This is a genomic window from uncultured Bacteroides sp., assembly GCF_958445495.1.
Taxonomy (GTDB): Bacteria; Bacteroidota; Bacteroidia; order Bacteroidales; family Bacteroidaceae; genus Bacteroides.
Map to the genome: position 1 here is coordinate 1 of NZ_CAUCSQ010000035.1, position 47,835 is coordinate 47,835.

Sequence of the window (47,835 nt, forward strand, 5' to 3'; positions counted from 1 at the left end):
TGATTTACAGAATAAAAAACTATATTTTTAGGATAATGCTGGGGTTTGGATAATTTTCCTTAATAAAGCCTCGTTATAACTTTGTAATACGGTCAGGTAACTGCGTTCGGTAAAATTGATGCTGCGTTCTTTTTGTTTGATGGTAGTGCCTACGGGAGCGAAAAATACATAACGGCTGTTCAGTTCACGCCGGGCATTTTGTACGATTTGCAGCTCGGCTTTGGCCTTTTCAAACAACAATGTCTGTTCCAGCCATTGGTCGATGATGCTGGTCCGTGACGCCCCTTCTTTGGTATATTTGTGGCCCACATAAGAAGTCGTCAATTCATTCAGCTCTTGTTTAAGTTCGTTTAACCGCCTTTTGTCTCCTTCTACGGACAAATCGGCTTTATCTTTCGAATCGCTCATTGCTTCGATTTCCGAAATTTTCCCGGTAATGCTGGAAGCCTCCCGCAACTTGTCTACGAATTCAATGTTTTTCAGTACTTGTTTGGCATTGCTGTCCATGTGTCTTTCCAGTTCTTCAAGCATGGATTTAGTACTGTTGTATGCAAAGAGGGCGTCTTGTTCTCTCAGCTCGTATTCTTTATTGATAGCGGCTATTTCTTTTGTTTCGTCCAGATAATTGATAATGCGTTTCTCTACATTGTATTTCGTCAGGTCCTCTTCTTCGGAATTGAGCTTTTTGCCGATGCGTTTCAACTCTTCCTCGAAATATTTAATCACCTTATCCGTTTCCCCGTAACGGATGCGGCGATATTCCTCTACAAATTCCTCCATAAGGATACTCACGGTATTGTAGGCAATGCCGGGGTCGCCGGATGTGTAGCTGATATCCAGCAAATCGCTGGTCAGGCGACGCTGCACTTTGATGTTTTTCAAGGCGTTGTAACTATAAAAAGGATGGTTGTAGTAAAACATCTCATAAATGTAGTTACCCTTTTTCGGACGCATATACGCTTCCAGGTTAGCCATTGTTTTATCTTCGCTCGACTTGTCGATAAGTTTCAGTATTTCCGGGCCGTTCGGGCTGTTCTTCAAATGATTGTAAGTGTAATTATAGCTGGAAGAAGTAATTCCCTCATTTTCCGTTTCCGGATTTCCCAGAATCAGTACACGTGAAAACAGCCGCAAGAACACCCTTTTCAATGTGCTTTCGGCCTGCATGATGCTTATCAGGTTGTCCATCGAATTCTGCACGGTAGCCCAGTCGGTACGTTTGTCGCTCTCCAGGTTATATCCCGAAGCGACTCCCGTATATAAAGTCGCTTTCACGTCGTATCCCCCTTGCATGTGTCTGGTAAAATAGAAAACCAATAATGTAAAGACGGAGGTCCCCACCAATATCGTCCAACGGTGATGAAATAAGGTCCGTATGATGGAAATGATAAAGTTCATAAATTCGGGTCTTTTATTTTCGTATGATTGGTGTGCGTGAGATGACTTCAAGTATCATCAGGCTTTTTGCCAGTTCGAATTTGCTTTTTTCGTATGCTTCGCGGGCTGCAGACTGCCTTTCTTTGTCAACTGCCAGTTCTGTGGATTCAATCGTCCCGTTGGTAAAGTTTTTTTCGGATATTTCATATTGTACGTTGGCAAGTACCAGGCTTTCACTTCTCATTTGAAGGATTTTTATCTGTGAAGTGACCGTTGCATACATTTCGATAATGTTTTTCTTAATCTCGTCGTATTTGATTTCCCGTTCCAGTTCCGCACTTCTCAATGTGAGTTTCTGCCGGTTGACACGTCCTTTGAGGTCAAATAAATCATTTAAGGGGATACTTATGCCCGCCCCTACCGTATAACCGTTTTGCGCTTGTGTGGAATAAGTCAGGTAGGGAGGGATTGCTACGTCCGTGTAGGTGGATTCATTGCCGAACATGCCGTATTGGTAACTTCCTCTCAGGCTGAAAAAGCCGAGAAACGCCCATCTTTCTTTTTGCAGTAATTTGCGCTCTATCGCCGCTTTCACATCCGCCATTTCATAAATAGGGCTGTTTTTGGCATTCTCGAACAGAACGGACAAGGGGGGAAGATTTATTTTGCTGTAATCTTCATCGTTCAACTGCGAGTAGTCGCTGAATTCTTGTGCGGCCACGCGCGCGGCAGAGGTGAATAAAAAGAATAATCCCCACAAAAGGTATATATATTGCTTCATAAAATAATCATATTATTTGCTCTTGCTGTGTTATACCTTGCAAATATAAGGATTAATTTTATTTATAAGCAGTCTTTCATTATCTATTTTGTAATCTTTCTTGTTTATCGTGTGCAAATTGTTGATTAAAATGTATGCGGACTATTCATTGGTCCGCATGTGCGGAGGTTGGTCAGAAAGCCTCCGTCATATTGAAATAAAACAAATTCTGTTTGTTTACCATGTTTCTGCCGTAATCGAAACGGACATTCATACGGGGCTGGACTTCAATGCGTAAACCGAGTCCGATGTTGGGAAGCACGCCTTCTATTTTTCCCGGAGTAGGTCCCATGAATCCGCAGCCTCCCCACGCCACATAACCTATATGGTTCAGCATTTTCTTTATCCACGTGCTTTTGTCCGTATTTATCATCTGCCGGTATTCGGCCATCATTACGTGGGAAGACTTGTCGCGATATTGCCCCATGTAATACCCTCGAAGGTCGAAAGGAGTTCCGCTAAGCGCATATTTCGTCAGAGGAACATCGCCGAATACGTTTTTGGTCTGTACCGTCCAGGCGATGACCTTCCGGTTTCCGACCGTTTTATATTGCCGGTAGTCCATTTCCAGGCGGTAGAAATTATCATCGCCTCCGAAAGCTTTGCTGTACATCATTCCGCGGAAGTCCAAGTACGTCCCCCGATAAGCGTTTGCAGGTACGTCACGTGTATCGAATGTCAATAAGAATCCGAGTCCCGAACTGAAATTCGTGTATCCGTGTTCCGTCCCTCCTGCTGCGATGTATGAGGGCTGGTTCACCATTCCGGCTGCCGGTTTAGTGATTTTATCGTAATTCAAGTCAATCTGCGGACCCGCGAAGAAGTTGCTTTTTCCCAATCGGAACAAAAACCACGGATTCACTTGAATGCCGCTGTAACGGTATTCGCTCGTATTTTCTCCGCGTTCATAATCTTTATTGGTACTGTATCCGATGCCGTAAAAGTTCTCTATTGTATTCTTATAAGAAAAAGTGCCGAAGATTCGGAAACGGTCACCTTTGAAGAAGAGCTGCGGTTTCGCCATCAGGTTCAATCCGCCTTCAAACATCAGGGCGATTGCCATCGGGACTATCGAGCGCCGTTGGGTCGTATCGCTGGGATTCATCCGGAATGTCAGCAGCGCGCTCCCGCCCACTAGTACGCCGAAATCCGGCGTGTAACTGGGCCCTCCCAATATGTTGTAATGGAGGTTTCTCTGGGCTACACGCCGGCGCCGCAGTTCCCGTTTGGAAAGGGGAGGGGCGCTGTCCGTCGAAACGGTCTCGCCGGTAAGGGCCGGAGGTGTGGAACCTTGCACTTCATCATTCTTTACTGTTGTGCTGTCTGTTTGGGCTAATGTGACGCTGACCGGCAGAAATGCCAACCATATACCTATTATATATTTCTTCATATTTTTTCTTGGGAATCCGGGTGCAAAGAAAACGCTTTTATTTCAATTAGTTTTCATCTTCATAGATAATAAATCTAAAAAAGAATCGTATTTTTGCAAAGGATATATGTAAAATCAATTTGCCTGTATGCCGATATGCGGGCTGGCGGCCGTGGATAGGCGCATCGTGTTGGCATACCGCAAAATAATTTAAACGAATTGCTAATGATGAATAGACGAATTTTATCAGTTTTTGTTTGCTGTGCCCTTTGCTGTTATGCACAGGCGCAAGATACGAACGGCGGCATCAGCGAAGCCATGTTGCAACAGATTAAACAAAGTTACCGGAACACTCCCGCCGATAAGGCCATCCGCAACGCCATCGGCAACAATGACATCCGCAAGCTGGCTTTGAACCAGGATAATTTGAAAGGAATGGATACCCACTTCTCCGTGAAAGTGAATTCCAAAGGCATTACCGACCAGAAATCTTCCGGCCGTTGTTGGCTTTTCACGGGGCTGAACGTCATGCGTGCCAAAGCTATCGGCAAATATGACCTGGGAGCTTTTGAATTCTCCCAGACCTATCCTTTCTTTTTCGACCAGTTGGAAAAGGCCAACCTTTTTCTGCAGGGAGTCATCGATACCAGTGATAAGCCGATGGATGACAAGATGGTGGAATGGCTTTTCCGCAACCCTTTGAGTGACGGCGGAACTTTTACCGGCGTTGCCGATATTGTAAGTAAATACGGGCTTGTCCCCAAAGACGTCATGCCTGAGACCAACAGCAGCGAGAACACCTCCCGCATGGCAAGCCTGATAACCTTGAAGCTTCGTGAACAAGGGCTTCAACTTCGTGACCTGGCAGCCAAAGGGGCGAAATCGACGGTGCTGGAAAAAAAGAAAACGGAAATGCTGTCAACCGTCTACCGCATGCTTGTTTTGAATTTAGGTGTGCCTCCCATGGAATTTACCTGGACGCAATACAACGCCAAAGGCGAACCGGTGTCTACCGAGACATATACGCCGCTTTCCTTTTTGAAGAAATATGGCGATGAAAACCTGATTGGCAACTATGTGATGCTGATGAATGACCCCAGCCGTGAATATTACAAATGTTATGAAATCGATTATGACCGCCACCGTTACGACGGTAAAAACTGGACTTACGTCAACCTTCCCGTGGAGGATATCAAAGAAATGGCTATCGCTTCCCTGAAAGACAGTACCATGATGTACTTCTCTTGCGATGTGGGTAAGTTCCTGGATTCCGGACGAGGACTGCTCGACGTTAAAAACTATGATTACGAATCTTTGATGGGCACGACTTTCGGCATGGACAAAAAACAGCGTGTCCGGAGTTTTGCCAGCGGTTCCAGCCATGCGATGACTTTAATGGCCGTAGATATCGATAAAAACGGAAATCCGACCAAATGGATGGTCGAAAATAGCTGGGGGCCTTCAGCCGGGTACCGGGGATATCTTATCATGACTGACGAATGGTTTGACGAGTATATGTTCCGCCTTGTGATAGATACCAAATACGCCACTGCGAAGACGCTTGAAATATTAAAACAAAAACCGGTCCGGCTTCCTGCATGGGACCCGATGTTTGCAGGAGAAGAGTGATTTCCTCTTTACGGAAGGCCGGAAAGCCTGTGGCATCTTGATTAAAAACGGTGTTTTCAGGCAAAAGAAAGAGGTATGTGTACGAGCACAAAAGGAATTACGGATATTTTTCCGTAATTCCTTTCTTTTTTCCTCCCGAATCCCAATCTTATTTATTACTTTTGCGGCAAATTTATGAAACCATTATTTTATATAGCATGGCAAATGTAATAAAGTTACGTAAAGGCCTTGACATAAACCTGAAAGGTAAAGCTGCTGAAACGTACGCGACAGTGAAAGAGCCGGGATTTTACGCACTCGTACCCGACGATTTTCCTGGAGTGATGCCGAAAGTAGTTGTAAAGGAACAGGAGTATGTGATGGCAGGTGGACCCTTGTTCATCGACAAGTATCATCCTGAAGTGAAATTTGTTTCGCCCGTGAGTGGCGTGGTGACGAGTGTGGAACGTGGTGCTCGCCGCAAGGTGTTGAACATCGTAGTGGAAGCTGCTGCAGAACAGGACTACGAAGAGTTTGGAAAGAAAAATGTTGCCTCAATGGATGCTGATGCCGTAAAGACCGCTTTGCTGGAAGCCGGTCTGTTCGCATTTATCAGACAACGTCCTTACGACATCATCGCCAATCCGACGGTAACGCCGAAAGGCATCTTCGTATCGGCATTCGATTCCAATCCGCTGGCTCCCGACTTTGAGTTTGTCCTGAAAGGAGAGGAAGCGAACTTCCAGACCGGGCTTGACGCTCTTGCCAAGATGGCGAAAACGTATCTGAGCATCAGCGTGAACCAGAAAGCCGCTGCCTTGACACAGGCAAAGAACGTTACGGTCACGGCGTTTGACGGACCCAACCCGGCGGGTAACGTAGGCGTCCAAATCAATCACATCAGTCCTATTTCCAAAGGCGAAACCGTGTGGACAATCGATGCGCAGGCAGTAATCTTCATCGGCCGTCTGTTCAATACCGGCCGTGTGGATTTTACCCGGACGGTGGCGGTGACAGGTTCCGAAGTGTTGAAACCTGCATATTGCAAACTGCGGGTAGGAGCTTTATTGACCAACGTATTCGCCGGAAACGTAACCAAAGGCAGAGATTTGCGCTATATCAGCGGCAACGTGCTGACGGGAAAGAAAGTTTCCCCGAATGGGTTCCTGGGCGCTTTCCATAGCCAACTGACCGTTATTCCTGAAGGAGACGATATCCACGAGATGCTGGGATGGATAATGCCGCGTTTCAACCAGTTCAGTGCCAACCATTCCTATTTCAGTTGGCTGATGGGGAAAAAGGAATATACGTTGGATGCCCGCATCAAGGGTGGCGAGCGCCACATGATTATGTCGGGAGAATATGACAAAGTATTCCCGATGGACATCCTGCCCGAATATCTGATAAAGGCTATTATCGCCGGTGACATCGACCGTATGGAAGCGCTTGGCATCTATGAAGTGGCTCCGGAGGATTTCGCTCTCTGCGAATTTGTCTGTTCTTCGAAAATGGAACTGCAACGCATTGTCCGTGCCGGGCTTGATATGCTCCGTGCCGAAATGTCATAATCCCGTCTATTCACAGGCAAAAAGTAAAAAGTAAATCGTAAAATAGTAATATATTAATGAAAGCGTTAAGAAATTATCTCGATAAGATAAAGCCAAACTTTGAAGAGGGCGGCAAATTCCACGCATTCCAGTCGGTGTTCGACGGCTTCGAAACATTCCTGTTTGTGCCCAACAAGACTGCGAAAACGGGAACGCACATACATGACGCAATCGATAGCAAACGCATCATGTCGATTGTGGTTATTGCGTTAGTGCCGGCGTTGTTGTTCGGTATGTACAACGTAGGTTACCAGCATTTCACCCATACGGGCGCTACAGGCAGCTTTTTTGAAATGTTCATCTACGGATTTCTGGCAGTATTGCCTAAAATAATCGTTTCTTATGTAGTAGGTCTGGGGATTGAGTTCGTGGTAGCTCAATGGAAGAAGGAAGAGATACAGGAAGGATTCCTCGTGTCGGGTATCCTGATACCGATGATTGTTCCGGTAGACTGCCCGTTATGGATTCTTGCCGTAGCCACTGCATTTTCCGTAATCTTTGCGAAAGAGGTGTTCGGCGGTACGGGTATGAATATTTTCAATGTAGCGTTGATTACCCGTGCGTTTCTGTTTTTCGCTTATCCCACCAAGATGTCCGGCGACGCCGTTTGGGTATCGTCAGACAGTATCTTCGGCCTGGGACAGAGCGTAGACGGACTGACCGTTGCCACCCCGCTGGGAGAAGCCGCTACAACCGGCTCGGTTCCTGCATTCAGCATGGATATGGTGACAGGGCTCATTCCGGGTTCTATCGGTGAAACAAGCGTGATTGCTATCCTGATAGGTGCCGTTATCCTTTTGTGGACCGGTGTCGCAAGCTGGAAAACGATGGTTTCCGTATTTGTCGGCGGTGCATTCATGGCATGGGTGTTCAACTCCATCGGTATGGAAAATAATACAATGGCACAGATGCCCTGGTACGAGCATCTTGTTCTGGGAGGTTTCTGTTTCGGCGCCGTATTTATGGCTACCGACCCTGTCACTTCCGCACGTACGGAAAAAGGCAAATATATTTTCGGATTCCTTATCGGTGTGATGGCTATCGTTATCCGTGTGCTGAATCCCGGTTATCCCGAAGGTATGATGCTCGCTATCCTGTTAATGAACATCTTCGCACCGCTGATTGACTACTGTGTAGTGCAGGGCAACATCAGCCGTCGCGAAAAACGCGCTGTCAAGTCTAACCAATAAATACCGAATGAAAAATGAATACGAATAGTAATAGTTATACTATCATTTATGCTTCGGTAATGGTTGTTATCGTAGCATTTCTGCTGGCATTCGTTAGTTCTTCGCTGAAAGAGACGCAGAATAAGAATGTGCAGTTGGACACAAAGAAGCAGATTCTTGCCGCACTGAACATCAAGAACGTGGAAGATGCGGATGCGGAGTATAAGAAATATGTAAAAAGCGATATGCTGATGAACGCGGATGGCACGCTGTCTGAAAATACAGGCGATTTCGCTACCAACTATGAGAAAGAAGCGAAAGAGCAGCACCGCCTGCATGTTTTTGTATGTGAAGTGGACGGCCAGACCAAATATGTGGTTCCGGTTTACGGCGCCGGCCTTTGGGGAGCTATCTGGGGATACATCGCTCTGAATGAGGACAAAGATACCGTTTACGGTACTTATTTCTCGCATGCAAGCGAAACTCCGGGTCTGGGTGCTGAAATTGCGACGGACGCATTCCAACACGAATTTGTGGGTAAAAAGACACTGGAAAACGGTTCTGTAGCCTTGGGAGTCGTCAAACACGGTAAAGTGGAAAAACAGGACTACCAGGTAGACGGGATTTCCGGTGGTACGATTACTTCTGTCGGTGTGGATACCATGCTGAAAGAATGCCTGAAAAGTTACATAAGTTTTTTAACTAAATAATTAAGGAGGAGAAAAAAAGAATATGGGACAATTGTTTTCAAAGAGAAATAAAGAAGTATTCTCTGCTCCGTTGGGGATAGATAACCCGGTAACCGTACAGGTGCTCGGTATCTGTTCGGCACTTGCCGTCACCGCAAAGCTGGAGCCTGCTATTGTGATGGGGCTTTCGGTTACGGTCATTACGGCTTTTGCGAATGTCGTCATCTCATTGCTCCGCAAAACCATTCCCAACCGTATCCGTATCATCGTCCAGTTGGTTGTGGTAGCCGCTTTGGTAACTATTGTAAGTGAAATATTGAAAGCGTTCGCTTATGATGTAAGTGTTCAGCTTTCCGTTTATGTAGGTCTGATTATTACGAACTGTATCCTGATGGGACGCCTTGAAGCATTTGCCATGCAGAACGCTCCTTGGGAATCATTCCTTGACGGTCTGGGCAACGGTCTGGGATATGCCAAGATTCTGGTAATCGTGGCTTTCTTCCGCGAATTGTTTGGCTCAGGCACATTACTTGGCTTCAATATCTTGAATTACGAGCCTATTCAGAATATCGGATATATCAACAACGGTTTGATGTTGATGCCGCCGATGGCATTGATTATCGTCGCTTGTATTATCTGGTATCAGCGTGCACGCCACAAAGAGTTGCAAGAACAAAGTAATTAATATAAATGATGGAAATGAAGAGGAATGAACAAAAGCGGGTTGTACCGGAAGTCTGTTTCCGTTGTTGTCCGGACTGTCCGTTATTTGTTCCGCAATATAATCATGCCGGATTCTTCATTTTTAATTCTTAATTAAAGGATATGGAACATTTTTTCAGTTTATTCGTCCGCTCTATCTTTGTGGACAACATGATATTCGCGTTCTTCCTGGGTATGTGTTCATACCTGGCTGTTTCGAAGAATGTGAAGACTGCCGTAGGACTGGGTATCGCCGTGACTTTCGTGCTGGTGGTTACGCTCCCCGTCAATTACCTGTTGCAAACTAAAGTGTTGGCTGCCAATGCTATCGTTGAAGGAGTTGACCTTAGTTTCTTGAGCTTTATTCTTTTCATTGCCGTTATTGCCGGTATCGTGCAGTTGGTGGAAATGGTGGTGGAACGTTTCAGCCCGTCCCTGTACGCTTCATTGGGTATCTTCCTGCCGTTGATTGCCGTTAACTGCGCTATCATGGGAGCTTCCCTGTTTATGCAGCAGCGTATCAACCTCGGTCCGAGCGACCCGAAATATATCGGTGATATCTGGGATGCCGTTTCTTATGCGCTGGGTTCCGGTATCGGCTGGTTCCTGGCTATTGTCGGTCTGGCCGCCATCCGTGAAAAGATGGCTTACTCCGATGTGCCCGCACCGCTGAAAGGCCTGGGCATCACGTTTATCACTGTAGGCTTGATGGCAATCGCGTTTATGTGTTTCTCTGGTTTGAACATCTAAAAAGAAAGGAATAAGACAATGGATATGAATTTAATATTAGCGAGCATTGGAGTATTCCTTGTGGTTATTCTGTTGCTTGTTGTAATCCTGTTGGTTGCCAAGAAATTCCTGGTACCGTCAGGAAATGTGAAACTGACAATCAACGGTGAAAAAGAATTGGAAGTGGCTTCCGGTTCTACTTTGCTCAATACGCTGTCTGTAAACGGGATATTCCTGTCATCCGCATGTGGCGGTAAGGGTTCCTGCGGACAGTGCAAATGCCAGGTACTCGAAGGCGGCGGTGAAATTCTGCCTTCCGAAGTTCCCCATTTCAGCCGTAAACAGCAGCAAGACCACTGGCGTCTGGGCTGTCAGGTGAAAGTGAAAGGAGACATGGGCATCAAGATTGACGAGTCTGTACTCGGCGTGAAAGAATGGGAGTGCGAGGTTATCTCCAACAAAAACGTCGCTACGTTTATCAAGGAATTTATCGTGGCTCTGCCTAAAGGCGAACACATGGATTTCGTCCCCGGTTCTTATGCGCAAATCAAGATTCCTAAGTTCTCGATGGATTATGACAAAGACATTGACAAGGAACTGATTGGCGGGGAATATCTGCCTGCATGGGAGAAATTCGGTCTGTTGGGGCTGAAATGCAGAAACGATGAAGAAACGATTCGCGCATATTCTATGGCTAACTATCCGGCGGAAGGTGACCGTATCATGCTGACTGTACGTATCGCTACCCCTCCGTTCAAACCGAAAGAACAGGGTCCCGGATTTATGGATGTGATGCCGGGTATCGCTTCGTCCTATATCTTTACTCTGAAACCGGGTGACAAAGTTATCATGAGCGGTCCTTACGGAGACTTCCATCCGATTTTTGATTCCAAGAAAGAAATGATGTGGATTGGCGGTGGCGCCGGTATGGCTCCGTTGCGTGCGCAAATCATGCACATGACAAAGACGCTGCATACCACCGACCGCAAGATGTCTTATTTCTATGGAGCCCGTGCCTTGAACGAAGTGTTCTATCTGGAAGACTTCCTGCAATTGGAAAAAGACTTCCCGAACTTCTCGTTCCATCTGGCTCTCGACCGTCCGGACCCTGCCGCCGATGCTGCAGGTGTAAAATATACTCCGGGCTTCGTGCATAACGTAATTTACGAAACATACCTGAAAAATCACGAAGCTCCCGAAGATATCGAATATTACATGTGCGGTCCCGGCCCGATGTCGAAGGCTGTCGAGAAGATGCTTGACAACCTCGGCGTTCCGGCCCAGAACTTGATGTTCGACAACTTCGGCGGATAAAAAATCCGAAAAAGACTTTTCAGCTGGCAGACGGCGGGAAAGTTTGCATAAACCAGGTATATGACAAGAGGCTGGATTTCCGACAATAGATTGGATTCTTAACAATAAATTGGACTCTTAACAATAGATTGGACTTTTGACAAGAGATTGAACTCTTAACAATCTTAATAATAGATTGGATTCTAAGCCTCTTTAAATAGAATCAGTTGAATCTTACCCAAGTTTACGATATCTAAGCGTATTCTTGGGTAAGTTTGTATAAACACATGGTCGGTTCTCCGCCGGAAATCCTCCAAACAGAGCCTGCTGCCGTACCGATGTTATTCCCTCATTCGGGACAGCGTTGGAAAGAATCCGTCCTTTTCGGTTGATATGGAGGAAAACGTCCGGCAAGGGAGTGTGTCGAAATTAAGATGAATACTCGGAACAGTCACAGATTCTAACTGATAAACATAAAAATAGCCGTATCATTGCTCAAAAAAATAGAGTTGATACGGCCTTTTTATTGCTGACGAAGAGTACCGAGTTTCAGACGAAGAGTGTCGAGTTTCAAATAAAGAGTGTCAAGTTCCAGATAAAGAGTGTGGAGTTTCAGATGCAGAGTGCCAGGTTTCAAATGAGAAGTTTATTTCCTCTAAAATTGAATTTTGCCCTTCCCCTTTTTTATTACCGATAAAGAGTGTGGAATTTCAGATGCAGAGTGCCAGGTTTCAGATGAAAAGTTCATTTCTTCTAAAATTGAATTTTGGTACACTTCCTTTTTTATTGCCGATAAAGAGTATGGAGTTTCAGATGAAGAGTACCAGTTTTCAGATGAAAAGTTCATTTCCTCTAAAATTGAATTTTGGTACACTCCCTTTTTTTATTGCCGATAAAGAGTGTGGAGTTCCAGATGCAGAGTGCCAGGTTTCAGATGAGAAGTTCATTTCCTCTAAAATTGAATTTTACGCCCCCTTTTTTTATTGCCGATAAAGAGTGTCGAGTTCCAGATAAAGAGTACCAGTTTTCAGATGAAAAGTTCATTTCCTCTAAAATTGAATTTTACACCTCCTTTTTTTATTGCCGATAAAGAGTATGGAGTTTCAGATGAAGAGTGCCAGTTTTCAGATGAAAAGTTCATTTCTTCTAAAATTGAATTTTGGTACACTTCCTTTTTTATTGCCGATAAAGAGTATGGAGTTTCAGATAAAGAATGCCAGTTTTCAAATGAAAAGTTCATTTCTTCTAAAATTGAATTTTGGCACACTCCCTTTTTTTATTGCTGATAAAGACTATGGAGTTCCAGATGCAGAGTGCCAGTTTTCAGATGAAAAGTTCATTTCCTCTAAAATTGAATTTTGGCACACCCCCTTGGAATGACAAGAAAAATGATAAATCCGGTTTCTGCTTTTGACGTGATTCCTTTTTTAGCATATACGGTATAGCTTCCCTTTTTTAGTGTCTTTTCGGGACAAATCGAATGTTTTTCATATCTATTTTGAAGATAGTACTCCATTTTTGCTTATACTTATCTATAAATTTTGTACTTTTGACTACATAATAGTCAATTAAATACAATTTGTTATGGAATATCATCGTATATCTTTTATTCACAACGATACAGAGTATTCGTTTATTAAAGCTATGGATGCAGGTTTAACCGGATATGACTTGATGAAAGCTTGTCGGGTAGAAGTTACGATTTATATGAAAGAAAATAATTTGAAAGGCTATTACATACTGACAGGAATGGCTAAAATTTGACCGTCATTTTACCGTTATACTCTTATCCTTTTCGTATCTTTGCCGCATGTTAGAGAAAAATGAGATTATTCGGTCGGCTCTTCGCAATCTGAAAATCGAAGAACTGAATCCGATGCAGAAAGCATCGTTGGAGCAAGCTGCGGGTAAAGAAGATGTTATATTATTGTCACCGACCGGTTCGGGTAAAACGTTGGCATATCTGTTGTCTTTATTGCTCGCTTTGAAGCCGGACACGGACGGCGTGCAGGCATTGATTCTGGTCCCTTCGCGCGAATTGGCATTACAGATAGACCACGTATTCAAAGCGACAGGTACGGCGTGGAAAGCCTGTTGCTGTTATGGAGGACACCCCGTCGCAGAAGAGAAAAAGAGCCTGCTCGGCAATCGTCCTGCCGTCCTTATAGGTACGCCGGGGCGCATCAACGACCATTTGTCCAAAGGAAATTTCAATCCGGAAACGATTCATACGCTGATTATTGATGAGTTTGACAAATCGTTGGAATTTGGTTTCCATGATGAAATGGCGGAGATTATCACGCAACTTCCGGGATTGAGGAAACGCATGCTGCTTTCTGCCACCGATGCGGAAGAGATTCCCCGATTTACAGGACTGGACCGGACAGTCAGGCTGAACTTCCTGCCGGACGCTTCTAAAGGACAGGAATCCCGCTTGACACTGATGAAAGTGCTTTCCCCTTCGAAAGATAAGATTGATACTTTATACAATCTGTTGTGCACATTGGGAAGCAGTTCGAGCATCGTATTTTGCAATCACAGGGACGCTGTAGACCGGGTGCATAAACTCTTGGCGGAAAAGAAGCTGTTTGCAGAACGTTTTCATGGCGGGATGGAGCAGCCGGACCGCGAACGGGCTTTGTATAAATTCCGTAACGGCAGTTGCCATGTGCTGGTTTCCACAGACCTTGCCGCCCGTGGGCTGGATATCCCGGAAATTGAACATATCATCCATTATCATCTTCCGGTGAATGAAGAAGCTTTTACACATCGTAACGGGCGTACCGCCCGTTGGGACGCGACCGGAACATCATACCTGATTCTCCATTCCGCAGAAGAGCTCCCTTCTTATATTCCGGAAGAGGTGGAAACGTTCGTATTGCCGGAAAATCCTTCCCGGCCTCCCAAATCCGTATGGGCTACCCTATATATAGGTAGAGGGAAGAAAGAGAAGCTGAGCCGGGCGGATATTGCCGGATTCTTATATAAAAAGGGAAATGTATCCCGTGAAGACGTAGGAGCGATTGATGTGAAAGAGCATTATGCCTTTGTCGCTGTCCGCCGTGCCAAAGTCAGGCAATTGCTGAATCTGATTCAGGGGGAGAAGATTAAAGGGATGAAAACGCTGGTTGAAGAGGCGAAATAATCCCTCTTTATTTATAAATATTCATTTTTTATGTTCTTTTTCTTTCATTCCGTAATATATTGCTCCTGTTAAATGCCTATTTTCATCTTTTGTCCCGCGCTTGATATGTATAGATAACAATATGGTGTATATATCCTGTATAAACCAATAAAAAGTAAGGAAAATCTGCTATAAAGCAGTAATTTTATAAGGAAAGATTTGTGTAGCGGAAATAAATTCGTAAATTCGCAAAGTCTAAAGACAAAAGTAACGAAATTGTTAAACCAAAAACAAACTTCAAATGAAAAAGCATAATTTCAATGCAGGACCTTCCATTCTTCCGCGTGAGGTGATAGAGGATACAGCGAAGGCTATTTTAGATTTCAACGGCTCCGGTCTGTCTTTGATGGAAATCAGCCACCGTGCCAAAGACTTCCAACCTGTGGTTGATGAAGCAGTGGCTCTGTTCAAGGAATTACTCAATATCCCCGAAGGTTATTCGGTCCTGTTCCTGGGTGGCGGTGCCAGCATGGAGTTCTGCATGGTTCCCTATAACTTCCTCGAAAAGAAGGCAGCTTATCTGAATACCGGTACATGGGCGAAGAAGGCCATGAAAGAAGCAAAAGCTTTTGGTGAAGTGGTGGAGGTTGCCTCTTCCGCCGATGCGAATTTCTCTTTTATCCCGAAAGGCTATACGGTTCCGGCCGATGCGGACTATTTCCACATTACGACAAATAATACCATTTTCGGTACCGAATTGAAAGAAGATCCGGATTCTCCGGTTCCGATGGTCGCCGACATGTCTTCCGATATTTTCTCGCGTCCGATTGACGTTTCCAAATATATCTGTATCTACGGCGGCGCGCAGAAGAATCTGGCTCCGGCGGGCGTTACGTTCGTGATTGTAAAGAACGATGCGTTGGGCAAAGTTTCCCGTCACATCCCGACCATGTTGAACTACCAGACTCATGTTGACGGCGGTTCCATGTTCAATACTCCTCCGGTAGTACCTATCTATTCCGCATTGTTGACTTTGCGTTGGATTAAGGCGCAGGGCGGTGTGAAAGAAATGGAACGCCGCGCTATTGAGAAAGCCGACATGCTTTATTCCGAAATCGACCGCAACAAGCTGTTTGTAGGCACTGCTGCAAAAGAAGACCGCTCACGCATGAATATCTGTTTCGTGATGGCTCCCGAATACAAGGAACTTGAAGCGGACTTCCTGAAATTCGCTACGGAAAAAGGTATGGTAGGTATCAAGGGACACCGTTCCGTAGGTGGTTTCCGCGCTTCTTGCTACAATGCGCTTCCGAAAGAAAGCGTACAAGCCTTGATTGACTGCATGCAGGAATTTGAAAAACTTCATTCATAATATTATTCACCACAGGCTTACTTGGATTTCACAGGTTCTGATATGTTTTTATCTGTGAAATCCACGTAATCTGTGGTGAAACTTTTTAACGATATAAGATAAACTATGAAAGTACTTGTAGCTACTGAAAAACCGTTTGCCAAAGTTGCTGTAGACGGTATCCGTAAAGAAATTGAAGCGGCTGGATACGAGCTTGCTTTACTTGAAAAATACACAGATAAAGCTCAATTGCTGGATGCGGTAAAAGATGCCGATGCCATTATTATCCGTAGCGATATTGTGGATGCTGAGGTGCTTGATGCTGCGAAAGAATTGAAGATTGTGGTCCGTGCCGGTGCAGGATATGACAATGTTGATTTAGCCGCCGCTACCGCCCATAATGTTTGCGTCATGAACACTCCGGGACAGAATTCGAATGCCGTTGCCGAGCTGGCTTTGGGGATGATGGTCTATGCTGTCCGTAATTTCTACAACGGAACTTCCGGTACGGAGCTGATGGGGAAGAAACTGGGTATCCATGCTTATGGGAATGTAGGCCGTAACGTAGCCCGTATTGCCAAAGGTTTCGGAATGGAAGTATATGCGTACGATGCGTTCTGCCCGAAAGAGGTGATTGAGAAAGACGGGGTGAAAGCTCTTGATTCCGCCGAAGAACTTTACAAGACCTGCCAGGTTGTCTCCTTGCATATTCCGGCAACTGCCGAGACAAAAAATTCCATCGATTACGCTCTGTTGAAAGACATGCCGAAAGGAGCCATGCTGGTGAATACCGCCCGTAAGGAAGTTATCAATGAGGCGGAGCTCATCAAGCTGATGGAAGAACGTGCGGATTTCAAATACATCACGGACATCATGCCTGCAGCCAATGCCGAATTTGCGGAGAAGTTTGCCGGACGTTATTTCTCGACCCCGAAGAAGATGGGCGCGCAGACTGCCGAAGCGAATATCAATGCAGGTATCGCCGCTGCCAGGCAGATTGTCGGTTTCCTGAAAGACGGCTGTGAGAAATTCAGAGTAAACAAGTAAGTATCGTAAATATCCGGGATAAAAACAATCCGTCGGAAAACGACTTTTTTAGAAATAAATAGTATATTTGAAGGCTGTATCAGATAAAGGACGGTCTATCATTTTGTCATTCCGAACGCAGTGGAGAGCCTTTTCTTCCTGCTTGAAGCGAGAACAGGTTTTCCACCGTGTTCCGTAATGACAGGTTACTTTACATGACAGATGGCTCTGCGTATGGCAGATTGTTCTGCATGAGAGGGCATGATGATAGCGGTTTTTTCGATACGGCCTTTTAAGTTTTTATAATAAAATTCTAATATCATGGCAATAATCAAACCTTTCAAAGGCATTCGCCCTCCTCAGGAGCTGGTTGAACAGGTCGCCTCACGTCCTTATGATGTGCTGAATTCCGAAGAAGCCCGCGCAGAAGCGGAAGGTAACGAGAAATCTCTTTATCATATCATCAAACCGGAGATTGATTTTCCTGCCGGTACGGACGAGCATGACGAACGTGTGTATGCGAAGGCGGCGGAGAATTTCCGGCTGTTCCAGGAAAAGGGCTGGCTGGTGCAGGACAGTAAGGAGAATTATTATATTTATGCCCAGACGATGAACGGGAAGACGCAATACGGGCTGGTAGTAGGCGCTTATGTTCCTGATTATATGAATGGCGTTATTAAAAAACACGAACTGACCCGTCGTGACAAAGAAGAAGACCGCATGAAGCATGTCCGTGTGAACAATGCGAACATTGAGCCGGTGTTCTTCGCTTATCCCGACAATGAAAAGCTGGATGCCATCGTCCGGAAATATGCGGCAGAGAAGCCGGTGTATGACTTTATCGCTCCGGGAGACGGTTTCGGGCATACTTTCTGGGTAGTGGACCGGGATGAAGACATTGCCGCCATTACCGCCGAATTTGCCGGAATGCCCGCTTTGTATATTGCCGACGGGCATCACCGTTCTGCCGCCGCCGCATTGGTGGGAGCCGAGAAGGCAAAGCAGAATCCGGCCCATCGCGGTGATGAAGAATATAATTATTTCATGGCGGTATGTTTCCCTGCCAACCAATTGACTATCATTGATTATAACCGTGTGGTGAAAGACCTTAACGGATTGACTCCCGAACAGTTCCTTTCCGCTTTGGATAAGAATTTCATTGTGGAAGAGAAGGGTGCGGATATTTACAAACCTGCCTGCCTGCACAATTTTTCTCTTTATCTTGCCGGTAAATGGTATAGCCTGACGGCCAAAGCCGGTACGTACAATGACAATGACCCGATTGGAGTGCTCGACGTTACCATATCTTCCAATCTGATACTGGATGAAATCTTGGGGATTAAGGATTTGCGTTCCGACAAGCGTATCGACTTTGTCGGCGGTATCCGCGGGTTGGGAGAACTTAAAAAACGGGTGGACAGCGGTGAAATGAAAGTGGCTTTAGCACTTTATCCCGTATCCATGAAGCAGCTGATGGACATTGCCGACACCGGCAATATCATGCCGCCGAAAACCACCTGGTTCGAACCGAAACTTCGTTCGGGACTGGTGATTCACAAGTTGGATTAAGATTTATCTCTTTTATGAAATCGAGCGGTCGATTGGTTGCGGTCATACGGTTGATTGCAGCGGATTGACCGCTCGATTCTGGTAAAACGTCCTGTCCTTTCAAGTAAAACATGCGGTCCTTTCAAATAAAACGTCTTGTCCTTTCAAGTAAAACCTACAGTCCTTTGAAATAAAATGTCCCATCCTTTTCAAGTAAAACCTACGGCTCTTTGAAATAAAACGTCCCGTCCTTTTCAAGTAAAACCTACGGTTCTTTGAAATAAAACGTCCCGTCCTTTTCAAGTAAAACCTACGGTCCTTTACAGGAAAACGAATTCGTTGATGCCGTTTGTCCGCACATTCGTAATTATCCAATCATTTAATATTTTCAAATGACAGGTTGAATTTTCCGGGTAAAGCCGTATCTTTGCGGCATGACTGCTAAAGATACTTACAGAACCATTGCCGGACTTTCCGAAGGTATTTATACGGAAAAGCGCAGCAAATTTATTGCCGTCGCCTTGCCCGTGCGTACTCTCGACGAGATAAAAGCATATCTTGAAACGTATCAGAAGAAATATTATGACGCACGCCACGTATGCTATGCCTACATGCTGGGAGCCGCCCGCAAGGATTTTCGTGCCAATGATAACGGGGAACCTTCCGGTACTGCCGGAAAACCCATTTTGGGGCAGATTAACTCGAATGAACTGACGGACATCCTGATTATCGTAGTCCGTTATTTCGGGGGAATCAAGCTGGGGACAAGCGGACTGATTGTCGCTTATAAAGCCGCCGCTGCCGAAGCGATAGCTGCTGCTGAAATCATAGAGAAAACCGTGGATGAGGAAGTGACGGTGATGTTTGAATATCCTTTTATGAATGATGTGATGCGTATTGTCAAGGAAGAGGGGCCGGAGATTCTGAGCCAGTCATACGATATGGATTGCAGCATGACGTTGCGTATCCGTTCTTCTATGATGCCGAGATTGCGTATGCGGCTGGAGAAGGTGGAGACTGCCCGGATTCCGGATGATGGAACAGGAACGGGTTGAAACAGAATGAAACTGAAACGGATTAAAACTGAAACAGATTGAATTTGAAACGGGTTGGAGGCGGAGACCGGAAAGATTCATCTTGGAGAAGCTAATTTTGGAGACTGGAGAAGCTCATCCTGTAGAAACTCATTCTGGAGAAATTCATCTTGGAGAAGTGGACGCTGGAAAGGCTGATACCGGAAAAGCCGCTACCGAAGAGATTCATATCGGAATGATTCATATCGGAATAGTTAATACCGGAAAGATTGGTACTGTAAAAGGTTGGAGCGGAATACGGGACTGGTAAATCCGGATTGGCCGGCCGGGTGAATTTGCAGATAGGATAAAAGCTTATTTAAATGTGAGCCGTTTGGGACAAATTAGGATGAGAGACAGATGTAACATAGTGTTAGGCGTATTCTTGTGCCTTCTGCTGTCGGCAGGTACGGAAATCCGGGCGCAGGGAAGGGGTGGATTTGCTCCCAATGATATTCCCGTGCCTTGGTATTCGCAGAAAATTACGGGCTGTCCTTATACGCATTGTTCGCTGGCATCTTCATTGATGATATTCGATTATTACAAGGGCATGACGTCGGAGGTCCAGCGGTCGCCTCAGGAGGCCGAAAAGAAATTGGTAGAATATCAGCGGAATTATTTTCTGAATAAACGCGCTCCTTTCCGTCGCCGTACGTCGGTGGGACAAGGAAGTTACTATGCTTTCGAGATAGACTCGTTGGCGCGTTATTATGAGAATATGGCGGGTGCTGAACATTTCCAACAGAAAAATTATGAGATATTGAAAGAGTACGTCAATCGCGGTGTTCCTGTCATGGTGAACGTCAGGTACACGGGAGCGACTCACGGACTTCGCCCCGGACCGAGGGGGCACTGGATAGTGTTGCGCGGCATTGATGACAAGTATGTATGGGTGAATGACCCCGGCCGTTCGCCGGAGATGCGGAGCAAGGGCGAGAATATCTGTTATCCGATTAAGAAACAGGCGGGCAATCCCTCTTATTTCGACGGGTGCTGGACGGGAAGATACATCATTGTTACTCCTAAGAGATGGATACGCAATCCTCTTTGTGCGCAGGCAGGCGAACTGCCTCCGTTGGAAAACGTAACCTGTATCGTGCCTCCTGTCGTGTCTCCGGCCGTGTTGCCGCAGGTCATCAGCCGATAGAAACCGCCGGTGAAAATCAATAGGAGAAGGAGGAAGACCTCCGGGTATATAGAAAAAAAATAAGATTATAATATGGCATTTGAAGCAACAAAAAAAGAATGGTGTGAACTCTATACGTTTTTCCGTCTGCTGGCAGACGGTAAAGTTGTATTGGGTACGGCGGAAGCGAAAAAGAGTGAGAATTATTGGACTGTCGCAATGATTCGGCGTGAAGAACATGACGGAACACGCTGTTATTATATTGAGGGAGAGAAGATTCGCATAGAAGGAGAAAAAGGAACCGCGTCTGTGTCCCGGAACGATTTCGGGGTTGTGGCGGATTTGATTTTACAGGCGGTGAAGTCTTCCTCCGGTAATGAGGTGGCTTCTCCGGATGGAGTGGAGGAATTTCTGGATGAAGTGGGCATTTTCGATTTGGAGGCCAAAACCGAAGACCGTACGGATTTTTCTGTTGCTTTCTGGCATCCGGAAGCTCCGTTAAGAGGTTTTAATGTGCGTTCGCGGTTGAGTGCCATGAATCCGTTGTTGGACGGGGGACGTGCGGCGAATCTGAAACTGGAGCAAAGTGGAGTCAAGTTTGCCGTTCCTACGGTGAATAAGATTAATGCGTTGCCCGAATCTCCCAATGAAGTATCGGAACGGATGATGATGATTGAACGCTTGGGAGGAGTGTTAAAATATTCGGATGTGGCTGATCGGGTATTCCGTAGCAATCTTCTGATGATAGACCTGCATTTTCCGCGTGTATTGACGGAAATGGTCCGTATCATGCATTTGGACGGGATTTCGCGCATTAGCGAACTGACGGAGGTAATCAAACGGATGAATCCTTTAAAAATAAAGGACGAACTGATAAACAAACACCGGTTTTACGAGTTTAAAGTGAAACAGTTTCTTATGGCGTTGGCATTGGGGATGCGTCCTGCCAAGATTTACAATGGACAGGATTCGGCGGTAGAGGGCATTCTGCTGGTAGACGGAAACGGAGATGTGCTCTGTTATCATAAATCGGAGAAGCAGGTGATGGAGGATTTCTTATTCTTGAATACCCGTTTGGAAAAAGGTTCCTTGGAGAAAGATAAATATGGTTTTCTGGAGAAGGAAAACGGGACGTATTATTTTAAACTGAATGCGAAGATTGGGTTGGTAAAACGGTAAAATTGATTATATGTGCAGTATGAAAACGAATGAAGTTTTAGAAAACATCAAAGCGCGTCGGAGTGTACGGGCTTATACCGGTCAGCAGGTCGGTAAAGAAGATTTGCAGGCTATTCTGGAGGCGGCTGCTTATGCGCCGAGTGGAATGCATCTGGAAACGTGGCATTTTACTGCCGTCCGGGATGCTGGTAAGCTGGTCGAATTGAATGAGCGTATCAAAAGGGCTTTTGCCAAGAGTGACGATTCCCATTTGCAGGAACGCGGCCGGAGCAACACTTATTGCTGTTATTATCATGCTCCCACTCTGGTGATTGTTTCCAATGAACCTACCCAATGGTGGGCGGGAATGGATTGTGCCTGCGCTATTGAGAATATGTTTCTTGCCGCTCGTTCCCTGGGAATCGGTTCTTGCTGGATTAATCAGCTCGGAACGACATGCGACGATTCCGAAGTGCGTGAGTTTATCACTTCTTTGGGGGTTCCGGAAAATCATAAGGTATATGGTTGCGTGGCATTGGGATATGCAGATTCTGCGGTTCCCATGAAGGAGAAGACCGTAAAGGCGGGTACGATAACTATTGTCGGATAGAAAAACGGGACAGCCCTCGTTCATCACAATGTGAAGCGGGGATAGGGGGATTTTTCCTTTTAAGGTTCCGACCTTTAAGAGGCTCGACTTTCAATTTCTATTTCTGAAACGGCTTGTGCAAAACAGTTTTCTGTTTTTTTATTGTGAGGGATATTCATTCGATAGAAAATAGAGGAACATAAAGATGAAGAGTAGAGGTCAAAATTCAATTTTAGAGGAAATGGATTTTTCATTTGGAACCTGGTACTCTTCATCTGGAACTCGACACTCTTTATTTGAAACTTGATACTCTTTATTTGAAACTTGATACTCTTTATCTGAAACTCGGTACTCTTTATCTGAAACTTGGTGCTCTTTATCTGAAACTCGGTACTCTTTATCTGGAACTCGACACTCTTTATTTGGAACTCGATACTCTTTATCTGAAACTCGGCACTCTTTATCTGAAACTCGGCACTCTTTATCTGGAACTCGGCACTCTTTATCTGGAACTCGGCACTCTTTATCTGGAACTCGGCACTCTTTATCTGGAACTCGGTACTCTTTATTTGGAACTCGGTACTCTTTATTTGAAATTCGGTACTCTTTATTTGGAATTCGACACTCTTTATCTGAAACTCGGCACTCTTTATCTGAAACTCGGTACTCTTTATCTGGAACTCGGCACTCTTTATTTGAAACTCGATACTCTTTATCTGAAACTCGGCACTCTTTATTTGAAACTCGATACTCTTTATCTGAAACTCGGCACTCTTTATTTGAAACTCGATACTCTTTATCTGAAACTCGGTACTCTCGGCACTCTTTATCTGGAACTCGACACTCTTCGTCTGAAATTCGGCACTCTTTATCTTGAAACTCGACACTCTTCATCAGCAATAAAAAGGCCGTATCAACTCTATTTTTTTGAGTAATGATACGGCTATTTTTATGTTTATCAGTTAGAATCTGTAACTGTTTCGAGCATTCATTCTTGGTTTCGACACACTCCCTACTCTTCATCAAATTTCAAGGATACGGAATTTACCGAATATCCCTGTTATGTTGCATATCGTTTTTGGAGTGTGTCAGTCAACCCTTATCCTTTTCAGTCGAATGTTCCGTAGAGAGTTGGCAATAATTTCCTGTCGCCCAGCGTATTGTCCACACGCGCCACATTTACCCAGAACTTATTGTCCCGTACGCTTTCTATCGGATAGACTGCTTTCTCGCGTGTATATGAATGTTCCCAATGGCTGTTTACGATTTCGTATTCCGGATGCGGGGCATTCATCAGTACGTTGTCATTTTTGTCGGCCTCTCCGTTTTTCACTTCCTGAATTTCCTGCCAGATGTTCAGCATGACGTCTACGAAGTTGTCCAGTTCTCTTAGGCTTTCGCTTTCGGTAGGTTCAATCATCAGTGTGCCGTGTACGGGGAAGGAGAGGGTAGGAGCATGATAACCGTAATCCATCAGGCGTTTGGCTATATCGTTTTCGGAAATGCCTGTTTCTTCATGTATCTTCCGGCATTCCAGAATCATTTCATGGCCTACGAAGCCGTTTGCCCCGCGATATACGATGCCATACGTGTCTTTCAGGCATGCTGCCAGATAGTTGGCATTCAGGATGGCGATTTTAGTAGCTAGCGTCAGGCCTTCCGCACCCATCATGCGGATATATCCGTAGGTAATCGGCAAGATGCCCGCACTGCCGAACGGAGCGGACGACACCTGATTCTGCGTATTGCCGAAAAGTCCGTGTCCCGGAAGGAAAGGAACCAGATGTTCCGCTACACAGACAGGGCCTACTCCCGGACCGCCGCCGCCGTGGGGTGAAGCGAATGTCTTATGGAGATTCAAGTGACAGACATCCGCACCGATGTATCCCGGATTAGTCAGTCCTACTTGGGCATTCATGTTGGCACCGTCCATATATACCTGTGCGCCGCAGGCATGAATGATATCGCAGATTTCCTTTATCTCCGTTTCAAAGATGCCGTGGGTGGAAGGATAGGTAATCATCAGTGCCGCCAGTTCTTCTTTGTTTTCTTCCGCTTTGGCGCGCAGGTCGTCCATTGCCACGTTTCCCTGTTCGTCGCACGCGCAAGTGACGGTTACAAATCCCGCTTGTATGGCTGACGCCGGATTGGTCCCGTGGGCTGACGCCGGAATCAGTATCTTGTTGCGGTGTCCCTGGCCGATACTTTCGAGATAGGCGCGGATTACGCGAAGCCCGGTATATTCTCCGGCGGCGCCGGAGTTCGGTTGCAGGCTTACTCCTGCGAAACCGGTGATGACTTTCAGCTCTTCACTTAAATTATTTATCAGTTCGCGGTATCCTTCCGCCTGGTCTTCCGGGACTAACGGGTGTATGCACATGAATTCGGGACGGCTCAATGGCAGCATTTCCGCCGCGGCATTCAGTTTCATGGTGCACGAACCCAGGGAAATCATGGATTGGGCGAGGGAAATGTCTTTGCGGTCGAGACGTTTGATGTAACGCATCATTTCCGTTTCCGTGTGGTATTTGCCGAATACTTCATGTGTAAGGAAAGGCGTGGTGCGTCTCAGTGCTTTACTGATGTTGTTTTTTTCCGGGATGTCTTCAATCTTCCGGTAATCTTTTCCGGCAGCGATGGCGAAGATGGAAAGCAATACGTTGACTGCCGGTATGTCCGTCGTTTCGTCAATGCTGAGTCCCACGTCTCCGTTGTCGAAATAGCGCAGGTTGACTTCTTTGCTAAGGGCTATCGTCCGAATCTGCTGCGCCGAGACATGCTTGGGAAGTTCAAAACGCAGCGTGTCGAAATATTGCGTGTTGACTTGTGTGTATCCGAATTTCTTCAATTGCTGGTCGAGGAATGCGGTGATGCTGTGGATGCGAGATGCGATGGCCGTGATTCCTTCCTGCCCGTGATAGACGGTGTAGAATCCCGCCATTGTTGCCAGTAATGCCTGGGCGGTACAGATATTGGAAGTGGCTTTTTCACGTTTGATATGTTGTTCGCGGGTCTGTAACGCCATCCGGTAACATAGTTTGCCGTATTTGTCTTTAGACCATCCGATAATTCGTCCCGGCATGTTCCGTTTGTATTCGTCGCGTGTGGCGAAATAAGCAGCCGAAGGTCCGCCGTAGAACATCGGCGTTCCCAGGCGTTGGGTTGTTCCGAACACGATGTCCGCTCCCCATTCTCCCGGAGGGGTCAGCAGGGCAAGGCTCAATATGTCGGCAGCTACAGCGACTTTGCAGTCTGCCGCATGTGCCTTTCGGGTGAATTCCGCATACTCTTCCGCATTGCCGTTTGAATTGGGATATTGCAATACGCAGGCGAATATTTCTTGTGACGGTTCGAATTCTTCGTATTTTCCTACGTGCAGCCGGATGCCTTGCGGTATGGCGCGCGTAGTCATTACCGCTAATGTCTGCGGGAAGATATTCTCGTCTACGAATACGACGTTGGCGCCTGATTTCTGTTGTGCGCGTGTGCGCAAGGCATACATCATGCTCACGGCTTCGGCGGCGGCGGTCGCTTCGTCCAGCAGTGAACAGTTGGCGAGGGGCATGGCGGTGAGGTCACACACGGCTGTCTGGAAGTTCATCAATGCTTCCAGGCGTCCTTGGGATACTTCGGTCTGGTAAGGGGTATAGGAAGTGTACCACACCGGATTCTCGAATACGTTCCGTTGAATGACGGCCGGTGTGATTGTGTTGTACCATCCCATACCGATGTATGTGGTGTACACTTTGTTTTTACCGGCCAGTTCGGCGATGTGTTTCCCATATTCATATTCCGTCAGAGGGGCGGCTAATGCCAGAGGCTCTTTCAGGCGGATATTGGCGGGAATGGTTTTATCAATCAGTTCGTCTAATGAGTCCACGCCAATTTTGCGGAGCATCACGGTGATGTCTTGTGCATTGATGCCGATGTGACGGCTAGTTAACAAATCGTTTTTCATGTTTGATGTATGATTTATAAGTTTTTAAATTCCGGATTGTGAATGACGGCTTCCCCGTTCTCCGTTCTTTTCACCTGAAGAACGGGTTTTCCGCTTTCTCCATGCCGATGGTCGTAGGTGCGCCATGCCCCGGATAGACTACGGTTTCGTTGGGGAGGATGAACAGGCGGCTGCAAATATGCTCTATCAGTTCGTCGAAATTGCCTCCTGTGAGGTCGGCGCGGCCGATGCTTCCCTGAAACAGGACGTCGCCGGAAAACATGCAGTTGTCTTCCTTGCAATAGTACACCAGGCTGCCGGGAGAATGTCCGGGGACATGTATCGCTTCCAGCTTGGTATGCCCGAAGCTGATGATGTCGCCGTCATGCAGGTAGTTGCCCAACGGAACGGGAGGTTCCTGTAGCTGGAAGCCGAACATGCGGCTTTGTTTCGGCGCTTCGTCAATCCAGTATTCGTCCGCTTTGTTGGCCTCGGCGGACAGTCCGAATTCTTTCAGCATGAACGGATTGCCGAAGATATGGTCCAAATGCAGATGGGTGTTCAGCAAATGCTTTACATTCAGCTCATTGGTGAGGATGAATTTTTTTAAAGCCTGCTTTTCTTCCTCATAAAAACAACCGGGGTCGATGACGGCTGCTTCTTTTGTTTCATCCCATAAAACGTAGCAGTTTACGGGAAACATATTAAACTCAAATCTTTTTATTTTCATAGTTTATTTTATTGAGAGCCACGAATCCGTATTTAGTATAAGTTTGGCAGCATGGTGCGATGTCTTCCGCATAATCTATGAGGGTTATAATTGCACATATACTACTTTTTTGGTTTTGAAGAATTCTTCTTCGAAACAGTCGCTCAGGTCTTGAATCACTGTCTTGTGCCTGAACTGCATTATCTCATGCTCCAGTTCACCGCCTTTAAGGCAGATTAGACCGTTGGGCAGCGCATTCTGCTGTTTGGGGGAGATATTCTTTCTGATAATTTTTATCAGGTCTGCCAACGGCATGACGGCACGGCTGACTACAAAATCGAACATCTGTTTTTCTTCTTCCGCACGGGCATGGCGGAAAGTTACGTTCTTTAATCCGATGGCGCCGGCCACTTCTGTCGCCACACGTACTTTTTTGCCTATGCTGTCTACCAGATGAAACCGGGTTTCGGGAAACAGGATGGCTAGGGGAATGCCGGGAAAACCTCCTCCGGTTCCCAGGTCCATTATCGTCGTGCCGGGACGGAACTGTATCATTTTTGCGATGCCCAGCGAATGGAGTACGTGATGTTCGTACAGGTTCCCTATATCCTTGCGGGAAATGACGTTTATTTTCGAATTCCAATCGGCATAAAGTTCGTATAGAGCTGCAAACTGCTTGCTTTGCTCTTCCGTCAGGCCAGGAAAGTATTTCTGTATGATTTCCACTTTTTTAATTTTGAATGTCTGGTTTGAAATATGAATAAGGCGAATATCTTCTTATATATCACACGGGAGAAATAACAATGGGATATTCACGGATGTCTGTTCTTTTATAATGAAAATACCGGTTAATGGATACGGCTGCCGGGATGGTTTAGTTTTTCAGCTCTCCCAGAATGGGATTGCTGCCCAGCAGGTGTTCCATCATCTGGAACGGGATTGTCACTTTCACGGGTCCCATGGAATAGGGGGTAATGTCGTAAACGTTGTAATAGAAAGTGACTCCGTCTTTGCTCAGGTAGAAGTTTTCCGTCGGGGCGATGTCTCCGGTAGAGGCATATCCCATATCTTCCAGCGCTTCGTGGCTCGTTACTTTATTGTCTGCCATGAGCTGGTTCCATATCAGGTCGGTCAGTGCGTCTTTGTAATCGCCTACAAAAAGATCGTCCAGCCGGAGCGGGCGCATCAGGGTGAGGTCCATGTTCAGATAAGAGGTCATATAAATGCCGTGTGCGCCTCCGGTGTATTCATTGTAGTCGATGCGGTAAACGAGCAAGTCTTTTTCATATAGTTGCACATGGCTTTCGATGCCTTTATAATATGAATACCAGGCGCCGATAGAGTTCCCGTCTTCTTTGTCTTTTTCGTCTTCGGCATACATCGGTTCCAGGTCGCGGCGGTAATCGCTGATGTAATTCTCGGTATATTGCCTGACTACTTTCTCTGGAGCCTCGCCGATGTATTTGTCGCCGAAGCAGGCGGAAATGAAGTAGGCGTTCAGGCTGTCTTTCAACATGTCGTCCGACGACCGTGCCGGATAGGTGAAATGGATAATGATGTTGCAGGCCGGTTTGGCCGTGTCGCCGAACAGGTGTGCGGTTTGATTGACCTGGATGCTGTCAAATTGCAATGCACCGGTATTTTTGCTCATCTTGTCATGGCAAGAAAATAAAAAGCCGCTTGCCGAAAGGATAATCGCAAGCAGACTGACATATTGTTTTTTCATATTCGTTTTTTCTATAAATTCTACAATTGTCCTATCTTTCACTATCGACAAATATAGATGAAATAAACGAATCCTGCGAATAAAAACGGAAAAAATATTCTGCCTGTTTTTTTATTTTATGATGTGGCTTGGGAGGTTTGTCCGGGATGGCTTTTCTTGCCTTTGGACAGGGGGCTTTCCGTTATCGCTGTCCTTATGTTGTCACACAGAGGGGGTTGCGCTGTGCCGGAAGAACGTTGCCGTTATATTTTTTTTATGATGAAACCGCTGGCGCAATTTATTTTTATTCTTATCTTTGCATCCGGTATGAAAAGACTGGCTTACATAACAGCGGTGATTCTTTCCCTCCTGGTTATTTATTCAGGGGCGGGCGTCTCCATCGTGCGTTATTGTTGCGCCCGTTGCGAAACGGTGAAGTCCTGTTGCGCCAGCGGCTGTCCGAAGTGCCAAAAGTCTCACACGTGCCAGTCAAAGAAAGACTGTAAAAAGGAAGGTTGCACGGCTGCCATTTTTAAGCCGGATTTGATAAAGAATACCACGGAGCTGACGGTTTCGGCGCCAGTGGTCGACCTTTTCTGCGAGCAGTTCTGTTATTTGTTGAATGCCGGTTATGCCGAGAAACCGGTGGAATATGTCATTTCATCTTCTCCGCCGCCTGTCTGTTCGAGGCAGATACTGGCGTTGTATTCCACTTATCTTATTTAGCCCTTTATTTTGTTCTTTTTTCGATACCTTGTTTTCCGTCATGTTCTGGATGTGAAAGCGAGGAGGTATTGAATGCGACTTAGTTGCGTGGATTATAAGTTGATTTTGTATCACAAAAGTAAGTTTTAAAAGAATGAAATATATAATAGTAGGATTGTTCTCGTTGCTTGCCGCCAACGTGTGCGCGCAGGTGAGGGGAACCGTAAAGGACAGTACCGGACAACCTGTTCCGGGGGCCAACGTGTTCTGGATGAATACGGGACAAGGGGTGACGACTAAAGAAGACGGAACTTTTTCTATTGTCAAACCTTCAAAAAGCCACATGCTGGTGGTTAGCTTTATCGGTTTTCAGAATGATACGGTTCATGTGGACAAAAAGAATCAGGAGCTGGAAATCGTGCTTCAGGATGGAGTGGAGCTGAAAGAGGTGAATGTAGTCAGCCGTAAGCTGGGGACTATGAAGCTGCGCAATAGCGTGATGAATGAGGATATGATAAGCAGCGCCGAATTGAGCAGGGCGGCTTGTTGCAATCTGGGCGAGAGTTTTGTCACCAATCCTTCGGTAGACGTGAGTTATTCCGATGCGGCGACAGGGGCCAAGCAAATAAGGCTGTTGGGTCTGTCGGGCACTTATGTGCAGATGTTGACTGAAAATATCCCGAACTACCGGGGAGCGGCCGCGCCTTACGGGTTGGGATATGTTCCCGGTCCCTGGATGCAGAGCATTCAGGTTTCCAAAGGGATTTCTTCTGTAAAGAATGGGTATGAGGCTATTACGGGGCAGATTAACGTGGAGTTTAAAAAGCCGCAGTTGCCCGAAGCCGACTGGGTGTCTGCCAATCTGTTTGCGAGTACGACCAACCGGTATGAGGCGAATGCGGATGCTACGTTGAAACTTTCCAAACGGTGGAGTACTTCATTGCTGGCGCATTATGAGAATGAGACGAAAGCTCACGACGGCAATGACGACGGGTTTGTGGATATTCCCCAGGTGGAGCAATATAACGTGTGGAACCGTTGGGCTTATATGGGCGACCATTATGTTTTCCAGGCTGGATTCAAGGCTCTTTCCGAAACCCGTAACAGCGGGCAGTCCGGTCATGGGGAAACGCATTCCGGGATGCCTCTTTATAAGGTGGGCATTGACACGGAGCGTTATGAGCTGTTCACTAAAAACGCCTATATCTTTGATAAGGAGAAGAATACCAATCTGGCTTTGATTCTTTCTGCTACCTGGCATAACCAGGATGCTGCGTATGGACTGAAATTGTATGACGTGGACCAGACCAATGCTTATGCTTCTTTAATGTTTGAGACGGAGTTTAACAAGCAGAATAGCTTGTCTGCCGGTCTGAGTTTCAATTATGATGCTTATGACCAGCATTATCGTTTGGAGAATAATGAAACGGGGGCTCTTCTCAAGGCTTTTGACAAGGAGGCGGTTCCGGGGGCATATATACAATATACCTTGAACCTGAACGATCGGTGGATGCTGATGGCGGGACTTCGGGGGGATTACAGCAGTGAGCACGGTTTCTTTATGACTCCGCGCGCGCATCTTAAATATAATCCGAATGATTATGTGCATTTCCGGCTTTCTGCCGGCAAGGGTTACCGGACCAATCATGTACTGGCCGAAAACAATTACCTGCTTTCCAGCAGCCGGAAGGTTATGATTGCCGATGAGCTGGATATGGAAGAGGCGTGGAATTTCGGTGCGAGCACATCTGCTTATATTCCGGTATTGGGTAAGACTCTGAATGTGAATGCGGAGTATTATTATACGGATTTCCGGAAACAGGTGGTTGTGGATATGGATAGCAATCCTCATGAGGTTTCTTTTTATAATCTTGACGGACGTTCTTATTCGCATGTGTTCCAGGTGGAAGCGAGTTATCCTTTTTTCAAAGGGTTTACTTTGACCGGAGCTTATCGGTTGACGGATGCCCAAACTACCTATAAGGGCAAGAGGATGGAAAAACCGTTGACTAGCAAATATAAAGGATTGCTGACGGCTTCTTATCAGACTCCGTTGGGAATCTGGCAGTTTGATGCGACGTTACAATTGAATGGAGGCGGCAGGATGCCTGAACCTTATGAACTTGCGGACGGACAACTTTCGTGGGACCGCCGCTATGGCAGTTTTGAGCAGCTTAGCGTGCAGGTGACCCGTTATTTCCGGCGTTGGTCTGTCTATATAGGGGGGGAAAACCTGACTAATTTCAAACAGAAGAATCCGATTGTCGATGCGGCGAACCCGTGGGGTGAGAACTTTGATTCCACGATGATATGGGGGCCTGTGCATGGCGCGAAAGCTTATATCGGAATACGTTTTAACTGGGCCAGATAGAGAAAACGCTGCAGGTTGTATCCGTTTGCATGAAAAGGGGTTCCGGTTTGTGTAAATCCGTATGGCCTGCGGCAAGAAATAATAATTTAAATTGATAGGAAAAATGAAAACAAAAAGATGGATGGCCGCTTGCGTGGTGGCTCTTTTGAGTGTTACTGCCGTATTGGCAAAGGATATCCGTGTGGTTGTGTTCAAGGTAGCTCAAATGCACTGTGAGAACTGTGAGAAGAAGGTGAAGAACAATATGCGTTTTGAAAAAGGTCTGAAGGATATCGATACTGAGGTGAAGACCCGTACGGTTACTATTACTTATGATGCGGACAAGACCAATGTGGAGAATCTGCAGGCGGGATTCAAGAAGTTTGATTATGAGGCCGTGTTTGTAAAGGAAACAAAAAAGGCTGATAAGAAAGCGGATAAGAAGTAATTGAACAAATACCGTATTGTCTTGTTTTACATTTGAAATATAATCTCTCCCCGGCCTTCTTTAACAGAGAAGGTCAGGGAGAGGTTCTTATAAAATGTAGGCAATATGGTAAAAAAGACTTTTCCCGTGCTCAACATGCATTGTGCGGGATGTGCAAATAACGTAGAAAGGACAGTAAGGAAATTACCGGGAGTCATTGAGGCTTCCGTAAATTTTGCCGCCAATACATTGGCGGTTTCTTATCAGGGCGATAAGCTGACTCCCGGAGAGATACGTGCGGCAGTGCTTGCGGCGGGTTATGATTTGATTATAGAGGAGAACCGCAAGGAAGAGCGCCGGATGGAGGAGCAGCATAAACAGTATCTTCGCCTGAAAAGGAAAGTGGTGGGGGCATGGATTCTGGTGGTTCCTCTGCTTGTTTTCTCAATGGTATGGATGCATGTGCCATACTCTAACGAGATTCAGTTGGTGCTGGCTGTTCCCGTATTGCTTTTTTTCGGCAGCGACTTTTATACAGGGGCCTGGAAGCAGTTGAAAATGGGGCGGAGCAATATGGATACGCTGGTTGCGTTAAGTACTTCCATCGCTTTTCTTTTCAGTTTGTTCAATACTCTTTTCCCCGGTTTCTGGTATTCCCGCGGACTGGAACCTCATGTTTATTATGAGGCTTCTGCAGTGATTGTCGCCTTTGTCCTGACAGGGAAGCTGATGGAGGAGCGTGCCAAGGGGAACACTTCGGCAGCTATTCGCAAGCTGATGGGGATGCAGCCTAAGACGGCCCGTGTCTTGCGCAAGGGAGTGGAAGAGGAGATTCTGATTGAGCAGTTGCAGGCGGGTGACTTGGTGATTGTTCGTCCGGGAGAGCAGATTCCCGTAGACGGTAAGTTGTCTGAAGGGGATTCGTTTGTAGACGAGAGTATGATTAGCGGTGAACCTGTTCCGGTGGAAAAGAAGAAAGGGGATAAGGTTCTTGCAGGTACTATCAATCAACGCGGGTCATTTATTATTGATGCCGCGCAGGTGGGCGGCGAGACGGTGTTGGCACGTATTATCCGTATGGTACAGGAGGCGCAGGGCAGTAAGGCTCCGGTGCAGCGCATTGTCGACCGCATTACGGGTATTTTCGTTCCTGTTGTGCTGGGGATTGCCGTTCTGACACTTGTCCTGTGGATTGTTATCGGCGGTGGCGAATATATTTCTTACGGAATAATGTCGGCTGTGTCTGTGCTTGTGATTGCTTGTCCGTGCGCTTTGGGGCTTGCGACGCCTACTGCGTTGATGGTAGGCATCGGCAAGGCTGCCGGCCAGCATATCTTGATAAAAGATGCGCTGGCATTGGAGCAGATGCGTAAGATTGATGTGGTGGCGTTGGATAAGACCGGTACGCTGACCGAGGGACATCCTACTGCTACCGGATGGTTGTGGGCGCAACCGCAGGAGACTTATTTCAAGGATGTGCTCTTGGCTGCGGAATTGAAATCGGAGCATCCGCTTGCCGGTGCGATTGTCTTTGCTCTTCAAGAAGAGGAAAAGATAAAACCTGCAATGCTGGATAGTTTCGAGAGTATCACGGGAAAGGGGGTAAAGGTTTCTTACCGGGGACATACTTATTGGGTGGGCAGCCATAAGCTTCTGAAAGATTTTAGTGCGACGGTGAGTGATGTGATGGCCGACATGCTGGTTCATTATGAATCGGCGGGTAACGGTATCATCTATTTCGGACGTGAGAATACGCTGTTGGCCATTATCGCCGTGACTGATCCGGTGAAAGCCACATCTGCCGAGGCTGTGAAGGAGTTGAAGCGTCTGGGCATTGATATATGCATGCTTACCGGCGACGGGCAGCGGACTGCTCTTGCCGTCTCTTCCCGTCTGGGCATTGAACGTTTTGTTGCCGACGCTTTGCCTGACGATAAGGCTGATTTTATACGTGAGTTACAGTTGCAGGGAAAGAAAGTGGCTATGGTGGGCGACGGCATCAATGACTCGCAGGCTTTGGCATTGGCGGATGTCAGCATCGCTATGGGAAAAGGTACGGACATCGCCATGGATGTTGCTATGGTGACTTTGATGACTTCCGATTTATTGTTGCTTCCTAAGGCTTTCCAACTGTCAAAACAGACTGTGAGGCTGATTCACCAGAATCTTTTCTGGGCATTTATCTATAATTTGATAGGCATTCCCATTGCTGCCGGTATCTTGTTCCCGTTAAACGGTTTGTTGTTAAGCCCGATGTTGGCAAGCGCCGCTATGGCTTTTTCCAGTGTGAGCGTGGTACTCAATTCGTTAAGCCTGGGAAAGAGATGAATAAACGGCAGCCTTGACTTGATATGCCTGAGGGGGCATCTTTGTTTTCAACGGTTACCTGTTTTTGAATTCCGGAACTATCTGTTTCTGAATTCCAGAGGTGTCATTCCTACATATCGCTTGAAATATTTGCCGAAGAAGGAGGCGCTGGGGAAATTTAGGGAATAGGCTATTTCCTGAATAGTCATGTTGGTCCCTTTCAGCTTGGCTTTGGCATCCATAATGACGATATAGGCAATGGTGTCCAGCACGCTTTTGCCTGTGACTTCTCTCACCGTCGTGCTTAGGTGCTGGAGGGAGATTCCCAGTCGGGCAGCGTAGAATTGGGCATGGCGTTCTTCTTTATAATGTTTGGTGACAGCCTGAATCAGTTTCCTGCAAATCTCTCTTTTCCGATTCGAGCCGTTGTGTTCTCCCGAATAGTTACGGTATATCAGCCGGATACTTGTCAGGATGGTCTGGAGCGATAATTCCACAAGTTCCGGGTCCATTTTGAAGTTCTCGTTACAACTTGTGCGGGAGAGTAAAGCGAAGTAATCTTTCAGGTAACTTGCTATTTCTTCGGTGAGCGGCACTACCGGCTGCTCAATAAGTTTGGGGTAGGCGTTCCCGATGTTTTTCATCAGGTTGATCCGTCCGGTACAATGGGCGGAGAAGCCGGCAAAACAGAGGCAGACTTTTTCTGTCTTCTCGCGGAATTGGATAATTGTTCCGGGTAGTAATGTAATCAGGTCATTCGGGCGAATTTCATAGTCGAGCAGGTTGATGGAGGCTTTCATAGAGCCTTCCGTGCAGATGGCGACAATACAGGCCTGCAACCGGCAGGATTGTTTGTAGATGTTCAGAATGTCTTCCGTGACGTTCATCCATGCTAGTACTTCAGTAGGCAGGTCTACTTGTGGAAAGTCCATTTTCATTGTTGTGTTAGTTATATTCGGCTGACAAATGTACACATTTTCTTTTTATTTCTTATCTTTGTTTTTATGAAAACAGTTTTTGTCGATTGGAGTCTGATACCGTATGCCGAAGCATGGAAACGGCAGACGGAATGGTTTGACGGGGTTGTCCGGGCGAAGGCGCAAGGAGAGCCTTATGAGAACCGTATTATCATGTGTGAGCATCCTCACGTCTATACTTTGGGGCGCAGCGGAAAAGAGAATAACATGTTGCTGGACGACAGACAGTTGGAGGCGATTCATGCCACCCTTTACCATATTGACCGGGGAGGGGATATAACGTATCATGGTCCCGGACAGTTGGTTTGCTATCCGATATTGAATCTGGAGGATTTCCGGTTGGGGTTGAAAGAATATGTTCATTTATTGGAGGAGGCGGTGATACGTGTCTGCTCTTCTTACGGCATCGGGGCGGGACGTCTGGAAAAGGCGACTGGTGTCTGGCTGGAGGGGGATACGCCGCGCGCGCGTAAGATTTGTGCGATAGGGGTGAGGAGCAGCCATTATGTGACTATGCACGGCCTTGCCCTGAATGTAAATACGGATTTACGCTATTTCAGTTATATCCATCCTTGCGGATTTATTGATAAAGGCGTCACTTCTCTTCGTCAGGAATTGAAACGCGATGTGCCTATGGACGAAGTGAAGCGGCGCCTTGAGGATGAGCTTAGAACACTATTCCGATGCCAAGTTGCCAGGTACGGTGCATGAAACACTCTTTGCCTGCCAGTGCATAGGAGAAATCGGCGCGTATCGGCCAGAAGTTTATCCCGCAGCCTACAGTCCCGTAATTCCCGATTCCTTTGTCTTTATCTCCGAAATGGTATCCTGCACGGGCCACTCCGTATTTCAGGAAGTTGTATTCGGCTCCGATACCTGCCTGGAGATGGCGGATTTCGGAAGGAAGCAGATAATTGAAATCGAGGGCTACCTGCAGCCGGTTCTCCATACTGAACGGTAGGTCGATGGCTCCTCCCAGTCCAAGCGTGGCGGGCAGTTTATATCCGTCGAGCTTCTTCCCTAAATTGGCAGCTTGAAAGCCGATGCTCCATGAAGCCATTTCATCCAGAAGAGCCATGTTGCGGTGGTATGTGGCGCCGAAATCCAGGCACAACGAGTTCTTGCTGTCTGCATCCTGCCAGGCTTTGGTATGTAAATATCTGAATGTCAGCGAGACGGATAAGTTCTTTGCTATGTTTCTGAAATATCCGGCTTCCAAATCCCATATATAGGGACGGAAAGTGTCTCCGCCGATGTTTTGTTCCGGGTCTTTGAAATGACGGAAACCGGCTGTAAACCCGTGATTCCCTTCTCTTCCGATTTTATAGAAAACGGATGCGCTGTGCATCGCGAAATCTTTGTTGATACCAGCGTATGAATAACTTGCCCCCATTACCTCTTGCGAAAATGCAATGGTGGAAGCATTATGGAAAATAGCCGTGCTTCCGTTGTCGGTGACAGCTAGTCCCGTACCTGCCATACCCGCCGATTGGGCGTCTGGAGCAAGCTCCAGAAAATAGGCGTTTGCCCCTTCCTGTGCTCCGAGAAATCCGGGCAACAGGCATGAAGCGAGAAGGAAATGTTTAAGTTGTTTCATAATCAGTTGTTTTTAGAATGAGACATCCGGACAACACGTATGCCTGTCCACGATTTATTGTTGTTGAGCATATAAGTGAGAGGCTTGCTGCTGACGACAACCTTTCCCAATGTGGAGGAAGCATGCAGCAGGTGTAGCTTTCCGTTTACGTAATTGGCTATTCCTACATGGGCTATGTCCAGTCCGGGAAGCTTTGTGGTGATAGCGATAATGTCTCCGTTCATAATCCAGGACAGACCGTTCTCCGGCAATTCGTTTTTCGGCAGCCAATATACGGTTTTTCCGGATAATGTCTTTTCCCGTTCGGCCATCCGTGTTATATTTTCCGGCGAACCGGCCAGTTTTTTATATTTTCCGGGATGTCCGGACATATACGAAAGGGCCAGTTTCGAGTTGTTGGCGGTGTTCCCGGCTGTGATATCGGTAAGGAAACCGTGACGGATTCCGTTGTCAATCCAGTCGGAAGTATAGTGCAGCCTAGAAGCATATCCGTCGATAATGCCGTCCCGGTAACGTATTTTTCTCAGGTTGTCGGCAAAAGATGAACCGAGAGCCTGTGCCAGGGTATATTCCACAAATGTGAGGCAATCTACCTCTTGGGTGTTGATGACCAGTTGCTCCGTTTCACCTTTATCCAACGTGTTGGCGACGTATTTGGTTCCCAAGTAAGACTTTCCTATTCTTATCATCGGTTCGGGCTCTTGGGGAAATACTATGCCTTCCCGTAACCATTTTTCCAGTTCCTGCGTCCATTGCTGTTTGTATTTGAAACTGTCACGGAATCCCCAGCCATGTCCTCCGGTCGGGTAGACATGCAGGGAGGCCGGTACTTTGTTTTTTTGCAGGGCGAGGTAATAGTCCACCCCGTTGGAGGGCGGTACGGAACCGTCGTCTGAAGAAAGGACGATGAAAGCCTGGGGAGTGTCGGAAGTAACTTGCAGTTCATTCGAGAACTTCCGTATCAGTTCCGGGGCGGGATTCTCGCCGAGCAATGCGTTACGTGAGCCTCCGTGAGTATTCTGCTGCATGGTTACTACCGGGTAAAGCAGGATTTGGAAGTCCGGACGTGTTTCCCAATCATAGTGCGTGGCGAGAGTGGATGCCAGGTGTCCTCCGGCGGATGCTCCCATGATACCTATCTTGTAAGGGTCGATATTCCATTCCCCGGCATGCTGGCGCACCAGGCGGACGGCTTTCCGGGCGTCCGTCAGAGGAACGTCGCTATGTCCGTTCGGCATCCGGTATTTCAGTACGATGTACGTAATCCCTTGTCCGCAAAACCACGGCGCCATGTCATGACCTTCGTGGTCTACGGCGAGGCGTCCGTAACCGCCTCCGGGACACATGATGACAGCCATCCCGTTCGGCTGTTCCGGATGGTAGACGGTTATTGTGGGATGTGTGACATTGCTGATTCGGTGAGGAGACAATTCCTGTTCGTCACCGGTCAGTCCGTTGGAGTTCGGAGCGCCGTCGGGCCACAAAGGCAACTCGACGGGCTGTTGTGCGAATACCGTTACAGTCATAAGCGATACTATGAAGGATAGTATTTTCCTCATTTTACTTATTTAACTTTCATTGAAGCCTTGATGAAATATGTAATCAACAATGCATAAGCGCCTAATGCCAACACTTCAGACCAAGTATTGTTCAACCATGTTTCATTGACAAGATTGACGCCTCCGAACCGCATAGCAGCACTGATTACTCCCATCAGCGCTCCTCCGGCAATGAATCCGGACGCCAGCAACGTACCCTTTTCTCCTCTTTCCGTATTCAATGCCGCGTCTTTGCTGCGGGATGTGACATACCAGTTGATGGCGCCACCCACCACCAGCGGCACGTTTAGTTCCAGCGGGATAAACATTCCCAGTGCGAAAGCCAGTGCGGGGATATTGCAGAGAGTTAGGACAATGGCTAGCAGAGCGCCGATGCCGTACAACAGCCAGGGGGCGCCGACGCCGCTCATTAACGGTTCGATGACCGCCGCCATTGCATTGGCTTGCGGAGCTGCCAGCGCACCGCTTGTAAATCCGTATGTTTTGTTCAGGATTATCATTACACCGCCTACGGTTGCAGCCGATACGACAGTTCCCAGGAATTTCCATGTCTCCTGTTTGGCCGGAGTGCTTCCCAGCCAGTAACCGATTTTCAGGTCGGTGATAAAACCGCCGGCCATTGACAATGCCGTACACACCACACCGCCCATGACAAGTGCGGCAACCATTCCCGACGGACCTTTCAGCCCTACGGCTACCATTACCACGGAGGCCAGAATCAGTGTCATCAATGTCATTCCCGATACGGGATTTGTGCCGACGATTGCAATTGCGTTAGCCGCTACCGTGGTGAACAGGAAGGATATACCGGCAACTAACAGAATGGCTACCGACGTATGTACCAGGTTTCCCTGCATCACATCGAAATAGAAGAAAAGCACGATTAGTATCAGGGTGATAATGGAACCGATTGCAATGATTTTCATCGACAAGTCCCGTTGAGTGCGGATAATGTTTTTTTCCACATTACCCTTGCCACCCATTTCTTTGGCCGCCAGCCCCACGGCGCTCTTGATGATTCCCCAAGAACGGATAATGCCGATTACACCCGCCATGGCAATACCGCCGATACCGATACTTTTGGCGTAATATTTGAATATCTCTTCCGGACTCATCATGCCCACGGTGGAGGTCACCTCCGGATTCCACGCATTCAACACGCTGTCTCCCCAGATAGCGGACATGCCTGGAATGATGAGCCACCACACAGCCAATGAACCGGCACAAATGATGGAGGCATATTTCAATCCTACAATATATCCCAGACCGAGCACCGCCGCCCCGGTATTGACTTTGAATACCAGCTTTGCCTTTTCTGCCAACATCTCTCCGGCGCCGCACACACGTGTGGTGAAGTTCTCGTTCCACCAGCCGAAGGTGGCGACGATGAAGTCATACAATCCGCCAATCATGCCTGCCATTAACAACGGTTTGGCCTGACTGCCGCCTTTTGCTCCCGAAATCAATACCTGAGTGGTGGCGGTTGCTTCCGGGAAAGGGTATTTGCCGTGCATGTCGCTGACGAAATACTTCCGGAAGGGAATCAGGAACAAAATGCCCAGTACGCCGCCCAATAGCGAACTGATGAATACCTGCATGAAAGTGACCGTCATATCGGGATACTTGGCTTGAAGGATATAGAGGGCGGGGAGGGTAAAGATTGCTCCGGCGACAATTACGCCCGAACAAGCCCCTATCGACTGGATAATCACATTTTCCCCTAATGCGTTTTTCCGTTTTGCAGCTCCGGAGACTCCTACGGCAATGATTGCAATCGGGATGGCCGCTTCGAATACCTGGCCGACCTTCAAGCCCAGATAGGCGGCGGCAGCCGAAAAAAGGATTGCCATGGCGATACCCCATGCCACTGACCAGATGTTAACCTCCGGGTAGCTTTTCGAGGGAGCCATCAACGGGTTGTACACTTCTCCGGGTTTCAACTCCCTGAACGCATTTTCGGGCAATCCGGTGAATTTGTCTTCTTCTTGTTTCATAGTTTTATAATTTGCTAATGTGTCAATTTACGTATTTGTCTTCAAAGTAAACAAAAAAAAAGGAGAACCGAAAGATTCTCCTTTATGTTGTGCCCTATTTTTTCTTATTTGGCGTCTTTGGCTACCATATCGCCTTCGATATATAACCTTATCATTTCTGTTTTGGCGTTGGTGCGCAAGGTGATGGACTTCTTGAAATGTCCCGGATACTTGCCTGTTCCGTTATAAGTCACCTTAATCGTGCCTTTTTTGCCCGGCATGACGGGTTCTTTCGTATATTCGGGCACGGTACATCCGCATGAAGCCACTGCCTGGTGGATTACCACAGGAGCATCGCCGATGTTAGTAAAGGTGAACGTACAACTGACTACCGGACTGCTCTCGGAGAACTTGCCGAAATCGTGCGTTGTCTTGTCGAACTTAATCTCTGCATTTGTCTGGGCGAATGCAAAACCTGCTCCCATTACTAACATGGTTATTAAAAAAAGTATTTTTTTCATTTCCTTTTCTTTTTTATGGTTATCAGTGCCAAAGGTAGCGCTTTTTCCCTAAAATATGCCTTATAGAGTGCGAAATAGTATTAAACATTTCTCTTTAACTATTTGGAGAGAGTAAATCCCACCATCATTCCGTCATAATTCTCAGCCAGCGAACCAACCGTCTTTAATGCGGTGCTATTGCTCTTGCTGCCGATAAATGCCAGCAGTTTCAGCAATTTGTCCGAGTTGAACAATAAGTCCAGCGAGTTGGAACTGCAGTTTATCTTTGCGTGCAGGTTCAGGAGTTTCAGGAATTTCAGGTCTACTTGTTTGGCAGAAGCGTCATAGGAGTAAGTACCGTTTAACGTCTTAGTTCCTACGGTGCTCGTAAAAGTACTGTCAGCGTTGAAAGTGAAACTCATCTGCCCTTCTTTGATACCGATTTTACTTAACTGTTCGTCAATCTTGGCTTCCGCCATATTCGCGGCTGCGCTTCCTCCGGCTTTCATCAGCAGGTTGTCCGATTCAAATTCTACCGCCGAACCTTGATAACTCCATGTGCCGGTCATGTCAATCGTTTCCGTGTTTCCGGTGATGGCGTTGACTACTTTAGAGATGTTGTCCTTGTTTAACAGGTCCTTCCATGACTGTGCCCGGCCGTTGGTAGCCATTGACAGGAATACTGTCATGAAAGCGAGTGGTAAAAAAAACTTTTTCATTTTCGTTTATTGATTTGGTCGTTTATGTTTTCAATGTAATCAAGGATTTCCGCACGTCCCGTACGGTTTTCCGAAGAAGAAATGAAATAGGGGGGGAGTTCTTCCCATTGTTTGCTTAGTTCGTGCAGATAAGCGTTGACATTCATCTTCAGCCGGCCGTTTGTCAGTTTATCGGTTTTGGTGAAAATAATGGAAAAGGGGATACCGTTCTCGCCCAGCCATTCCATAAATTCGAGGTCAATCTTTTGCGGTTCCAGGCGGCTGTCTACCAAAACGAAAAGATTAGTCATTTGTTCCCTTTCCAGAATGTAGTCTTCTATTATCGTGCGTATCTGGTCTTTTCCCTTCTGTCCGCGGCGTGCATATCCGTATCCCGGAAGGTCCACTAGATACCAATTCTTATTGATGAGAAAATGATTGATTAGCATTGTTTTTCCCGGAGTGGCAGAGGTCATAGCCAGCCCCTTGCGGGCAGTCAGCATATTGATAAGGCTTGACTTTCCCACATTGGAACGGCCGATAAAGGCATATTCGGGAAAAGAACTTGCCGGGCATTTCTTAACGTCCGTGTTGCTGATTACAAATTCCGCACTTGTTATTTCCATTTTTATTATTCGTTTTAGTTGTTGACATCATCCAAAGTCCTGCAAAGGTAAGCGTTCCGTTTAACATTAGCAATTCATAACCGAATTTATATCCCGTTTCTTTCCCTATCCACCAGTCGGCGATGTAACAGAGCAAAGGCGAGAGGATAGCTATGAGAGGAACCCGGCGGTCGTTTGCCTGTCTTCGTGTGAATAATCCGAAGGCGAACATCCCCAGTAGCGGGCCGTAGGTGTAGGAAGCGATAATATATATGGCGTCAATTACGCTTTTATCGTTAAGTATTTCCACCAGGCAGATGAAGAAAGCCAGCAAGATTGAGAGCGACAAATGTACTTTTCCCCTTTTGCGGCGCGCTGTTTCTTCGGTATCTTTTTCCGTATTCAGCAAGTCCACACATACGCTGGTAGTCATCGCCGTCAGGGCGGAGTCCGAATTGCTGAAAGCAGCCGCTATGATTCCGACGGTGAAAAGAACCAATACGGGTTTTCCCAGATACCCTTCTGCGGCAAACATCGGCAAAATATCATCATTCACGGGCGGCAGCTCCAGATGCATCTGTCCGGCAAGGGTTATCAGCAGAATTCCCAGACATAAGAACAGCAAGTTCAGCGGGATAAAAGAAAACCCGTAACAATACATATTCTTTTTCGCCTCCCGGAGATTCCGGCAAGACAGGTTCTTCTGCATCATGTCTTGGTCCAGCCCGGTCATTACGATTACAATGAAAATACCGCTGAAAAATTGTTTGAAGAAGTTTTGGCGGGACATCCAGTCGTCAAAAACAAATAGCCGGCTATATTCGCTGTCCAGAATTGTCCGGACGACACCGTTGAAATCGAGATTCAGCTTCCGGACCGTGAAATAAATGATGAGGGTCAATGCCGCAATCAGACAGAATGTCTGTAAAGTATCAGTCCAGACAATCGTCTTTATGCCGCTTTTGTGAGTGTATATCCAGACCAGCGCCACCGAACCTGCGGCGATTATCCAGAAAGGGACATGCATATCCCGGAATACATACGTATGGAGAATCAGGCAGACCAGATAGAGTTTGGCAGATGTGCCCAGCATACGTGACAAAAGAAAGAAAAAAGTTCCCGTGCGGTAAGCATGCGTCCCGATTCGCGTGCCGAGATAGCCGTAAATGCTGGTCAGGTTAAGTTTGTAATACAGAGGAAGCAACATGTGGGCGACAGCCATATAGCCGAAAAAGAAACCCGCCACCGTTTGCATATAAGTCATGTCCGCACTCCGCACCATGCCCGGTACAGAGACAAAAGTCACTCCGGAGATAGAGGCACCGAGCATGCCGAAAGAGACCACATACCAGGGCGATTGGTTCTCCCCCTTGAAAAATGCCGCGTTAGAACCTCCTCTATGTCCGGTGATACGGGCTATTAACAGTAATACCGCAAAATAGCAGATAATAGTGGAAAGTATCATCATATCGGCTGCAAAGGTAGCATTTTTTGTAGGTATTAACACAATAATCTGTATCTTTGCAGGGTTTTATCGATGGAATAGCAAATATTATCTATGAATCAACAATATCCTTCTATACTGCTTGAAAAGGCAGTCGGTGAATTTTCCAAGCTTCCGGGTATCGGCCGTAAAACGGCGATGAGGCTTGTCCTGCATCTGTTGCGGCAGGACACGGCCACTGTAGAAGCTTTCGGGAATTCAGTGATAACTTTGAAACGTGAAGTGAAATATTGCAAAGTATGCCACAACATATCCGATACCGAAGTCTGTCAAATCTGCGCCAATCCCCAACGGGATGCCTCTACCATCTGTGTAGTCGAAAATATCCGTGACGTGATGGCGGTAGAGGCGACACAACAATACCGGGGGCTTTATCATGTCTTGGGCGGAGTGATTTCGCCGATGGATGGGATAGGTCCCGGAGATTTGCAGATTGAAAGCCTGGTGCAGCGGGTGGCGGAAGGAGGAATCCGGGAAGTGATTCTGGCTTTGAGTACGACGATGGAAGGAGACACAACCAATTTCTATATCTACCGCAAGCTGGACAAGCTGGGTGTCAGGCTAAGTGTGATTGCCCGCGGCGTGTCCGTCGGCGACGAGCTTGAGTATGCCGATGAAGTGACGTTGGGACGCAGCATTGTAAACCGGACGCTTTTTACCGGAACAGTATAAACGATTATTATTATAGAAACTGAAAAACGAACATGGAAGAACAGATAAAACGTGCCGTCAGGAACTTGAATATCAGTTATATTTTCTTTTGGGTGCTTCCCGCGTTTCTGCTGGGAGCGGGAGAGTTTGAGCTCCTTCCTGTGGGAAGTCTGGCGGATAACGCACAGGCAACCTACTATTTTGAGACATTCTGTATTTTGCTGACAGCCTTGTGCGTACCCCTTTCCTTGAAATTGTTCAGCCTGGCGCTTAAAAAGAAAATAGACCGTATGACGATTGTGCTTGCTCTGAAACGTTATGTGCAGTGGAGCATTGTCCGTCTGGGCATACTTGAAATTTCCATTGTGGCAAGCTTGCTGTGCTATTACCTGGCACTTAGCAGTACAGGCAATCTCTGCATGCTGATTGGACTGACAGCCTCTCTTTTCTGCTTGCCCGGTGAAAAACGGCTCCGTAACGAACTTCACATAACGAAAGACTGACCCCATGAAACAGAACTTCTTGATGAATGACCGCATCTATCTCCGTGCAGTAGAACCGGAAGATATGGATACCATGTACGAGATGGAGAACGACCCTTCGATGTGGGATATCAGCAATTTCACAGTCCCTTATTCCCGTTACGTGTTGCGCCAGTACATTGAGAATTCCCAATGTGATGTCTTTGCCGACAAACAGTTGCGTCTGATGATTGTGGGCAGATTGAACAATAAAGTGCTCGGAACGATTGATATTACGGATTTTGCCCCCCTTCATTCGCGGGGGGAAGTAGGAATTGCCGTCCATAAAGACTACCGTCAACAGGGATACGCCACTGACGCATTGAAGCTGCTCTGCGAATATGCCTTCGACTTTTTGTCCTTAACGCAACTCTATGCCCATGTAGCCGTAGACAATGAAGCTTGCGTAAAGCTATTCACCTCCTGCGGGTTTGTACAATGCGGCTTGTTGAAAAGTTGGTTACAGATAGAAGGAAGATGCAAAGACGTAGCGCTCTTTCAGCGTTTGAACCCCAGATTGGACACTGGGCGGTAACAGCACATTGTCAGTTGAGAGTCGGTACTTGAGGAAAGCGCGCCCATGTCTCGTATTTGCTGCCCAGCTTCTCCAGAGCCTTCCGCCACATGTCCTTGGTGTCATCCTTCATCAGGTATGATTTCGGCTCTTCGGAGACCAGCCATGTGTTTTCCCGGATTTCATCGCTTAGCTGTTCGCTTTCCCATCCCGAATATCCCAAAAAGAAACGGATATGTTCGCTTATCGCATTTCCCTGCAGGATATATCTTTTGATTTCGTTGAAGTCCCCGTTCAGGTAAAGGCCGTTGCCGACCGGGATAGCTCCGGGAATACCCGCCAGTGCGTGAAGGTAAAATAAAGTATCCGTAGCTATGGGACCGCCTTTATATAAAGGAATCTCGTCCACATACTTGAATTCCATGATAATATCGTTGAGCAGCAGCGGCAACCGTTTGTTGATAATCAGCCCCATGCTCCCTTCCTCCGTATGGTCGATGAGTAAAACTACAGCTCTTCCAAACGTTGCGTCGCGCAAAAAAGGTTCGGATATCAGAATCTTTCCTCTTGCCGGCAATACATTATTCGATTGAATCTTAAATATGTCAGAGTCGATATTCATGCCACTAAAGTAAGAAAAAAAACGGAATAACAATCGTTCTTTCCGTTTTTTTTCATTTTAAGAATGGCTTTTATGAATATCTTATGTCAAATAATCAGGCTATCGAATGATTTTCAGCAAATAGTTTCATTCTTTCATCCAGTTGAGCATATTGGTGGTCTTTAATGAAAGAGGTACACGCGCGCAATCCTTCCTGATGGCTTCCTGTAGTTACTAATGAGATAGCGCTGACTCCGTAGTACATCAATTCTTTCGCCAGTTCGCCACTGGTCATTCCCGGATAACCGATGGTGAAATAAAATCCGTCTGCAATCGGCTCGCCCAGATCGTTGTCATATACCAGATGAAAACCGTGACGGAGGAAGATTTCTTTTAATTTCCGTGCTCTTTCACCGTATATCTTCACTTCGTTAAGGAAATTATATTGTCCTTCGTTGGCAGCTTTCAGCATGGCGGCCATGGCGAACTGTGCAGAATGACTAGTTCCTGAAGAAAGCGCATAAAGCACACGGTGAATGAAAACCGTTCCGAAAGTTCCGCCACCATATCGTTTGGTCAGTCCCGGATAGCTTCGGTGGTATAGTTTATCAGAGATACAACTTACCCCAATACGTTGCCCGGCGTAGCTGAATGCTTTTGAGCCGGAAATCAGCAATACGTAATTGTCCGTATAATGGGCAACTGATGGCTGGAAAGGAGGTTGATACGGTTTACTTAAATCTTGGCGGAAGTCCATGGCAAAATAAGCCAAATCCTCCAGAACAATCACATCATACAGTGTTGCCAATTTACCGATAATCCTCAATTCTTCTTCTTTCAGGCAAATCCAGCTGGGATTATTGGGATTTGAATAAATGATGGCTGATATATTTCCTTTTTTCAGATAGCTTTCCAGTTTCTCTTTCAGTTTTTCTCCGCGGTAGTCATACACATCAAATGTTTCAAACTTTTGCCCCATTACAACCAACTGCTGTTTCTGTACCGGAAACCCTGGATCGATAAACAAAATCGTATCTTTCTTTTCGTCACATTGGCTGCAAGTAAGAAATGAAGCGAATGTACCTTGCATGGAACCAGTGACAGGCACACAACCTTCCGGACTTAAATCTACGTTGATGAATGCTTTGATAAAGTTGGATGCCTCTTTCTTTAGTTCCGGCAATCCGTTGATGTCGGGATATAGACTGGCAATGCCATTTTGTAATGCTTCAATTTCCGCTTTCACGCCTACAGCGGAAGGAGGAAGTCCCGGAACACCCATTTCCATTTTGATAAATTCAACTCCCGATGCTGTTTCTGCTTTTGAAGCAATAGCTTTCACTTCACGAATGGTAGCTTTGGAAAAATCGACAATTTGAAACTCATTGATGGTTTCGTCAATCAGATGTCGTTCAATCGGTGTATTTTTCATTCTATTTTCTATTTGATGTAATACCTGCAAATGTACATGATAATTCTTAATAAACCCACTTTTTCAGAAAAAAGATACCGAACCTATTGCGGGTTTCAAAAAAATACCTACCTTTGCATCCGCAATCAAGAGAGATGCTAAAGTGAATAGTCTGGTGCGTTAGTTCAGTTGGTTAGAATACATGCCTGTCACGCATGGGGTCACG

Annotated in this window: 43 protein-coding genes and 1 pseudogene; 27 read left to right on the forward strand and 17 right to left on the reverse strand. The window is 46.6% G+C overall.

Annotation, left to right across the window (positions count from 1 at the left end; translation table 11 throughout):
- Positions 1–54: 54 nt before the first annotated feature.
- The 3 genes and pseudogenes from Q5076_RS12165 to Q5076_RS12175 form a co-directional block, all read right to left on the reverse strand.
- Positions 55–1,398 (reverse strand): annotated as a pseudogene (locus Q5076_RS12165) (hypothetical protein); the annotation flags it as partial.
- 13 nt (positions 1,399–1,411) lie between these two features.
- Positions 1,412–2,158 (reverse strand): TolC family protein, encoded by a 747-nt coding sequence (locus tag Q5076_RS12170; RefSeq protein WP_303013672.1) that lies wholly within the window; start codon positions 2,156–2,158, stop codon positions 1,412–1,414.
- Positions 2,159–2,330: 172 nt separating this feature from the next.
- Positions 2,331–3,587 (reverse strand): BamA/TamA family outer membrane protein, encoded by a 1,257-nt coding sequence (locus tag Q5076_RS12175; protein WP_303013674.1) that lies wholly within the window; start codon positions 3,585–3,587, stop codon positions 2,331–2,333.
- 207 nt (positions 3,588–3,794) lie between these two features.
- On the opposite strand from Q5076_RS12175, the gene Q5076_RS12180 reads away from it, so the two are divergent.
- The 19 genes from Q5076_RS12180 to Q5076_RS12270 all read left to right on the forward strand — a co-directional run bounded on the left by Q5076_RS12180 (position 3,795) and on the right by Q5076_RS12270 (position 23,293).
- A complete protein-coding gene (locus tag Q5076_RS12180; RefSeq protein ID WP_303013760.1) occupies positions 3,795–5,195 on the forward strand; it encodes a C1 family peptidase in 1,401 nt (466 codons plus the stop codon).
- A 197-nt stretch (positions 5,196–5,392) separates the two neighbouring features.
- A complete protein-coding gene (locus Q5076_RS12185) occupies positions 5,393–6,742 on the forward strand; it encodes a Na(+)-translocating NADH-quinone reductase subunit A (protein ID WP_303013676.1) in 1,350 nt (449 codons plus the stop codon).
- Between the two features lie 56 nt (positions 6,743–6,798).
- On the forward strand, positions 6,799–7,971 hold the full coding sequence (locus Q5076_RS12190; RefSeq protein ID WP_303013678.1) for an NADH:ubiquinone reductase (Na(+)-transporting) subunit B: 1,173 nt from the start codon (positions 6,799–6,801) through the stop codon (positions 7,969–7,971).
- 14 nt (positions 7,972–7,985) lie between these two features.
- Positions 7,986–8,660, forward strand: a complete 675-nt coding sequence (locus tag Q5076_RS12195) for a Na(+)-translocating NADH-quinone reductase subunit C (protein ID WP_303013680.1) — start codon at positions 7,986–7,988, stop codon at positions 8,658–8,660.
- Positions 8,661–8,682: 22 nt separating this feature from the next.
- Entirely contained in the window at positions 8,683–9,324 is a 642-nt protein-coding gene (locus Q5076_RS12200) for an NADH:ubiquinone reductase (Na(+)-transporting) subunit D (protein WP_303013682.1), read from the forward strand.
- A gap of 140 nt (positions 9,325–9,464) precedes the next feature.
- Positions 9,465–10,091: an NADH:ubiquinone reductase (Na(+)-transporting) subunit E gene (gene nqrE, locus Q5076_RS12205; protein WP_303013684.1), complete on the forward strand. Its 627-nt coding sequence runs from the start codon at positions 9,465–9,467 to the stop codon at positions 10,089–10,091.
- A gap of 18 nt (positions 10,092–10,109) precedes the next feature.
- Positions 10,110–11,384 (forward strand): NADH:ubiquinone reductase (Na(+)-transporting) subunit F, encoded by a 1,275-nt coding sequence (nqrF, locus tag Q5076_RS12210; RefSeq protein WP_303013687.1) that lies wholly within the window; start codon positions 10,110–10,112, stop codon positions 11,382–11,384.
- A gap of 1,010 nt (positions 11,385–12,394) precedes the next feature.
- The gene (locus tag Q5076_RS12215; RefSeq protein WP_303013690.1) at positions 12,395–12,649 is read left to right on the forward strand and encodes a hypothetical protein; all 255 of its coding nucleotides are present in this window, start codon (positions 12,395–12,397) and stop codon (positions 12,647–12,649) included.
- Positions 12,650–12,947: 298 nt separating this feature from the next.
- Positions 12,948–13,127 (forward strand): hypothetical protein, encoded by a 180-nt coding sequence (locus Q5076_RS12220; protein ID WP_303013691.1) that lies wholly within the window; start codon positions 12,948–12,950, stop codon positions 13,125–13,127.
- A gap of 46 nt (positions 13,128–13,173) precedes the next feature.
- Positions 13,174–14,508, forward strand: coding sequence for a DEAD/DEAH box helicase (locus Q5076_RS12225; RefSeq protein WP_303013693.1), 1,335 nt, complete (start codon positions 13,174–13,176; stop codon positions 14,506–14,508).
- Between the two features lie 280 nt (positions 14,509–14,788).
- Entirely contained in the window at positions 14,789–15,859 is a 1,071-nt protein-coding gene (serC, locus tag Q5076_RS12230) for a 3-phosphoserine/phosphohydroxythreonine transaminase (protein WP_303013696.1), read from the forward strand.
- 105 nt (positions 15,860–15,964) lie between these two features.
- Positions 15,965–16,885 (forward strand): NAD(P)-dependent oxidoreductase, encoded by a 921-nt coding sequence (locus Q5076_RS12235; protein ID WP_303013699.1) that lies wholly within the window; start codon positions 15,965–15,967, stop codon positions 16,883–16,885.
- Positions 16,886–17,185: 300 nt separating this feature from the next.
- Complete coding sequence (locus tag Q5076_RS12240; protein ID WP_303013702.1) at positions 17,186–18,433, forward strand: DUF1015 domain-containing protein; 1,248 nt, start codon at positions 17,186–17,188, stop codon at positions 18,431–18,433.
- A 413-nt stretch (positions 18,434–18,846) separates the two neighbouring features.
- Complete coding sequence (locus Q5076_RS12245) at positions 18,847–19,467, forward strand: YigZ family protein (RefSeq protein WP_303013704.1); 621 nt, start codon at positions 18,847–18,849, stop codon at positions 19,465–19,467.
- 82 nt (positions 19,468–19,549) lie between these two features.
- Positions 19,550–19,756: a hypothetical protein gene (locus Q5076_RS12250; RefSeq protein WP_303013707.1), complete on the forward strand. Its 207-nt coding sequence runs from the start codon at positions 19,550–19,552 to the stop codon at positions 19,754–19,756.
- A gap of 78 nt (positions 19,757–19,834) precedes the next feature.
- A complete protein-coding gene (locus Q5076_RS12255) occupies positions 19,835–20,632 on the forward strand; it encodes a C39 family peptidase (protein ID WP_303013762.1) in 798 nt (265 codons plus the stop codon).
- A gap of 72 nt (positions 20,633–20,704) precedes the next feature.
- Positions 20,705–21,790, forward strand: coding sequence for an HpaII family restriction endonuclease (locus Q5076_RS12260; RefSeq protein WP_303013710.1), 1,086 nt, complete (start codon positions 20,705–20,707; stop codon positions 21,788–21,790).
- A gap of 19 nt (positions 21,791–21,809) precedes the next feature.
- Positions 21,810–22,379, forward strand: coding sequence for a nitroreductase (locus Q5076_RS12265; RefSeq protein ID WP_303013712.1), 570 nt, complete (start codon positions 21,810–21,812; stop codon positions 22,377–22,379).
- A 233-nt stretch (positions 22,380–22,612) separates the two neighbouring features.
- The gene (locus tag Q5076_RS12270) at positions 22,613–23,293 is read left to right on the forward strand and encodes a hypothetical protein (RefSeq protein ID WP_303013715.1); all 681 of its coding nucleotides are present in this window, start codon (positions 22,613–22,615) and stop codon (positions 23,291–23,293) included.
- A gap of 173 nt (positions 23,294–23,466) precedes the next feature.
- Here the strand turns inward: Q5076_RS12270 and gcvP are convergent, their stop codons facing one another.
- From gcvP to Q5076_RS12290, 4 genes are all read right to left on the reverse strand, one after another.
- Positions 23,467–26,316, reverse strand: coding sequence for an aminomethyl-transferring glycine dehydrogenase (gene gcvP / locus Q5076_RS12275; RefSeq protein WP_303013718.1), 2,850 nt, complete (start codon positions 26,314–26,316; stop codon positions 23,467–23,469).
- A 70-nt stretch (positions 26,317–26,386) separates the two neighbouring features.
- Positions 26,387–27,025 (reverse strand): MBL fold metallo-hydrolase, encoded by a 639-nt coding sequence (locus Q5076_RS12280; RefSeq protein WP_303013721.1) that lies wholly within the window; start codon positions 27,023–27,025, stop codon positions 26,387–26,389.
- A gap of 84 nt (positions 27,026–27,109) precedes the next feature.
- Positions 27,110–27,730, reverse strand: coding sequence for a 16S rRNA (guanine(527)-N(7))-methyltransferase RsmG (rsmG, locus tag Q5076_RS12285; RefSeq protein ID WP_303013723.1), 621 nt, complete (start codon positions 27,728–27,730; stop codon positions 27,110–27,112).
- Between the two features lie 148 nt (positions 27,731–27,878).
- Positions 27,879–28,730, reverse strand: coding sequence for a DUF3298 and DUF4163 domain-containing protein (locus Q5076_RS12290; protein WP_303013725.1), 852 nt, complete (start codon positions 28,728–28,730; stop codon positions 27,879–27,881).
- A 306-nt stretch (positions 28,731–29,036) separates the two neighbouring features.
- Between Q5076_RS12290 and Q5076_RS12295 the strand changes: the two genes are divergently transcribed.
- The 4 genes from Q5076_RS12295 to Q5076_RS12310 all read left to right on the forward strand — a co-directional run bounded on the left by Q5076_RS12295 (position 29,037) and on the right by Q5076_RS12310 (position 34,519).
- A complete protein-coding gene (locus tag Q5076_RS12295) occupies positions 29,037–29,435 on the forward strand; it encodes a hypothetical protein (RefSeq protein ID WP_368389383.1) in 399 nt (132 codons plus the stop codon).
- Positions 29,436–29,568: 133 nt separating this feature from the next.
- The gene (locus tag Q5076_RS12300) at positions 29,569–31,785 is read left to right on the forward strand and encodes a TonB-dependent receptor (protein WP_303013729.1); all 2,217 of its coding nucleotides are present in this window, start codon (positions 29,569–29,571) and stop codon (positions 31,783–31,785) included.
- 103 nt (positions 31,786–31,888) lie between these two features.
- Positions 31,889–32,212: a heavy-metal-associated domain-containing protein gene (locus tag Q5076_RS12305; RefSeq protein WP_303013731.1), complete on the forward strand. Its 324-nt coding sequence runs from the start codon at positions 31,889–31,891 to the stop codon at positions 32,210–32,212.
- Positions 32,213–32,317: 105 nt separating this feature from the next.
- Positions 32,318–34,519, forward strand: a complete 2,202-nt coding sequence (locus Q5076_RS12310; RefSeq protein ID WP_303013733.1) for a heavy metal translocating P-type ATPase — start codon at positions 32,318–32,320, stop codon at positions 34,517–34,519.
- A gap of 77 nt (positions 34,520–34,596) precedes the next feature.
- Here Q5076_RS12310 and Q5076_RS12315 read toward each other — a convergent pair whose 3' ends face one another.
- Positions 34,597–35,436, reverse strand: coding sequence for a helix-turn-helix domain-containing protein (locus tag Q5076_RS12315; RefSeq protein WP_303013735.1), 840 nt, complete (start codon positions 35,434–35,436; stop codon positions 34,597–34,599).
- Between the two features lie 66 nt (positions 35,437–35,502).
- Between Q5076_RS12315 and lipB the strand changes: the two genes are divergently transcribed.
- Positions 35,503–36,186: a lipoyl(octanoyl) transferase LipB gene (lipB, locus tag Q5076_RS12320; RefSeq protein ID WP_303013737.1), complete on the forward strand. Its 684-nt coding sequence runs from the start codon at positions 35,503–35,505 to the stop codon at positions 36,184–36,186.
- On the opposite strand, the gene Q5076_RS12325 is transcribed toward lipB, so the two are convergent.
- The 7 genes from Q5076_RS12325 to Q5076_RS12355 all read right to left on the reverse strand — a co-directional run bounded on the left by Q5076_RS12325 (position 36,143) and on the right by Q5076_RS12355 (position 43,875).
- Entirely contained in the window at positions 36,143–37,072 is a 930-nt protein-coding gene (locus Q5076_RS12325) for a PorV/PorQ family protein (protein WP_303013739.1), read from the reverse strand. The genes lipB and Q5076_RS12325 overlap by 44 nt on opposite strands.
- Before the next feature lie 2 nt (positions 37,073–37,074).
- On the reverse strand, positions 37,075–38,631 hold the full coding sequence (locus Q5076_RS12330; RefSeq protein ID WP_303013741.1) for an N-acetylmuramoyl-L-alanine amidase-like domain-containing protein: 1,557 nt from the start codon (positions 38,629–38,631) through the stop codon (positions 37,075–37,077).
- 5 nt (positions 38,632–38,636) lie between these two features.
- Entirely contained in the window at positions 38,637–40,625 is a 1,989-nt protein-coding gene (locus Q5076_RS12335) for an OPT family oligopeptide transporter (protein ID WP_303013743.1), read from the reverse strand.
- 104 nt (positions 40,626–40,729) lie between these two features.
- Complete coding sequence (locus tag Q5076_RS12340) at positions 40,730–41,125, reverse strand: DUF1573 domain-containing protein (protein WP_303013745.1); 396 nt, start codon at positions 41,123–41,125, stop codon at positions 40,730–40,732.
- Positions 41,126–41,223: 98 nt separating this feature from the next.
- Positions 41,224–41,823, reverse strand: a complete 600-nt coding sequence (locus Q5076_RS12345) for a DUF4923 family protein (protein ID WP_303013747.1) — start codon at positions 41,821–41,823, stop codon at positions 41,224–41,226.
- Positions 41,820–42,428: a ribosome biogenesis GTP-binding protein YihA/YsxC gene (yihA, locus tag Q5076_RS12350; protein ID WP_303013749.1), complete on the reverse strand. Its 609-nt coding sequence runs from the start codon at positions 42,426–42,428 to the stop codon at positions 41,820–41,822. The genes Q5076_RS12345 and yihA overlap by 4 nt, the downstream gene beginning before the upstream one ends.
- Positions 42,382–43,875 (reverse strand): sodium:solute symporter, encoded by a 1,494-nt coding sequence (locus tag Q5076_RS12355; RefSeq protein WP_303013765.1) that lies wholly within the window; start codon positions 43,873–43,875, stop codon positions 42,382–42,384. Before Q5076_RS12355 ends, yihA begins: the two co-directional genes overlap by 47 nt.
- A gap of 90 nt (positions 43,876–43,965) precedes the next feature.
- Between Q5076_RS12355 and recR the strand changes: the two genes are divergently transcribed.
- Genes recR through Q5076_RS12370 form a run of 3 tightly spaced genes read left to right on the forward strand, consistent with a single transcriptional unit; the run spans position 43,966 to position 45,618 of the window.
- Positions 43,966–44,583: a recombination mediator RecR gene (gene recR / locus Q5076_RS12360; protein WP_303013751.1), complete on the forward strand. Its 618-nt coding sequence runs from the start codon at positions 43,966–43,968 to the stop codon at positions 44,581–44,583.
- Between the two features lie 32 nt (positions 44,584–44,615).
- Positions 44,616–45,065, forward strand: coding sequence for a hypothetical protein (locus tag Q5076_RS12365; protein WP_303013753.1), 450 nt, complete (start codon positions 44,616–44,618; stop codon positions 45,063–45,065).
- A gap of 4 nt (positions 45,066–45,069) precedes the next feature.
- Complete coding sequence (locus Q5076_RS12370; protein WP_303013755.1) at positions 45,070–45,618, forward strand: GNAT family N-acetyltransferase; 549 nt, start codon at positions 45,070–45,072, stop codon at positions 45,616–45,618.
- A 10-nt stretch (positions 45,619–45,628) separates the two neighbouring features.
- Here Q5076_RS12370 and Q5076_RS12375 read toward each other — a convergent pair whose 3' ends face one another.
- Complete coding sequence (locus Q5076_RS12375; RefSeq protein ID WP_303013758.1) at positions 45,629–46,219, reverse strand: YqgE/AlgH family protein; 591 nt, start codon at positions 46,217–46,219, stop codon at positions 45,629–45,631.
- A 94-nt stretch (positions 46,220–46,313) separates the two neighbouring features.
- Complete coding sequence (locus Q5076_RS12380) at positions 46,314–47,630, reverse strand: pyridoxal phosphate-dependent aminotransferase (RefSeq protein WP_004326973.1); 1,317 nt, start codon at positions 47,628–47,630, stop codon at positions 46,314–46,316.
- Positions 47,631–47,835 lie beyond the last annotated feature (205 nt).

Bases quoted from the DNA above. Each gene is read 5' to 3' on its own strand.
- Q5076_RS12170 (WP_303013672.1), bottom strand. From the start codon at position 2,158: ATGAAGCAATATATATACCTTTTGTGGGGATTATTCTTTTTATTCACC.
- Q5076_RS12175 (WP_303013674.1), bottom strand. From the start codon at position 3,587: ATGAAGAAATATATAATAGGTATATGGTTGGCATTTCTGCCGGTCAGC.
- Q5076_RS12180 (WP_303013760.1), top strand. From the start codon at position 3,795: ATGAATAGACGAATTTTATCAGTTTTTGTTTGCTGTGCCCTTTGCTGT.
- Q5076_RS12185 (WP_303013676.1), top strand. From the start codon at position 5,393: ATGGCAAATGTAATAAAGTTACGTAAAGGCCTTGACATAAACCTGAAA.
- Q5076_RS12190 (WP_303013678.1), top strand. From the start codon at position 6,799: ATGAAAGCGTTAAGAAATTATCTCGATAAGATAAAGCCAAACTTTGAA.
- Q5076_RS12195 (WP_303013680.1), top strand. From the start codon at position 7,986: ATGAATACGAATAGTAATAGTTATACTATCATTTATGCTTCGGTAATG.
- Q5076_RS12200 (WP_303013682.1), top strand. From the start codon at position 8,683: ATGGGACAATTGTTTTCAAAGAGAAATAAAGAAGTATTCTCTGCTCCG.
- nqrE (WP_303013684.1), top strand. From the start codon at position 9,465: ATGGAACATTTTTTCAGTTTATTCGTCCGCTCTATCTTTGTGGACAAC.
- nqrF (WP_303013687.1), top strand. From the start codon at position 10,110: ATGGATATGAATTTAATATTAGCGAGCATTGGAGTATTCCTTGTGGTT.
- Q5076_RS12215 (WP_303013690.1), top strand. From the start codon at position 12,395: ATGAAAAGTTCATTTCCTCTAAAATTGAATTTTACACCTCCTTTTTTT.
- Q5076_RS12220 (WP_303013691.1), top strand. From the start codon at position 12,948: ATGGAATATCATCGTATATCTTTTATTCACAACGATACAGAGTATTCG.
- Q5076_RS12225 (WP_303013693.1), top strand. From the start codon at position 13,174: ATGTTAGAGAAAAATGAGATTATTCGGTCGGCTCTTCGCAATCTGAAA.
- serC (WP_303013696.1), top strand. From the start codon at position 14,789: ATGAAAAAGCATAATTTCAATGCAGGACCTTCCATTCTTCCGCGTGAG.
- Q5076_RS12235 (WP_303013699.1), top strand. From the start codon at position 15,965: ATGAAAGTACTTGTAGCTACTGAAAAACCGTTTGCCAAAGTTGCTGTA.
- Q5076_RS12240 (WP_303013702.1), top strand. From the start codon at position 17,186: ATGGCAATAATCAAACCTTTCAAAGGCATTCGCCCTCCTCAGGAGCTG.
- Q5076_RS12245 (WP_303013704.1), top strand. From the start codon at position 18,847: ATGACTGCTAAAGATACTTACAGAACCATTGCCGGACTTTCCGAAGGT.
- Q5076_RS12255 (WP_303013762.1), top strand. From the start codon at position 19,835: ATGAGAGACAGATGTAACATAGTGTTAGGCGTATTCTTGTGCCTTCTG.
- Q5076_RS12260 (WP_303013710.1), top strand. From the start codon at position 20,705: ATGGCATTTGAAGCAACAAAAAAAGAATGGTGTGAACTCTATACGTTT.
- Q5076_RS12265 (WP_303013712.1), top strand. From the start codon at position 21,810: ATGAAAACGAATGAAGTTTTAGAAAACATCAAAGCGCGTCGGAGTGTA.
- gcvP (WP_303013718.1), bottom strand. From the start codon at position 26,316: ATGAAAAACGATTTGTTAACTAGCCGTCACATCGGCATCAATGCACAA.
- Q5076_RS12280 (WP_303013721.1), bottom strand. From the start codon at position 27,025: ATGAAAATAAAAAGATTTGAGTTTAATATGTTTCCCGTAAACTGCTAC.
- Q5076_RS12290 (WP_303013725.1), bottom strand. From the start codon at position 28,730: ATGAAAAAACAATATGTCAGTCTGCTTGCGATTATCCTTTCGGCAAGC.
- Q5076_RS12295 (WP_368389383.1), top strand. From the start codon at position 29,037: ATGAAAAGACTGGCTTACATAACAGCGGTGATTCTTTCCCTCCTGGTT.
- Q5076_RS12300 (WP_303013729.1), top strand. From the start codon at position 29,569: ATGAAATATATAATAGTAGGATTGTTCTCGTTGCTTGCCGCCAACGTG.
- Q5076_RS12305 (WP_303013731.1), top strand. From the start codon at position 31,889: ATGAAAACAAAAAGATGGATGGCCGCTTGCGTGGTGGCTCTTTTGAGT.
- Q5076_RS12310 (WP_303013733.1), top strand. From the start codon at position 32,318: ATGGTAAAAAAGACTTTTCCCGTGCTCAACATGCATTGTGCGGGATGT.
- Q5076_RS12315 (WP_303013735.1), bottom strand. From the start codon at position 35,436: ATGAAAATGGACTTTCCACAAGTAGACCTGCCTACTGAAGTACTAGCA.
- lipB (WP_303013737.1), top strand. From the start codon at position 35,503: ATGAAAACAGTTTTTGTCGATTGGAGTCTGATACCGTATGCCGAAGCA.
- Q5076_RS12325 (WP_303013739.1), bottom strand. From the start codon at position 37,072: ATGAAACAACTTAAACATTTCCTTCTCGCTTCATGCCTGTTGCCCGGA.
- Q5076_RS12330 (WP_303013741.1), bottom strand. From the start codon at position 38,631: ATGAGGAAAATACTATCCTTCATAGTATCGCTTATGACTGTAACGGTA.
- Q5076_RS12335 (WP_303013743.1), bottom strand. From the start codon at position 40,625: ATGAAACAAGAAGAAGACAAATTCACCGGATTGCCCGAAAATGCGTTC.
- Q5076_RS12340 (WP_303013745.1), bottom strand. From the start codon at position 41,125: ATGAAAAAAATACTTTTTTTAATAACCATGTTAGTAATGGGAGCAGGT.
- Q5076_RS12345 (WP_303013747.1), bottom strand. From the start codon at position 41,823: ATGAAAAAGTTTTTTTTACCACTCGCTTTCATGACAGTATTCCTGTCA.
- yihA (WP_303013749.1), bottom strand. From the start codon at position 42,428: ATGGAAATAACAAGTGCGGAATTTGTAATCAGCAACACGGACGTTAAG.
- Q5076_RS12355 (WP_303013765.1), bottom strand. From the start codon at position 43,875: ATGATGATACTTTCCACTATTATCTGCTATTTTGCGGTATTACTGTTA.
- recR (WP_303013751.1), top strand. From the start codon at position 43,966: ATGAATCAACAATATCCTTCTATACTGCTTGAAAAGGCAGTCGGTGAA.
- Q5076_RS12365 (WP_303013753.1), top strand. From the start codon at position 44,616: ATGGAAGAACAGATAAAACGTGCCGTCAGGAACTTGAATATCAGTTAT.
- Q5076_RS12370 (WP_303013755.1), top strand. From the start codon at position 45,070: ATGAAACAGAACTTCTTGATGAATGACCGCATCTATCTCCGTGCAGTA.
- Q5076_RS12375 (WP_303013758.1), bottom strand. From the start codon at position 46,219: ATGAATATCGACTCTGACATATTTAAGATTCAATCGAATAATGTATTG.
- Q5076_RS12380 (WP_004326973.1), bottom strand. From the start codon at position 47,630: ATGAAAAATACACCGATTGAACGACATCTGATTGACGAAACCATCAAT.